The 57671-nt window shown below is 41.5% G+C and carries 50 protein-coding genes, 1 tRNA gene and 4 pseudogenes (2 of these 55 running past the window's edge); 34 read left to right on the plus strand and 21 right to left on the minus strand.

The window, feature by feature from the left end:
- A protein-coding gene (locus V7K79_RS12420) for a DUF4439 domain-containing protein (protein ID WP_335048003.1) crosses the window boundary here: on the minus strand, positions 1–445 show its 5' portion. It extends 200 nt beyond the left edge of the window; 445 of the gene's 645 nt are visible here — the first part of the coding sequence; its start codon is at positions 443–445; its stop codon lies off the left edge, out of view.
- Between the two features lie 409 nt (positions 446–854).
- Entirely contained in the window at positions 855–1091 is a 237-nt protein-coding gene (locus tag V7K79_RS12425) for a hypothetical protein (protein ID WP_335048005.1), read from the minus strand.
- A 146-nt stretch (positions 1092–1237) separates the two neighbouring features.
- Between V7K79_RS12425 and V7K79_RS12430 the strand changes: the two genes are divergently transcribed.
- The 5 genes and pseudogenes from V7K79_RS12430 (at position 1238) to ylqF (ending at position 4359) form a co-directional block, all read left to right on the plus strand.
- The gene (locus V7K79_RS12430; protein ID WP_335048007.1) at positions 1238–2425 is read left to right on the plus strand and encodes a murein hydrolase activator EnvC family protein; all 1188 of its coding nucleotides are present in this window, start codon (positions 1238–1240) and stop codon (positions 2423–2425) included.
- Between the two features lie 44 nt (positions 2426–2469).
- Positions 2470–2542: transfer RNA gene (locus V7K79_RS12435), tRNA-Arg, on the plus strand.
- 74 nt (positions 2543–2616) lie between these two features.
- Positions 2617–3003 (plus strand): annotated as a pseudogene (locus tag V7K79_RS12440) (DUF3370 family protein); the annotation flags it as partial.
- Positions 3004–3034: 31 nt separating this feature from the next.
- Complete coding sequence (locus tag V7K79_RS12445) at positions 3035–3418, plus strand: VOC family protein (protein WP_335048008.1); 384 nt, start codon at positions 3035–3037, stop codon at positions 3416–3418.
- Between the two features lie 59 nt (positions 3419–3477).
- Complete coding sequence (ylqF, locus tag V7K79_RS12450) at positions 3478–4359, plus strand: ribosome biogenesis GTPase YlqF (RefSeq protein ID WP_335048010.1); 882 nt, start codon at positions 3478–3480, stop codon at positions 4357–4359.
- A 128-nt stretch (positions 4360–4487) separates the two neighbouring features.
- On the opposite strand, the pseudogene V7K79_RS12455 reads toward ylqF, so the two are convergent.
- Positions 4488–4615 (minus strand): annotated as a pseudogene (locus V7K79_RS12455) (transposase); the annotation flags it as partial.
- Positions 4616–4842: 227 nt separating this feature from the next.
- Between V7K79_RS12455 and V7K79_RS12460 the strand changes: the two are divergent.
- Entirely contained in the window at positions 4843–11136 is a 6294-nt protein-coding gene (locus V7K79_RS12460; RefSeq protein WP_335048013.1) for an ATP-binding sensor histidine kinase, read from the plus strand.
- A 74-nt stretch (positions 11137–11210) separates the two neighbouring features.
- Here the strand turns inward: V7K79_RS12460 and ctpA are convergent, their stop codons facing one another.
- Positions 11211–12455, minus strand: coding sequence for a carboxyl-terminal processing protease CtpA (ctpA, locus tag V7K79_RS12465; RefSeq protein WP_335048016.1), 1245 nt, complete (start codon positions 12453–12455; stop codon positions 11211–11213).
- A gap of 393 nt (positions 12456–12848) precedes the next feature.
- Here ctpA and petB point away from each other — a divergent pair, with 393 nt between their 5' ends.
- The 6 genes and pseudogenes from petB to V7K79_RS12495 all read left to right on the plus strand — a co-directional run bounded on the left by petB (position 12849) and on the right by V7K79_RS12495 (position 17841).
- The gene (petB, locus tag V7K79_RS12470) at positions 12849–13496 is read left to right on the plus strand and encodes a cytochrome b6 (protein WP_335048018.1); all 648 of its coding nucleotides are present in this window, start codon (positions 12849–12851) and stop codon (positions 13494–13496) included.
- Positions 13497–13748: 252 nt separating this feature from the next.
- Positions 13749–14231 (plus strand): cytochrome b6-f complex subunit IV, encoded by a 483-nt coding sequence (gene petD / locus V7K79_RS12475; protein WP_335048020.1) that lies wholly within the window; start codon positions 13749–13751, stop codon positions 14229–14231.
- A gap of 602 nt (positions 14232–14833) precedes the next feature.
- Positions 14834–15277 (plus strand): ATP-binding protein, encoded by a 444-nt coding sequence (locus V7K79_RS12480; protein ID WP_335048021.1) that lies wholly within the window; start codon positions 14834–14836, stop codon positions 15275–15277.
- Positions 15278–15751: 474 nt separating this feature from the next.
- Positions 15752–16147, plus strand: a pseudogene (locus tag V7K79_RS12485) (GDP-mannose 4,6-dehydratase); the annotation flags it as partial.
- Positions 16148–16202: 55 nt separating this feature from the next.
- Positions 16203–17384 carry a glycosyltransferase family 4 protein gene (locus V7K79_RS12490; protein ID WP_335048023.1) on the plus strand — a complete coding sequence of 394 codons (1182 nt, stop codon included), beginning with the start codon at positions 16203–16205 and terminating at the stop codon, positions 17382–17384.
- A gap of 85 nt (positions 17385–17469) precedes the next feature.
- The gene (locus tag V7K79_RS12495; protein ID WP_335048025.1) at positions 17470–17841 is read left to right on the plus strand and encodes a hypothetical protein; all 372 of its coding nucleotides are present in this window, start codon (positions 17470–17472) and stop codon (positions 17839–17841) included.
- Between the two features lie 35 nt (positions 17842–17876).
- On the opposite strand, the gene V7K79_RS12500 is transcribed toward V7K79_RS12495, so the two are convergent.
- Complete coding sequence (locus tag V7K79_RS12500) at positions 17877–18308, minus strand: hypothetical protein (RefSeq protein WP_335048027.1); 432 nt, start codon at positions 18306–18308, stop codon at positions 17877–17879.
- A gap of 329 nt (positions 18309–18637) precedes the next feature.
- On the opposite strand from V7K79_RS12500, the gene V7K79_RS12505 reads away from it, so the two are divergent.
- From V7K79_RS12505 to proB, 10 genes and pseudogenes are all read left to right on the plus strand, one after another.
- Positions 18638–18976 carry a hypothetical protein gene (locus V7K79_RS12505; protein ID WP_335048029.1) on the plus strand — a complete coding sequence of 113 codons (339 nt, stop codon included), beginning with the start codon at positions 18638–18640 and terminating at the stop codon, positions 18974–18976.
- A gap of 179 nt (positions 18977–19155) precedes the next feature.
- A complete protein-coding gene (locus tag V7K79_RS12510) occupies positions 19156–21297 on the plus strand; it encodes a pentapeptide repeat-containing protein (RefSeq protein ID WP_335048031.1) in 2142 nt (713 codons plus the stop codon).
- A gap of 141 nt (positions 21298–21438) precedes the next feature.
- Entirely contained in the window at positions 21439–21930 is a 492-nt protein-coding gene (locus V7K79_RS12515; protein WP_335048127.1) for a hypothetical protein, read from the plus strand.
- Between the two features lie 124 nt (positions 21931–22054).
- Entirely contained in the window at positions 22055–22261 is a 207-nt protein-coding gene (locus V7K79_RS12520) for a hypothetical protein (protein ID WP_104907762.1), read from the plus strand.
- Between the two features lie 208 nt (positions 22262–22469).
- Positions 22470–23726, plus strand: a complete 1257-nt coding sequence (locus V7K79_RS12525) for a GNAT family N-acetyltransferase (RefSeq protein ID WP_335048033.1) — start codon at positions 22470–22472, stop codon at positions 23724–23726.
- Positions 23707–24204, plus strand: coding sequence for a Holliday junction resolvase RuvX (gene ruvX / locus V7K79_RS12530; RefSeq protein ID WP_335048036.1), 498 nt, complete (start codon positions 23707–23709; stop codon positions 24202–24204). The genes V7K79_RS12525 and ruvX overlap by 20 nt, the downstream gene beginning before the upstream one ends.
- Positions 24205–24347: 143 nt before the next feature.
- Positions 24348–24920 carry a DUF3727 domain-containing protein gene (locus V7K79_RS12535; RefSeq protein ID WP_335048039.1) on the plus strand — a complete coding sequence of 191 codons (573 nt, stop codon included), beginning with the start codon at positions 24348–24350 and terminating at the stop codon, positions 24918–24920.
- A gap of 230 nt (positions 24921–25150) precedes the next feature.
- Positions 25151–25777: pseudogene (locus V7K79_RS12540) on the plus strand (hypothetical protein).
- Between the two features lie 53 nt (positions 25778–25830).
- Complete coding sequence (locus V7K79_RS12545) at positions 25831–26370, plus strand: YqeG family HAD IIIA-type phosphatase (RefSeq protein ID WP_335048041.1); 540 nt, start codon at positions 25831–25833, stop codon at positions 26368–26370.
- Between the two features lie 280 nt (positions 26371–26650).
- Entirely contained in the window at positions 26651–27760 is a 1110-nt protein-coding gene (proB, locus tag V7K79_RS12550; RefSeq protein ID WP_335048043.1) for a glutamate 5-kinase, read from the plus strand.
- Positions 27761–28024: 264 nt separating this feature from the next.
- On the opposite strand, the gene V7K79_RS12555 is transcribed toward proB, so the two are convergent.
- From V7K79_RS12555 to V7K79_RS12565, 3 genes are all read right to left on the minus strand, one after another.
- A complete protein-coding gene (locus V7K79_RS12555; protein ID WP_335048046.1) occupies positions 28025–28657 on the minus strand; it encodes an HAD family hydrolase in 633 nt (210 codons plus the stop codon).
- Between the two features lie 20 nt (positions 28658–28677).
- The gene (locus V7K79_RS12560) at positions 28678–29652 is read right to left on the minus strand and encodes an ROK family protein (RefSeq protein ID WP_335048048.1); all 975 of its coding nucleotides are present in this window, start codon (positions 29650–29652) and stop codon (positions 28678–28680) included.
- A 135-nt stretch (positions 29653–29787) separates the two neighbouring features.
- The gene (locus V7K79_RS12565) at positions 29788–30540 is read right to left on the minus strand and encodes a Mut7-C RNAse domain-containing protein (RefSeq protein WP_335048050.1); all 753 of its coding nucleotides are present in this window, start codon (positions 30538–30540) and stop codon (positions 29788–29790) included.
- Between the two features lie 1088 nt (positions 30541–31628).
- Between V7K79_RS12565 and V7K79_RS12570 the strand changes: the two genes are divergently transcribed.
- Positions 31629–32606 carry a sucrase ferredoxin gene (locus V7K79_RS12570; protein WP_335048052.1) on the plus strand — a complete coding sequence of 326 codons (978 nt, stop codon included), beginning with the start codon at positions 31629–31631 and terminating at the stop codon, positions 32604–32606.
- Between the two features lie 36 nt (positions 32607–32642).
- Here the strand turns inward: V7K79_RS12570 and V7K79_RS12575 are convergent, their stop codons facing one another.
- A complete protein-coding gene (locus V7K79_RS12575; protein WP_335048054.1) occupies positions 32643–34238 on the minus strand; it encodes a helix-turn-helix domain-containing protein in 1596 nt (531 codons plus the stop codon).
- A 1070-nt stretch (positions 34239–35308) separates the two neighbouring features.
- Here V7K79_RS12575 and fdxB point away from each other — a divergent pair.
- The 7 genes from fdxB (at position 35309) to V7K79_RS12610 (ending at position 41627) form a co-directional block, all read left to right on the plus strand.
- Positions 35309–35602, plus strand: coding sequence for a ferredoxin III, nif-specific (fdxB, locus tag V7K79_RS12580; protein WP_335048056.1), 294 nt, complete (start codon positions 35309–35311; stop codon positions 35600–35602).
- A 473-nt stretch (positions 35603–36075) separates the two neighbouring features.
- On the plus strand, positions 36076–37065 hold the full coding sequence (locus V7K79_RS12585; protein ID WP_335048058.1) for a cytochrome c oxidase subunit II: 990 nt from the start codon (positions 36076–36078) through the stop codon (positions 37063–37065).
- Positions 37066–37157: 92 nt separating this feature from the next.
- Complete coding sequence (gene ctaD, locus V7K79_RS12590; protein ID WP_335048128.1) at positions 37158–38846, plus strand: cytochrome c oxidase subunit I; 1689 nt, start codon at positions 37158–37160, stop codon at positions 38844–38846.
- A gap of 241 nt (positions 38847–39087) precedes the next feature.
- Positions 39088–39687, plus strand: coding sequence for a cytochrome c oxidase subunit 3 (locus V7K79_RS12595; protein ID WP_335048129.1), 600 nt, complete (start codon positions 39088–39090; stop codon positions 39685–39687).
- A 94-nt stretch (positions 39688–39781) separates the two neighbouring features.
- Entirely contained in the window at positions 39782–40267 is a 486-nt protein-coding gene (locus tag V7K79_RS12600) for a hypothetical protein (RefSeq protein ID WP_335048060.1), read from the plus strand.
- Between the two features lie 202 nt (positions 40268–40469).
- A complete protein-coding gene (locus V7K79_RS12605) occupies positions 40470–41081 on the plus strand; it encodes a cupin (protein WP_335048062.1) in 612 nt (203 codons plus the stop codon).
- A 96-nt stretch (positions 41082–41177) separates the two neighbouring features.
- Complete coding sequence (locus tag V7K79_RS12610) at positions 41178–41627, plus strand: ArsC/Spx/MgsR family protein (protein WP_335048064.1); 450 nt, start codon at positions 41178–41180, stop codon at positions 41625–41627.
- Positions 41628–41925: 298 nt separating this feature from the next.
- Here V7K79_RS12610 and V7K79_RS12615 read toward each other — a convergent pair whose 3' ends face one another.
- The 3 genes from V7K79_RS12615 to V7K79_RS12625 form a co-directional block, all read right to left on the minus strand.
- Positions 41926–43005: a fatty acid desaturase gene (locus tag V7K79_RS12615; protein ID WP_335048066.1), complete on the minus strand. Its 1080-nt coding sequence runs from the start codon at positions 43003–43005 to the stop codon at positions 41926–41928.
- A gap of 217 nt (positions 43006–43222) precedes the next feature.
- Entirely contained in the window at positions 43223–44275 is a 1053-nt protein-coding gene (locus V7K79_RS12620; protein WP_335048067.1) for a fatty acid desaturase, read from the minus strand.
- Positions 44276–44580: 305 nt separating this feature from the next.
- Positions 44581–45408: an acyl-CoA desaturase gene (locus tag V7K79_RS12625; RefSeq protein ID WP_335048069.1), complete on the minus strand. Its 828-nt coding sequence runs from the start codon at positions 45406–45408 to the stop codon at positions 44581–44583.
- Between the two features lie 84 nt (positions 45409–45492).
- Between V7K79_RS12625 and V7K79_RS12630 the strand changes: the two genes are divergently transcribed.
- Together V7K79_RS12630 and V7K79_RS12635 are read left to right on the plus strand one after the other, a co-directional pair.
- On the plus strand, positions 45493–46743 hold the full coding sequence (locus V7K79_RS12630) for a methionine gamma-lyase family protein (RefSeq protein ID WP_335048071.1): 1251 nt from the start codon (positions 45493–45495) through the stop codon (positions 46741–46743).
- A complete protein-coding gene (locus V7K79_RS12635; protein ID WP_335048073.1) occupies positions 46743–47591 on the plus strand; it encodes an alpha/beta fold hydrolase in 849 nt (282 codons plus the stop codon). Before V7K79_RS12630 ends, V7K79_RS12635 begins: the two co-directional genes overlap by 1 nt.
- A 161-nt stretch (positions 47592–47752) precedes the next feature.
- Here the strand turns inward: V7K79_RS12635 and V7K79_RS12640 are convergent, their stop codons facing one another.
- The 5 genes from V7K79_RS12640 to carA all read right to left on the minus strand — a co-directional run bounded on the left by V7K79_RS12640 (position 47753) and on the right by carA (position 52212).
- On the minus strand, positions 47753–48055 hold the full coding sequence (locus tag V7K79_RS12640; RefSeq protein ID WP_335048074.1) for a DUF1816 domain-containing protein: 303 nt from the start codon (positions 48053–48055) through the stop codon (positions 47753–47755).
- Positions 48056–48135: 80 nt separating this feature from the next.
- Positions 48136–49272, minus strand: coding sequence for a 23S rRNA (guanosine(2251)-2'-O)-methyltransferase RlmB (rlmB, locus tag V7K79_RS12645; protein ID WP_335048077.1), 1137 nt, complete (start codon positions 49270–49272; stop codon positions 48136–48138).
- A 92-nt stretch (positions 49273–49364) separates the two neighbouring features.
- Entirely contained in the window at positions 49365–49844 is a 480-nt protein-coding gene (locus V7K79_RS12650) for a Mini-ribonuclease 3 (RefSeq protein WP_335048079.1), read from the minus strand.
- Positions 49845–50423: 579 nt separating this feature from the next.
- On the minus strand, positions 50424–50789 hold the full coding sequence (locus tag V7K79_RS12655; RefSeq protein WP_179069247.1) for an STAS domain-containing protein: 366 nt from the start codon (positions 50787–50789) through the stop codon (positions 50424–50426).
- 235 nt (positions 50790–51024) lie between these two features.
- The gene (carA, locus tag V7K79_RS12660; protein ID WP_335048130.1) at positions 51025–52212 is read right to left on the minus strand and encodes a glutamine-hydrolyzing carbamoyl-phosphate synthase small subunit; all 1188 of its coding nucleotides are present in this window, start codon (positions 52210–52212) and stop codon (positions 51025–51027) included.
- Positions 52213–52418: 206 nt separating this feature from the next.
- On the opposite strand from carA, the gene V7K79_RS12665 reads away from it, so the two are divergent.
- Positions 52419–53462 (plus strand): retropepsin-like aspartic protease family protein, encoded by a 1044-nt coding sequence (locus tag V7K79_RS12665; RefSeq protein ID WP_335048081.1) that lies wholly within the window; start codon positions 52419–52421, stop codon positions 53460–53462.
- Here the strand turns inward: V7K79_RS12665 and trpD are convergent.
- Together trpD and V7K79_RS12675 are read right to left on the minus strand one after the other, a co-directional pair.
- On the minus strand, positions 53392–54507 hold the full coding sequence (gene trpD, locus V7K79_RS12670; protein WP_335048083.1) for an anthranilate phosphoribosyltransferase: 1116 nt from the start codon (positions 54505–54507) through the stop codon (positions 53392–53394). The genes V7K79_RS12665 and trpD overlap by 71 nt on opposite strands.
- 170 nt (positions 54508–54677) lie before the next feature.
- Positions 54678–55478, minus strand: coding sequence for a DNA adenine methylase (locus V7K79_RS12675; RefSeq protein ID WP_442938918.1), 801 nt, complete (start codon positions 55476–55478; stop codon positions 54678–54680).
- A gap of 270 nt (positions 55479–55748) precedes the next feature.
- Here V7K79_RS12675 and V7K79_RS12680 point away from each other — a divergent pair, with 270 nt between their 5' ends.
- On the plus strand, positions 55749–55928 hold the full coding sequence (locus tag V7K79_RS12680) for a high light inducible protein (protein WP_273763134.1): 180 nt from the start codon (positions 55749–55751) through the stop codon (positions 55926–55928).
- Positions 55929–56030: 102 nt separating this feature from the next.
- Here the strand turns inward: V7K79_RS12680 and V7K79_RS12685 are convergent, their stop codons facing one another.
- Both V7K79_RS12685 and V7K79_RS12690 read right to left on the minus strand, forming a co-directional pair.
- Positions 56031–57122 carry a hypothetical protein gene (locus V7K79_RS12685; protein WP_335048085.1) on the minus strand — a complete coding sequence of 364 codons (1092 nt, stop codon included), beginning with the start codon at positions 57120–57122 and terminating at the stop codon, positions 56031–56033.
- A gap of 117 nt (positions 57123–57239) precedes the next feature.
- On the minus strand, positions 57240–57671 hold the 3' portion of the coding sequence (locus V7K79_RS12690) for a molecular chaperone (protein ID WP_335048088.1). Its footprint extends 2541 nt past the window's final position; 432 of the gene's 2973 nt are visible here — the last part of the coding sequence; the start codon falls outside the window, past its right edge — the gene reads right to left on this strand; it ends in the stop codon at positions 57240–57242.

Genomic DNA, 57671 nt, shown 5'->3' on the forward strand with positions numbered 1-57671 from the left:
CATCAGTCTCCAAAGCTAAAGCCAGCTTGGCAATATTCACATCGCTATCCAAGTTCCCCTCACCCCTTTTGATGTAAGATGAAAGATCATAGGTAGACTCTGTTTTTACTGGAGTTCCCCCCAAAGTGGTGATCGTAGCTGCTAAAGCATCTCGATGCTTTTTATGATCCGCTTGGTTGCGGAGCGCCAAAGCCAAAACAGCTTTACCAACTTCAGTATTAGTCAGTTTGCCAGCAGCAGCACCATAAGCCCAAATTGCCTGATGTTCGTAATAAAGAGCATTGTTCAGAATTTTTACATCGTTTCGCCCAGCAGTTGTTGTCCGAGCATCAGCCTTCTGGGCAATCAAGGGCAAACCTAACGCAGTCGCTATACCACCAACTGCTCCACTCACTATTACCCCACGGCGGGAGGATTTTTTGCTCAAAGGGTTTTGATAGTCCATGAGTTAGTGTCTCCTAAAGAAATTACGGTTTTTTGAATGCGGATATGAAAATGAGGGAATAGCCAGGGCATGAATAACCCTGGCTGCAAGTATTACCTTTGGAAAAGAATAATTTTGCCCAACGAATAGTTCTAATGTGTCTTGACTAGATGTTCACTTTCCAAGTCAATGACTGCTCATTTGTAACTCATTTTGGTAATGGTGTCAGCAATTACACTAGATATGGATAAATACTATTTTTGTATTTTTAACGAAACGCAGTATAGTCAGGCATTTAGTCAGATTATTAGCTTTTCTTTGAAAAGGGGATAAAAGTAACTTTGTATTATTTATGGTCGTTTAATTTACTTATCTTAATAGTGACTAATCCGTGTGTACCTAGCGCTGTAATTACAGCTTCTAGCAATCCCTAAGTACCATTGGCAAATACGTTGATGCGATGAATGTAGGTGCGATGATAGGCATACTCTAACTGTCTATCATTTACTTTTCCAACCTTTACCAAATTTTCCACATACTTTTCAGCTTTAATCGGTGCTGCATAATCAAGATTAAACCAATACAACGATACTCCCACCACTGCCAAACCTGGAAAACCAAGGTAATTAAGAGAATTGCTATACGTGCGTTCATACATCTCACTCACTTACATACCTGCTCAATGCTGACATAGCTGGAATCCTTGTGTTACAACTTGGCAGAGCAATTTAATAATGTGTTGGTGTAGGTGAATTAGATTTTGGGAATAATCCTCATAGTGTTTGAAAGTATCCTTTTGATTAGGTTCGCACTATGAGAGGGCGATTTCTAGAAAAAAAGCAGATTTATTGCTGTTTATCTATTGCATTTTGCTGTATTTTGTGGATTTGTTTGGCATTAATTCCAGCCCAGGCAACGTCTACAGGGTCTATTGATACTCTGCAACAACAGCAGCAACAAATGAACCAGCAGCGTCAGAGTGTGCTTAACGATCGCGATCGCTTAAATAATCTCCAACAAGAGGCCGAAAAACACCTCACTGGTTTAAAGCAAAATCTGCAAACTACAGATAGCTATCTTTTAGAGAGCGAATCACGATTACAACTCGCTACCCAACGCCTCCAGCAGTTAGAAGCTGATTTAGGTGTGGCAGAACGTTCATATCAGGAGCGGCAAATAGCAACAGTAGCACGATTGCGTTACCTTCAGCGATCGCCTGCTTTTGCTGGATGGGCGGTTTTGCTTGAAAGTGAAAATATCAGCGACTTTTTCAGCCGTCGTCATCAGTTGAAGTTAGTGTTTCAGGCAGACCAACAAATTTTAGCAAAACTCAACACCCAAGCACGCTCCATCGATAAACAAAAAACAGAAGTAGAACAGCAAAAAAACGAAATTGGCTTAATTCGCGAGCAATTGTTGGCACAAAAAGCTGATTATCAAACCCAAGCGCAATCACAATCAGAATTGATTCAACGCCTGAATAGCGATCGCCTCGCCTTGGAAGAAGCGCAAAATCAGCTAGAAAGAGAATCCAAGAATCTAGAAGTCTTGATTCAACAAAAGGTAGCAGAAGCCCAAGCAAAAACCAACAGCCGAACAGGTATCATCATTCGGGGAACTGGTATAATGGCATATCCTAGCGATGCTCCTACTAGCAGTCCCTTCGGCTGGCGGATACACCCTATTCTTGGCTATCGTCGCTTTCATGCCGGGTTAGATTTTGCTGCTAGCTATGGTAGTAAAATTCGGGCAGCCGATTCCGGAACAGTAATTTTTGCTGGCTGGTATGGTGGTTATGGCAGAGCGGTAATTATCGACCACGGTAATGGCATGACTACACTCTACGGTCATACCAGCGAGTTGTATGTTTCCGAAGGACAAGCAGTTGAACGCGGACAAGCGATCGCTGCTGTTGGTTCCACAGGTTTCTCAACTGGCCCCCATCTCCACTTTGAAGTTCGTCGCAATGGTACACCTGTAGACCCAGCTAATTATCTTTAAAGCTGGAAATCCGATCACAGACGTGCTATGATTTTGTAAAATAAGGGCGCGTAGCTCAGTGGATAGAGCAACAGATTCCGGTTCTGTGGGTCGGGGGTTCAAATCCCTCCGCGCTCGTTACCCGTATATTAATTATTTGTCACAAAAACAGTGCCTCGGCTTAAAGTAACGAGTACAGACGTAGCACTGCTACGTCTGTACAAGCAGATGGTAATTATGGAGTGGAATATAAACTCACTTTACCCTTAAGCAACAATACTAACCAAGACCAGACTGTGACTGTTACTTTAGAAACTCCTTTGAAGGAAGATAAATTATCCCAAGGCGGTCTGCGTTTCCGTAAACCATCCCTAAATTTTCCTTTCTTCCGTGGTACAGTGCGGCTACGCTATTTTGATGACCAAGGTGAACAAAAGACGCGTTACATACATCTATGGCACAGAACTGGTCAGGTGTTAGAACCGTTGGTACAGCTTGTACTTCCACCTTCGACTAAGCGGATAGTACAGGTAGATGTGATTTATCCGCCAGATTCGACACCACTGCAAGTGCTGAGTGTAAGAACTTTAGAAAAGTGATCTCAAAAAAATCAAATAACTTAAGGCTTATATGGTTTTCCAATACACTAACGCATTTGTCACCATAGCATCGGTTAATTCTGAGGAGTTAGTGAATTTCTATACTAGATTTCTGGAGCAAAAGCCAGTTATTTTGATTCCGAATGTCTATGCTGAGTTTAATTTGGTTAGTATGCGTTTAGGTATTTTTAAACCCAAGAACACAAACGAATCGGAATTTGAAGCGATTGCCAAAAGTAAGATAAGTTTGTGTTTAGAGGTGAGTAATTTAGAAGATGCGATCGCTCACCTAACTGCTTTGGGCTATCCTGCACCAGGAGACATTTTCATTGCTTCTCACGGCAGAGAAATTTATGCCTATGACACTGATGGCAACCGTCTGATTTTACATCAAGCTCCTAAAGGGAGTCATTAGTCATTTGTCATTGGTAATTTACAAAGGACAAATAATAAAGGACAAAGGACAAAGGACAAATGGCTATAACTCAAAACTATAGATTAAACCTGATTCAATGGTATCCAGGTCACATTGCGAAAGCTGAAAAGAAGCTCAAAGAACAGCTAAAGCGCGTAGATGTGGTGTTTGAGGTACGAGATGCTCGGATTCCTTTAGCAACTCACCATCCCCAAATAGGTGAGTGGGTGGAGGGTAAAACACGGGTATTGATACTTAACCGAGTAGATATGATTACGCCGCAAATGCGATCGCTGTGGAGCGATTGGTTTAAACGTCAAGGAGAAATCCCTTATTTTACCAACGCTCAACATGGTAAAGGTATCGCAGAAGTGGCGCGGGCAGCGCAAGCCGCTGGGGTAGAACTCAATCAAAGAAGAAGCGATCGCGGCATGTTACCCCGTCCAGTGCGGGCTGTGGTGATTGGTTTTCCTAATGTTGGTAAATCAGCTTTAATTAACCGCCTGTTGGGAAAGCGAGTCGTGGAAAGTGCAGCCCGTCCTGGAGTAACTCGCCAACTACGCTGGGTGCGAATTTCTGAACATTTAGAATTGCTAGATGCTCCTGGTGTCATCCCTCTAAGATTAGAAGACCAAGATGCAGCCTTGAAATTAGCTATTTGTGATGATATTGGTGAAGCATCTTACGATAATCAGCTAGTAGCAGCAGCTCTAGTGGATTTACTCAACTATTTAGAAGCTGTAGCCGCAGATTTATTACCAAAAAAACCATTACAGTCTCGCTACCAACTTGATTCGACATCAGAGACCGGGGATACTTATTTGCACGCCTTAGCAGAACATCGTTACAAAGGTGATATAGAGCGAGCTGCAAGGCAACTTCTAACAGATTTTCGCAAGGGATCATTGGGTGAAATGAGTTTAGAATTACCACCCAATTAAATCTAAATTCAAAGAGTAAAAACTCTGCAAATTGTCTACATAATATAGCAAAGTGCTGTTAGCGGATAGCTAAGGTTTAGGCCGTGCTGAGTAGAAATCCAGTTTCCCGACTTGAGCGGCTGGCTATCCTACGTGTATTTCAGAAATAAAATGTGAGTCCGATAAGACCAATTTAGGAAACATTAACTCTAAAGTTTTCAAAATTTCTAAATCTATAACCAGAGCGTTTAATCAGCTTAAGTTTGTTGTTGATTCCTTATGAAGATGCTTTGCATTCCTACTCTTTGCCTCTAGTACAATGCGGCAGAAATAAACCTACTATTTTATTACAGCCAGAAAGCCCAAAATGAAAGATTTTTAACTTTTGACTTCCGCCTTGCGGTACTAGTGCCCCATATCCAATGTAACTTTTCTAACGTTTGTTAACCAATATATGGTAGTGGGAATTATAACACTAGTATAAATAAATTTTCGTCAAAATTTATGAGCGCAAAAGTTGATGGAACTTTAAAGATTGCTGGCTACCAAATCATTAAGCAACTTTATTCAGGTTCTCGTACTCAAGTATATCAGGCAATTCAAGAATGCGATCGCCTACCAGTTGTCATCAAGCTCTTAAAACGAGAATACCCAACTTTTAGCGAATTAGTACAGTTTCGCAACCAATATGCGATCGCTAAAAACTTAGATATTCCTGGCATTATCAAACCCTACAGCCTGGAAGCCTATCACAATGGTTATGCCCTAGTCATGGAAGACTTTGGTGGTGTTTCCCTGCGGCAATTTCCTCAAGGAAAAACACTGACATTAGAGCAATTCCTACCCATTGCTCTGCAACTGCTAGACACTTTACACCAGTTACATCAACAGCGCGTCATTCACAAAGATATTAAGCCAGCCAACATCTTGATTCACCCTGACACCAAACAAATCAAGCTGATTGACTTTAGTATTGCTTCGCTTTTACCACGAGAAACCCAGGAAATCCAGAGCCTCAATGGATTGGAGGGAACGTTAGCCTATTTGTCGCCAGAGCAAACCGGACGGATGAACAGAGGCATTGATTACCGCAGTGACTTCTATTCTTTAGGTGTGACTTTCTTTGAATTACTGAGTGGACAACTGCCCTTTGACTCCCAGGAACCGATGGAGTTAGTGCATTACCACATTGCGAAACTTCCACCTTGCGTTTGTGATTTCAATCCCAAATTGCCGTCGATGCTGGGCGAGATTATCCGCAAACTGATGGCGAAGAACGCCGAAAACCGCTATCAAAGTGCGCTAGGACTTAAACATGACCTTGTTACCTGCTTAGAACAGTGGCGAGAAACAGGCAAACACAACTGGTTTGATTTGGGACAGCGAGATATTAGCGATCGCTTTCTCATTTCGGAAAAACTCTACGGACGCGAATCGGAAGTACAGACGTTGCTAGAAGCATTTGGTCATGTTGCTAATGGTGACTCCCAACTGATGCTGGTGGCAGGTTTCTCTGGCATTGGCAAAACCGCAGTTGTTAATGAAGTGCATAAGCCGATCGTTCAGTGGAACGGCTACTTCATCAAAGGTAAGTATGACCAGTTTAATCGAAATATTCCTCTATCTGCTTTTGTCCAAGCCTTTCGTGACCTCATGGGACAGTTGCTTAGTGAAAGCGATACTCAATTAAAGCAATGGCAGAGCAAGATTTTAGCGGCAGTTGGTGAGAACGGGCAACTTCTGATCGAGGTGATTCCTGAACTGGAGCAGATGATCGGCAAACAGCCTGCGATCGCTGAACTTTCAAGTAGTGCGGCCCAGAACCGTTTCAATCTGCTGTTCCAACAGTTCATTCAGGTGTTCGCGACAAAAGAGCATCCGTTGGTAATATTTCTGGATGATTTGCAGTGGGCAGATTTGGCATCACTCAATTTGCTGAAGCTGTTGATGGCCGAGAGTAATCGCGGCTATCTATTCATTATTGGCGCATACCGCGATAACGAGGTGTTTGCAGCTCATTCCCTGATGTTGACTCTAGATGAAATCAAAAAGGCATCTTCTTGCGTCAACACTCTGACTCTATTTCCTTTGAGTCAAGCAGATGTGAATTTTTTAATCGCCGACTCCCTTAGTTGTGCAACCAGCCAAGCTTTGCCGTTGACAGAGTTAGTTTATCAAAAAGCTAAAGGTAATCCCTTTTTCACGACTCAGTTTTTGAAAGTGCTACATGAGGATAAGTTGATTACCTTTGATTCAAAAGCAGGTTACTGGCAGTGTGATGTAGCGCAAGTGCGATCGCTTGCTCTCACCGATGATGTGGTGGAATTTATGGCACAACAGCTTCAGAAGTTGCCCAACATCACTCAAAATATTTTGAAACTAGCAGCCTGTATCGGTAATCAGTTCGATTTAGCGACGTTGGCGATCGTCTCTGAAAAGTCGCAGATGGAAACTGCCTCAGACTTGTGGAAAGCATTGCAAGAAGGATTGATCGTTCCCATCAATGAGGTTTACAAGTTTTATCAAGATTCGTCATTAGTCATCGATCATTTGCAAATGACAAATGCCAGAGGACAAATGACAGTTTACAAATTCTTGCACGATCGCGTTCAGCAAGCAGCCTACTCTCTCATTGCCAACCAGCAAAAACAGGTCACTCACCTGAAAATTGGGCAACTTTTGCTGAATCATACGCCAGCCGCAGAACAAGATAAAAAACTATTTGAGATTGTTAATCAACTGAATATAGGAAATAGCTTAATTGTCGATCCATCTCAGAAAATAGAACTCGCTCAACTCAATTTACAAGCTGCACAAAAAGCAATAGCTGCAACAGCATACGCCGCCGCATTTGAGTATGCCACTATCGGTATTGCAATGCTTGCACAAGATCGATGGCAAACAGAATATGAACTAACCTTGACACTTTATGAAACTGCCACCAAAGCAGCTTACCTAAGTGGCAACTTTGAGCCGCTAGCACAATTTTCAGCAGTCATTTTGGAAAATGCTAGAACCTTATTGGATACCGTTAAAGTCTATGAAATCCAAATTCAAGCCGCTCAAGCTCAACATCAATTTTTACAAGGCGTGGAGCTTGCTCTCAAGATTTTAGAGCAGTTAGGAATCCATTTTCCTAAGCAACCCATCGAATCAGATATTGCATCGGCGCTCAAAGTAACCAAATCTATCTTAGCTGAAAGGCAACCGCCAGATTTAATCGCTCTAGATCAGATGACAGAGTTAGACAAATTAGCCGCTATGCGGATTCTTGTAGGTGTCTCTTCTTCTGCCTTTGTTGCCGCTCCAACACTCTTACCATTTATTATCCTTGAGCAAGTAAATTTATCTGTTCATTATGGCAATACCTCAGACTCTACAAATGGTTATGCCTACTATGGACTGTTGCTTTGTGGGGCGGTAGGAGACATTGAATGCGGCTATCAGTTTGGACAACTGGCACTCAAATTACTCGAACATTTTAATGCCAAAAAGTTGAAAGCCAGAACCTATGTGGGAGTATGCTGTAGTGTATTGCATTGGAAGGAGCCGCTTAGGAACACCTTAGCACTTTTCCGGGAAGGCTATCAAGTTGGACTAGAAACGGGAGATTTAGAATCAGCTACCATTTGTGCAGTCGTTTACGTCATGCACTCTTTGTTTGTTGGTAAAGAACTGGGGGAGTTAAGTCGGGAGAGTGATGCCTTCTACCTTCAACTCACTCAACTAAAACAAGAAGGACTTCTCAACCAACTGAAGATTTTTCAGCAGGGGGTTTTGAATTTAAACAGTGATTGTGCCCAAGTATGGCAATTGGTTGGTAAGGCTTTCAATCAAGAACAAATGTTGCCAGTTCTCCAGCACTCAGGCGATCAAACTGCGCTGTACTATTTCTATGTGAGTAAACTTTTTCTCAGTTATTTGTTTGGGAAGTTTGAACTTGCAGTGGAAGCTGCGATCGCAACTGAAAATTATCTAGGCAGTGTCATCGGATTATTTGTGGTTCCAATCTTCCACACTTATGATTCTCTGGCTTATCTGGCAATCTATTCCCAAGTTTGTGCAACAGAACAACTACACATTCTTGAGCGGGTGAGCAAAAATCAGCAAAAGCTCAAAACTTGGGCTAGCTATATTCCAGCCAATCATTTACACAAGTTTTATTTGGTTGAAGCAGAACGATATCGGGTTCTGGGACATAAATCAGAGGCAATAGAATTATACGATCGCGCCATTGCTCTTGCTAAAGAACACGGCTACACCCAAGAAGAAGCACTTGCCAACGAACTAGCCGCCAAATTTTACCTCGACTGGGGCAAGCAGCGCATAGCTGAGGAATACATAATTGAAGCTTACTATGGCTATGCTCGTTGGGGCGCTAAAGCCAAAGTCGCCGACTTAGAACGGTGCTATCCGCAACTCCTTGCTCCCATCCTTGAGCAAATTCGTTCTCCCCTTTCCACTCACGAAACTATCTTTACATTGGGGAGTGTCACATCCACCAGTTCCGCCACTTCCAGCAGTAGCAGTGTCTCTGTTGCTTTAGATTTAGCTGCCATTCTCAAAGCTTATCAAACTATCTCAGGGGAAATCGAACTCGAAAAACTGCTCTCAGCTTTGCTGCATATCGTCATTGAAAATGCGGGAGCCAATAAGTGTGTGTTCATGCTTTTGGAATCAGATCGTTTGCTAATTCAGGCATTAGCACAGCTTTCCTTAGACAGTGTACAGAACCAGGCTGCCAAAATCGATTTTTACCCAATGTTGCTCAACCCACAGTCTGTTGAAGACTCATCTAATGTGCCAGTTGGTTTAATTAATACCGTCAAACGCAGCTTACAACCAACAGTGATTATTGATGCTAGGGTGCATCCTCAATTAATTAATGACTTGTATATTCAACAACAGCAGCCCAAAAGTATCTTGTGTAGCCCGATTTTGCATCAGGGTAAGTTGCTAGGCATTTTGTATCTGGAAAATAACTTAGTAACCAAAGCCTTTACAAGCGATCGCGTCGAACTACTAAACTTACTTTGCGCTCAAGCTGCAATTTCTCTGGAAAATGCCCAACTTTATCGAAATTCCCAGAACTATGCTCAACAGTTAACACAATCTCTAGCAAAATTACAGGCTAGTGAAACCCGCTTCCAAAATTTGGCGAATAATATTCCTGGGATGGTGTACCAATTTTGTCTGGCGGCCGACGGTTCAACTTCAACACCCTACGTTAGTTCTGGCTGTTTGGATTTGTATGGGTTAGAGCCAGAGTTGGTGATGGCAGGGACGCATAACCTTTATGATGTGAATCATTTTGACGATCGCCCAGCTATTGCCCAAGCGATCGCCTACTCTGCCCAATATCTCACGCCCTTTGAGCAAGAATGGCGGATTATCCTGCCTTCAGGAACCGAGAAATGGATTCAATCTGCTTCTCGCCCAGAGCGACAAGCCGATGGCGCAATCATCTGGGATGGGGTGGTGATTGATATTAGCGAACGAAAACAGGCACAAGCATCTCTAGCTAAAGAACGAGAGTTCTTAAATGCGATCATTCACAATATTACCGATGGGATTGTTGTTTGTGATAGTACTGGCAAATTGACTCTATTTAACAAAGCAACTCGTGAATTTCATGGTCTACCAGTAGAATCATTACCAGCAGAACAATGGGCAGAATACTTCTCACTTTATCAACCAGATGGTCAAACACCCTTATTAAAAACGGAAATTCCTTTGTTTCGCGCCTTGCAAGGAGAAATCGTTGAAAATGCCGAAATGGTAATTGCACCAAAGCATGGTTCTAGGAGAATTTTGTTAGCTAGCGGACAAGCGATCTCCGATGCTTCGGGTGATAAACTCGGTGCAGTAGTTGTGATGCGAGATATTAGCGAGCGCAAACAAGCTGAACTTGCCTTACAGCAAAAATCACTTGACTTACAACAAGTGCTAACCGATCTGCAAAACGCCCAATTACAAATGGTGCAAAGTGAGAAAATGTCTGCACTAGGCAACTTAGTTGCTGGTGTCGCTCATGAAATGAATAATCCTCTTGGTTTTATTGCTGCCAGTCTCAAACAAGCTAAACCTACCCTTACTGATGTAATTGAACATTTAAAACTTTATCAATCAAGCTTGCCCAATGTGAATGATGAAATCAAAGATCATGCCGAAGAAATTGACTTGGATTATAGCTTAGAAGATTTACCCAAGATGATTGATGCCATGTCAATGGCGTGCGATCGCCTGAAAAATATCAGCACCAGTTTACGAACTTTCTCACGTGCCGATAAAGATTATAAAGTACCGTTTAATATTCACCAAGGCATTGACAGCACGATTTTAATTTTGAAACATCGTCTCAAGGCTAACGAGCAACGTCCAGCAATTGAAGTAATAACTGAATACAGCACTTTACCTCAAGTTGAGTGTTTCCCTGGACAATTAAATCAAGTATTTATGAATATCTTAGCGAATGCGATTGATGCCTTAGAGGAATCAAATATTGGCCGAAGTTTTAATGAAATTAAAGCAAATCCAAACTGTATTACAATTACAACTACAGGAGAAAATAATCTAGTTAGAATTACAATCGCCGATAATGCCAAGGGTATAGATGAAGAGTTAAAACAAAAAATATTTGACCATTTATTTACGACAAAAGCTGTCGGTAAAGGCACAGGATTAGGATTGGCGATCGCTCGTCAAATCATTGTAGAAAAACACGGCGGAGCGATCGCGGTGAATTCTCAACTTGGCAAAGGAACTGAATTCAAGATTCAGCTACCGTTATCGGCGTAACTAAATCTTATTTGTTAATTCTGGTATCAGATGGAGTCTGAATCCCCATCTGATTTGTTTCCTTGTCTTTTTTTTCAAGCTTTCCCTACCACCAGCGAATTTTTCACCAAAAGTTCGACTGCTGCTTGATATTGCAGATCCGCTTTTGTGCCAATCTGTTCGCGGTTAATAGCTGGTTGGGAAATAACTTTATCTGGCTTAATACCTAGTTTGTTAATATCTCGGTGTTCAGGAGTTTCATACTTAGCAATTGTCACTGCCAAGCCTGAACCATCTGATAATTCAAACAAGGATTGAATTAAACCTTTGCCAAAGGTAGTTTCGCCTACCAACTGGGCACGATGGTTATCTTGAAGTGCGCCAGCAAGAATTTCACTGGCACTAGCAGTTCCTTGATTTACCAAAATCACCAGAGGATCTTTCGTCAGGGCTGGGCCAAGGGCTTCAAAACTACCCTGAATGCCTTGTCGGTTAACAGTGTAAACGATAATCCCAGAGTCTAACCACAAACGGGCGATTTCAATTCCTGATTGCAATAAACCTCCAGGATTATTTCGTAAATCTAGAATGTAGGCAGCAGCGCCTTTTTTTTCTAGACTAGAAATAGCGTGTGCCAATTCCATTGAAGCGTTGGCATTAAATTGTGTAAGACTTACGTAGCCAATGGGTGTACCCTCAGCAGAAACACGCAAATCTGAAACCACAGGGTTAAGAGCAATGCGATCGCGTGTCAATCTAATTTCCGTTTCTGCCTCTCCGTCCCGTTCGATCGAGAGAGTCACAAGGCTGCCACTTGGCCCGCGCATTTTGGTTGCAGCTTCATCAAGGGTGAGATTTTCTGTGGAAACGCCTTCAATTTTGAGAATGCGATCGCGTGGTTTAATCCCCGCTTTATCTGCCGGTGAACCGGCGATAGGAGCCACTACTTCCAACTTCCCATTCTCAGGATTTAGGGCAATTTGCAATCCTACTCCAGTCAGTTCCCCAGAAGTATTAACCTGCAAGCTGCGGTACTGTTCTGGATCTAAAAAACGAGTAAAAGGATCGTCGAGGCTTTTAAGCATCTTCCCAATTGCCGTGTAAGTGGCATTTGAGTCTGCTAGTGGCTTCTCCAGAACCTTTTGCCGCACAGCCGCCCAGTTTTGATGATTAAAGGTCTCATCTAGATAAGTACGATTAACAATTCGCCAAACTTCCGAAACCAGCTTTTGTTCCCCAGTCAAAGCCACCGCCGACTGAGTAAGCGTACCCAACGCCAAGCAAAACGCCATTAACAATGAAAATCCAACTCGAAAGACTTGTTTGTTCATGAACCCCATTATCAATTCCACCTCAACCCAAATTGCCTAGATAATGCCCACTTCCTCTGTTGTTGATGAAATCTATCTCTCGATTATGTTACTTTTTTTATAGAAGTGGTGCATTTTTCTCATCAAGTTGTTCAGTCAACTGATGCCTCGTATCCACTCACCAAAGGATAAAATCTACTTTGTGTCCACCATTTTGTGTGTAGGGCGTAAAGAAATCGCAATATATTCCATCTTTACAGAGTGTAAAGTTTCTGAAATCTATTAGCACGCCAAAAGCTGAAAAGCTTTCCAAAAAAACTCCCCTTTACTAAAATCCCAAAATTACTAGTTGGGAGAGAAGTCTGACGATTCAGAACTTCGGGATTTATCAACCGCAACCGATTCTTAGGAACTTGAGATTGTATGACCAACGTTTCCGACTGGTTTGAGGAACGCCTGGAGATTCAGGCACTCGCCGAAGACGTTACTAGCAAGTACGTCCCTCCTCACGTCAATATCTTTTACTGCCTGGGTGGAATTACCCTGGTTTGCTTTCTCATCCAGTTTGCCACTGGATTTGCCATGACGTTCTACTACAGGCCAACAGTCACTGAAGCTTTCTCCTCAGTGGAATACATCATGAACGAAGTAAACTTCGGTTGGCTAATTCGCTCTATCCATCGCTGGTCTGCCAGCATGATGGTGCTGATGATGATTTTGCACGTCTTCCGGATTTACCTAACCGGTGGTTTCAAAAAGCCCCGCGAATTGACTTGGATAAGTGGTGTTATCTTGGCTGTGATCACCGTTTCCTTTGGAGTCACTGGCTATTCCCTACCTTGGGATCAAGTTGGCTATTGGGCTGTAAAAATCGTTAGCGGCGTACCAGAAGCAATTCCTGTAGTTGGTGTTTTGATTTCCGACCTACTGCGCGGCGGTTCGAGTGTTGGTCAAGCAACACTAACTCGTTACTACAGCGCACACACATTTGTACTACCTTGGTTAATTGCAGTCTTCATGCTGTTTCACTTCTTGATGATCCGCAAGCAAGGCATTTCCGGACCTTTGTAATCTCAGTTATTAGCGAAAAGCAACATTCGTCAGTTTTCAGATCGAGTTGTTTGTTTTAAACTGATGAAACACAAGAAGTTAATTGCACATAAGTTCCAAAAAACAAATACTTGTATCTGAAGCCGAAAGCTGTCGATGAAACTCTAGGCGGCTGACCGGAAATAGACACTAAATGCCGCCTATTGGTTGCCTAGTAGCCGATAGCTTTCACAAATGCTTTAATTTAACTTAAGCAGGAGAACACATTTCAAAATGTCAACACAAAAAAAACCTGACCTGAGTGATCCTCAGTTAAGAGCCAAACTTGCTAGAGGCATGGGTCACAACTACTACGGTGAACCAGCTTGGCCTAATGACCTACTTTACGTCTTTCCAATTGTGATCATGGGTTCCTTCGCTGCAATTGTAGCTCTAGCCGTGCTAGATCCTGCAATGACTGGCGAACCAGCAAATCCTTTCGCTACACCATTGGAAATTTTGCCAGAGTGGTATTTGTATCCAGTCTTCCAAATTTTGCGATCGCTTCCTAATAAACTTTTAGGAGTGTTAGCAATGGGTTCTGTACCAGTAGGTTTAATCCTCGTTCCCTTTATTGAGAACGTGAATAAGTTCCAAAACCCCTTCCGCCGTCCAGTTGCAACCACAGTATTCCTCGTTGGTACTCTTGTCACCCTGTGGCTGGGTATTGGTGCTGCTTTGCCATTGGATAAATCTTTGACCTTGGGACTATTCTAAATTAGTCACCAGAAAGTGCTTTGACGCCTGTGAGTTTCAAGAGCAGATGCAGATGTGCTTTTGAAAACAATCAACAGGCGTCAATTTTAACAGGAAAGAATTCAGGAGTCAGAAGCCAAAATTCAGAATTAAATTCTGAATGAAAAAGCGGATAACGCCACTAAAGCAAGTCCGCGTATACTACGGGTAAGCAATTTACGCACAGCGTCTCGTAGATAGCGTCTGAATAAATGAGTTTAATTCCTACACTAAATACACTTTTTTTAGTGGTCATGGGTCTGTAGCAAGACCCCGCAGAGTATTTTTCATTGATTGAATTCTGAATTCTTCTTCAATTGTTCAGATTGTATTTAAGATTTGAAGTTTTGGATGGAAAAGCTATTCCAAAATTTCAAATCATCAAAAGTCAACAAATACAAACATTTCTTACTTACTTAACGTAAGTTGCTAGTTATAATCTTCATCTGCCAAAATCATTCATGTTTTGTATTTTGGTACACAGAATATGTCAATTTAGATTTTTTGAGGCGAGAGAAATTTTGCGAACAGCGCAGAATTTAATAACTAGCAACTTGGGTTTACTTATATTCAACTCACAGTTAATGCTTAGTATAGTGCAGCAAGACCATCTGAGGGTTAAGAGCGAACTCAGGCTCTTAAACCAGGTGCAAGAATGGTTTGAGCAATTTTGTCTGCAACACTTGTCTCAACTTGGCTGGTCAAAAACCCAACTCGATCGCCTCAATTTAGCATTAGCAGAAGGTTTTACCAACGCTGTTCGTCACGCTCATCATGCTTTACCCCCGGAAACAACCATTGAGATTAACGTTCATCTGTGGATTGACCGACTAGAGATTAGAATTTGGGATTACGGAAAACCTTTTAATCCTGATGCGATCGCAGAGCCAGCCCCAGGTACTCTGCAAGTCGGTGGGTATGGATGGTTTCTCCTCCGGCGGTTGGCTGACCGGGTTGTATACGAACGTGGTGCGGATGGTAGAAATTGCCTGCTCATTGTCAAATACTCTGTAGAAGCACAAAAGTAACAGTGAAATAGTCAAGGACAAAGGAAGGTAATGAATACTTCTGATGTCGATTTTGGCTTGTGAGCGCAGGCGGAGTGTAGAGAAGGAATACCGACAACAAAATACGAGGACTTGTCTTCTCTAAAACACTCTCTTGCTAGCTCGATTGTACTTAAGAGTCAGAAAATAAAACTTCTCCTATAGTCATCACTAAGCTAACAAAAACTTTGCTCAAAAATTGAGCCATTCCTTTGAAAAAAAGTAGTTTTTATTGAAATACATAGTTATTTGATTGATAAAAGTGTACTCTTTCTTCAATATTATTTGAATAGAAGTAATATGTTTTTTCCGTGAAATTGCTTATTTATTATGATTTTTTTGTAAAATATCAAATAAATTTTTTGTATAAAAAGAATTAGTGAATATAGTACAAATAACATTCGAGTTGCACCAACTCCCTTGTTAAGATTTGTCAGCAGTGCTGAGAGTCTTAATGTTTCTTTAGCGGCTATATCAATCAAATTGGGTTTAACTGACACTTTAGAAATGGGTAATCTTGATGCAAAATGTGATTGGGGCTTTGCAGGTGATTATGTAGAGGCCATGTGGCTAATGTTGCAAATTGATCAGCCAGAAGAATATGTGATTGGCACTGGTAAACTACATAGTGTTAGAGATTTAGTTGCCACAGCCTTTGAGTCTGTGGGATTGAATTGGACGAATTATGTAGTATTAAATACTAGTTTTTTGCGACAAGATGAGCATTTTCAACTAGTAGCTAACCCCAGCAAAGTGAAAAGAAACCTCGGCTGGGAACCCCAAGTAAGCTTTGAAGAACTTTTAGAAAAAATGGTAAAAACAGATTTGGAGCGATTACAAAGCGGTGCGTAGGATGAAGTTTTTGCCCCAGGCATCGCACCCTCACCACGAGTGTAAATAATTTAAGATGCAAATCACTACAGTGACAAAAAACCTAAATTTAGGTGATAAAGTTAACAAAAAAACTAACCATGTCTTCGTGTTTTTAGAAATTTTTGCTCACGAAGGTGGTATTCAATCGTATATAAAAGATATTTTTCGCGCCTATCTGGGATTGAGCCAAGACTATAAGGCAGAAGTTTTTTTACTGCGAGATAGTGCTGATAGCTTAAATCCGTTTGAAGACGAGAACTTAAGATTTCATTACTTTAAAAATCAGTCTCCCTATTTGGGGAGATTGCAAATGGCAGCGGCTTTACTGAAGTGTCTGTTGCAGAGCCGTCCGCAGCAAGTTTTCTGCGGTCACATTAACTTAGCAGTATTAATTCAAACACTTTGCCAGCCCTTAGGGATTCCTTACACAGTGCTAACTTACGGCAAAGAAGTCTGGGAACCGTTGAAAAATCAGGAACGTCGCGCCCTGACATCAGCAGATAGAATTTGGACAATTAGTCGCTACAGCCGCGATCGCGCTTGTATTGCCAATAGTCTAAACCCAAAAATGCTACAGATGCTGCCTTGTGCAATTGATGCGGACAAATTTACTCCTGGTTCCAAACAACCAGAATTAGTCCAGAAGTATGGCTTAACTGGTGCGAAAGTGTTAATGACGGTAGCGCGATTATGGTCAGGAGATATTTATAAAGGTGTAGATGTTACCATTCGGGCACTACCACAAATCGCTCAGATTTTTCCAAAAGTGAAATATTTGGTAATTGGTCGCGGCGATGACCAACCGCGATTAGCTCAACTTGCTGCATATTTAGGTGTGAGCGATCGCGTTGTCTTTGCTGGTTTCGTTGCCACAGAAGAGTTAATGGAACATTATCGCCTTGCTGATGCCTATATTATGCCTTCGCAAGAAGGCTTCGGCATAGTTTATCTAGAGGCAATGGCTTGTGGAGTGCCTGTACTATCCGGTGACGACGATGGTTCCGCTGACCCCTTGCAGGATGGTAAACTGGGATGGCGAGTACCACACCGCAATCCTGATGCTGTAGCAACAGCTTGCATAGAAATGCTTCAAGGGGATAACCAGCGATGTAATGGAGAGTGGCTACGAGAACAGGCGATCGCTATGTTTGGCCTAAATGCCTTTCAACAGCACTTACAAAAAATGCTCCTATCCTCAGTAACAAAGTCCATTTGAGTCCAAATGACAAACAATTAATGACTCAATAACTAATGACTAAAATCGCTATCCTATAAGGAGAGCAGGACGAAATTTATTAAAAATGAGCTTTAAGTCATTTCAATTGAATCTTTTAAATCTCCGCCCTTGGCTCACCCTGCTGGCACTTGTTTGGTTGCTGGCATCAGTGGGCTTGGGTTGGTTAGTTAATTCATTGCTAATTATTTTTGGGTTGCTGTTGTTGGCACCTACTGTGGCTTTTTTTGGCTTTCGTTGGTGGCTGCAACGCAACTTGGTTGCCGATCAATGTCCCGTTTGTGGATATGAATTTACAGGTTTAAATAACAGTCAGTTACAATGTCCTAACTGTAAGGAATTACTGTTAGTACAACATAATCATTTTCAGCGCTTCACACCAGAAGGCACAATTGATGTCACTGCTGTCGAAGTTCCCGCTAAATCACTGGAAGAATAGTCATTAGTCATTTGTCCTTTGCTAATGACTAATGATTATTTATTTTTTTGCGAGATTGAGAGGCTGTAAGTATACTGTTGCGGGGATAGTTCGCCCACATGCAGCAAGTATTTTCCTGCCTGCCAATAACCAGAAAGTTCTGACTTCCCTCCAGAGTAACTATCTGCTAGTACACAAAATCGCCCTCCAGGCCCATCGATCAGCAGTGTTGGCTTTCCTTGACTCTCTACTGTTAATCGTAAATAAGGTAGTGACTCTGTAACTTGGATAACTTGACTAGGTTCAGTGGTAATATTGCCACAATTACTTTTGACAGTTCCTCCAGACTTTCCGTTCAAAATCAATGGATCTGGTTGGGAATTTCGATTAATTTGGATTGTTGGTGTCTGTGCTAAATTAGCCTCAGTGAAAACCAAACTCATAGCCAAAGCTGTGGGAATAATTGCAAGTAGCCTAAACGTCTTCATTTTAATTAATGCTCCAGATTTTTTTAGAGCAATATTGTTGATTTATATAGACGACAGCAATCTGTTTTAGTTCCAAAGAACACCGTATAAAGTAATACCAGTTCGTTAAAGATTATTTGTGAAGATTTAATAGGTGTATATCTGTAGAGATGTTGCATTGCAACGTCTCTAAAATTGATGTTTGGAAAGCAACAAAAAAACATAATTTTTCCCTGTCTAGAAAGGTCTTGCACTCACAGACATTAGCTAAAATCACTAAGACAACCACCAAAAATAGAATTTGGTTGGTCTATTGTTGAATAAGTATGCTAATGAGGTAGGAAAGATTGATGAATCCTCAACCAGAAGAAGACTTACAGCGTCGCCTCAATCAGCTAGAGGCAGAAGTTAATTCCCCGCCTGGGGTGGTTTCACAAGAACAAAAACAAACGCCTCAGTCTGTTTTTGCCAGCTTCAACTTGCAACTGGAGCGATTTCAGATTTGGTTCAACAACTTATCTAGTGTGAAAAAGTTGGTAGTTTCGGGTGTGACGGTACTAGTAGGCTTGGCGATAGTGCAAGCAGTGTTTAAACTAGTTGCATCTGTAATCAGTCTGGCACTTTTGGCAGTGTTAGTGTATGTTGGATACAAATTTTTTGTGTCTGGTAGCTTTCAACGTAAGCAATAAGTTGATATGCATTTACTTTGCATGCCTGGAGTTATGAAAGTCAGGAGCCAGAATACAAAGGACTCCTGATTTATAACTCCTAAATTCTATTTCAATATGCTTTTCTTTTTGCTGACTAGCTTAGTCTATTTTAATTGTGCCGATCGCGGCGTAGAAATAATATCAAAGGAAACTATACGATGACCTCACCAATTGTCAGGAGAACTAGTAATCAATCTGGTCAGTCCAAAAAATCGGAAAGAGCCAATTCGCTGCTGCTAGGAAGTAGGCGTTTTGCTGCTTGGGCGGCTGAAATCACATTAGTGGTTACTAGTGGGTTGATTCCCTTCGGCATTGGTGTCTATGCCAATTCTAGAAGCGATCTCAACCGAGTGCCGCTTAATCCCGTACTGGTAGTCACAGAAAGAGCGATCGCCAGACCCTTAGCTCTACCTGTGAGCTATGGCATCCGTAACGTTGCATGGCCGACTAATATTTTGTGGACAATCGCCTTGTTAGCGCCTGTAACTCTCTCGTGGTGGCAATTATATTTATTAGCCAAGACTGGTAGCACAATTGGGAAACGTTGGTTAAAAGTGCGGGTTGTCAACGAGCAAGGGAAGCCACCTGGATTGGGGGCAGTTGCGATCAGAGAAGGCGTTGGGCGTTGGACTATACCCATTTCTATCGCCTATTTGCTGTGGCGCTACAGCTTTGCTTTTCCGAATTTAGGATTATTCACATTTTTGTCTTTATTAATGATTGTGGGTGAAGGGATAGGATTACCGTCGCGTCGGGGGCGTCGCGCACTCCACGATCAACTCGCAAGTACTTATACCATTGATGCAGTTTTAGCTAGCAACAGACAAGCTCAGTCTGCTGGCGGTAACGAAGCAGAAGAATGGCAAGAGGGAGAAGAATTAGCGGCAGATCAAACCAGCCAGTCGCCTAATTTGTGGCGGCGGATACAGCAAAATCCCAATCTGACTTTGTTTGGGGTAGGGCTGACGAGTATGACTGCTGTGCTGGCAACTTTAATTGGCACTCAAGTTTATATTCAAATTCAACAATCCCAGCGAGCAACCAAGCAAATCAACAGCCAACAATTCCTCGAACTCGTCAAACAATTGACTCCCAACTCTGGGGCGACTAATGAGCAACGTCAAAGTGCAATTCTGGCTATGGGTGGTCTTAATGACCCACAATCGATTAAATTTCTTGCGGATTTATTAGTTAGCGAAACTAACCCCAGCCTTGTGGATACGATTCAACAAGCTTTGACAACTGTTGGACCTCAAGCCATCCCGGAACTCAAAAATAAGAATCAGTTTTTGGTGAGTGAACTAGAATCATCTGTGGATAGCACTGCAACCAAAGAGCGGGAATTACGCCAAGGGCGGCTACAAAGAAACCAACGGACAATCAACAAGATTCTCTCTGTTTATAGCGGTAAAAAAATCGAGGGTGTTGACCTTAGTAGCGCCCAATTAGGTCAAAGCGGTACTTCAGGAAGTTCCTTGTTCAACTTGGTACTGGACAATCTTGATTTATCAGGAGTTAAGTTTAAATCTGCAAATCTTAACCAAGCCAGCTTTAAGGGTACTCGCTTCCGGGGTGTGGGTGAAGATGGACGCTGGGATACCTACGACGATGTAATCGCTGATTTAAGCCAAGCTCAGTTGCAGCAAGCCAATCTTACAGATGCTAACCTCAGTCGCGTTTTGATGAACCGGATCGATTTGAGCCGCGCCACTCTTAACAGAGCCAACTTATCCAACGCGCGTCTATATGATGCTAAACTCAACAGCACCCAACTAGTAGGAGCCGATCTGCGAAACGCAGTTTTGGAAAAAGCCAGCTTGACTGGGGCAGATTTAGGCGATGCCAAATTGAACGAAGCCAATCTGTATGCAGCGCGTTTAGGTCGCGCCACTGCAATTGGAACACAATTATCTTTTGCTAACTTAACTAACACTGATTGGCAAGGGGCAGATTTATCAGGAGCTTATTTGGATCGTGCTAATCTCAGCAATGCTAACCTGAGTGCTACTCGTTTAACTGGTGCTGTTTTACGTTCTGCCCAAATGGAAAACGTTAACTTGCAAAATGCTGACCTAAGTCTTGCAGATTTACGAGGGGCAAATCTCGCTGGAGCAGATTTTAAAGGAGCAATTCTCGCTCCTAGCAAACAAGATCCAGCAGATCAGTTTGTCCAAACCCCAGATTTAGGTTCAGTATCTGCCGTAGTCCAAGGGGTTGATTTTTCTCAAGCCAAAAATTTAGATGCCAAGCAATTAGCGTACATTTGTACTCAAGGAGGCATTCATCCCCGTTGCCCGTAGAATGGAATGGGGACTGGGGACTGGGGATTGAAGAAGAGTTTTTCTAAGCTAATGCCCTATCCCCAATGACTAATGACTAATGACTAATGACTAATGACTAATGACTAATGACTAATGACTAATTGGTGTGAGGAGTTGGTTATGAAATATATTCCATCTTTGGTTTCAGTTTTGGGGGCTGGTTTGATCTTGAGTCTGGCGAGTACGAAACCAGCACAAGCTCAAGTAGCTTATGGTAGTTATATCGGTATCGGCCCCACTGTTGGTATTACCGATGGTATCCAATTGGGAGGGGTGATAGCAGGGCGTTACAAGCTTTTGGAAGCACCAATTTCACTGCGTGCCCAAGTATTAATTGGTAATAATACGGCTGTTGTACCAACGGTTTCTTACGATTTACCCCTCAACTGGCAAGCTGATGCCTACCTGGGCGCTGGATTAGTACTAACTGGTGGTGGTGATTCTTCTCCTGTGGGCGACAAAATTAGTTTTGCTTTACAACCGGGCATTGATTATATGATTCCAAATAGCAATACTGTCCTTTTTGGCAATGCTATTATTGCTTTTGATGCCTACCGAGATAGCAGTGGTACAGCTATCTCTGTACAAGGTGGTGTTGGTTTGAGATTTTAAGGGGCACGCTATCCCTAACAAGCGTTAAACTTCATTGCAAATTAAGAAGTTAGTCCGAACAACGTGATAGTTTTTGGTCATGAAGAGAGACAGCACAGGATTAACACAGGAGAACACAGTGGCAATGGAATCAAATTTATTAACGGATGCGGGCGCAGATGAAATGAATCAAGATTTCAGTGAATATGTCGCCAACCTGCAACTTCACATGACTCTACAAGCTCGCAATCTTGTTCCAACGCTGAAGCAAACACTGGTAGATAGTCGCCACCAATTACTTCATCAAACCCAAGCCCACTTTGAAAAGCTAGTTTCTCGGCAAGGGTTATAAAATATATACAAATTTTAATCAAAATTCAAATAAAATAAGGGCAGATGTTGTTGGGTCAATGCCAATGGTGTTCTCACAAGGTCTGCTTTTTCTGCTTTTTAAGTATTAAGTTACTAAAATCACCCTTTTGGCACAATAGTAGAGAGCAGAAACTGGTTAAGATTATTGCAGCAGTTCCTTCCTTTGAAGAGCAGTTAGTTAAGGCTAAATGGCGGCTCGAATAAAAATGACTTCATTACTCCCCAGAAATCTCAGCGTTGTTATCCGACCAGTCCAATACCGTGATCTGGACGGGATTGAGCGCATAACTCAAGAGTCATTCGCAGCCCTTACTCCGAAGGGAGCAGGTTTTGCCATCAGCCAGATGCAAAGGCTGCGTCGCTGGTATGGATTACTCAAATTTTTAAGTTGGTTTCCTAACCCGCTACAGTATCGCCTCTGTGCTTATGTCGCAGAGCAAGGGCGGATACTTTTAGGGATGATTCAAGTGTCACCTTTTAACCGCACACGCAGTACTTGGCGGATCGATCAAGTGCTACTAGAACGTGGTGTCGATAAACAAGGAATTGGTTCGCAACTTTTGCGTCATTGTTTTGAATCGATTTTGGAAGCTCGGACTTGGCTACTAGAAGTTAACATCAATGACATAGAGGCGCTGGCATTATATCGGCAAAATGGATTCCAGCGTCTAGCAGAAATGACGTACTGGGAAATTGGGCCAGAATTACTGGCTGAATTAGCGCAAGCAGAGCCAGACTTGCCCAATCTCATGCCTGTGAGTAATGCTGATGCCCAGTTGCTATATCAATTAGATACGGCATCAATGCCTCCTTTGGTACGTCAGGTTTTTGACCGCAATACCCGCGACTTTAAAACTAGCTTATTCGGCGCTTTAACTGATGCAGTCAAGCAATGGCTAACTAAAACAGAAGTAGTTAGTGGTTACGTATTTGAACCGCAACGCAAAGCTGCGATCGGCTATTTTCAGGTGCAACTTGACCGCAACGGTGAAGTTCCTCATGCTGCAACGCTGACAGTTCATCCTGCTTACACTTGGCTTTATCCAGAATTATTATCTCAACTGGCTCGTATTGCCCAAGATTTTCCCCAGCAAGGGTTACAACTAGCATCCTCAGACTATCAGGCAGAACGAGAAGAATATTTAGAGCGAATTGGAGCAAAACGCATAGAACATACATTAGTGATGTCTCGCTCTGTGTGGCACAAGCTCCGAGAGTCGAAATTCGTTTCCTTAGAAGGAATGCAGTGGACTGATATGCTGCAAGGTTTACAACCTACTCGTAAACCTATACCAGGTGGGATGTCATGGATACAACCAGGAAAGTTACCATTGTCAGATAAACCTCTGCCAAGCAAGCCAGAACCGATTAACTTTTCGGTAACAAACCCCAGCATAGAAACATCGCCGATTGTTGAATCAGCAGATGGACAGCAGGAGAAGTAGTGTGATATCCCAAGAGCAACCAAAACCGTTTATTTCCGCGTTGGGACTAGATTTTGGTCGCAAGCGGATTGGTGTGGCTGGATGCGATCGCACGGGTTTAATTGCCACGGGTATCACCACAATTGAGCGCACATCTTTTGAGCAGGATGTGGAGCTAATCCGACAAATCGTTAATGAACGTGAGGTGCAAATTCTAGTTATGGGCTTACCTTATTCAATGGATGGCTCACTAGGATTTCAGGCTCGTCAAGTTCAGAAATTTACTACAAGACTTGCTAAAGCACTAAACTTGCCTGTGGAATATATGGATGAGCGATTAACTTCATTTCAAGCAGAGCAACTGCTGATAGCTGAAAACCGCTCTCCGTCACGCCATAAAGGTTTAATTGACCGCAAGGCAGCGGCTTTAATTTTGCAACAATGGCTGGATGTTAAACGTGCCAACTCCCCTAGCTCAGTTGCGGCTATTGAATATTGATACCTTTTAACATGATATTCTGAAAACGATTAGCCAGCAGTTGTATCTACGTATAAAGCTATTTGTTTGACATAATATGTCATTAACTATAGTTAAACGATTTTCAAACTTGCTGGTATTTATTAAATTTATACATTTCGGCTATGTTTTCCTCTCCATTTCCTGAAGAAAATGATAACGCTCATGCGGGTTCCATCACTTTAACCGATGAAAAAGGGCGATCGCTCGACTGTTACATAGAGCATTCCCTAGAGGTAGATGGACAAGAATACGTTTTGCTTCTTCCTGTTGACTCACCTGTAGAAATTTTTTCTTGGGAAGGGGACGGTGAGGAAGAAGAAGCAGTTCTGGTAGAAGATGACACCATCATTGAGCAAATTTTTGCTAATGCCCAAGCTGTACTATCTGAGCAGAACTTGGTACTGAAGAATACAGCCTATGCTCTGACAGTTGCAGGTGATTTACCACCAGTGGAAGAATCAGAACTCTTCACCTTAGAAATTGAAGAGGAAGAGGCAAATTTAGAGCCTGAACAATTACAGCTACTCGCTAGCTTCTATGATGAAGATCAGGAGTATGCAATTTATACACCCCTAGATCCCCTGTTGTTTTTTGCACGGATAACAAAAACAGGTGAACCTGAATTGCTTTCTCCAGAAGAGTTCCGCAAAGTGCAGCCTCTGTTAGAAGAACATCTTTTTAATGAAGTTGAATAAGATTAAAAATTCAAAATGTAATATTTTCATTTTGAATTTTTTAATTGGCAGTTTTTCATTGAAATCACAATTTACTTAAATCTTTTACTATGTCCCATTAAATGTTAGAAGCAATGAAACATTAACATTACATTGGGGCAATTAGTATTGTTTAAATCCTGGAAAAAGCATTTTGGTATGAATTTTTAATTCCACGATCTAAAATCCCAAACTAGTATAAAGTGCTGAAAATGGCTTATAGTAATTTTACATTAAGTAAATTTAAAAAGTCATTCAGTATCCGCATTGATGAAAAAACTGATTTATGTGCTGATATAAAACCTTTACAACCAAGTGAGAAGCTCAAAAACTCTTTAGAAGAAACTACAGAATTAGCCTTAGCAATTAATACTGAAACAGCTCGCTCAGAAATGATTATCACTCCGATATTGTTGGAGATAAGACGCAGGGCTAATTATCCAATTAGTTTATTTTCGGGAACAGATTTTAATGTAGATGCAGAAAACGGTCTGAATGGCTATTGTGACTTTATCATCAGTCGTTCTAAAGAGCAATTAACAATTAATGTGCCAGTGGTGGTTATTATTGAAGCCAAAAATGAAAATATTAAAGGTGGATTAGGTCAATGTGCAGCAGCAATGTTGGCAGCACAATTGTTTAATCAACAAAAAGGAAATGAAATCAGAAAAATTTATGGTGCGGTAACAACAGGGGAGATTTGGAAGTTTTTGAAGTTAGAATAAAACGATATATTTATTGATTTGAGTAATTATTATATCAAAGAAATAGACAAGATTTTAGGGATTTTATCTCAAAGTGTTCAGGGAGATATTCCAGAATGGAGTTCGACTAACTAAACTATATTGGGTTATGCTCATTTGTCTTCGCTATCTACATTTGACTGTTGACTATGGTCTGGAACAATCTTTTACAGCCTGACTTGATTTTACAGGGTTCAGTATTGAACCTAACACTAGATATTATCCAAAAATACGGGCTAAAAGGGCTGGTATTGGATGTAGATGAAACTTTAGTACCCTTTACAGTCGGCATAGCTTCCCCAGAACTACGAGAGTGGGTAGAGCAAATCCGCACCTGTACTGCACTGTGCTTGGTGAGTAACAACCTCAGTGAAGCCCGAATTGGTGGAATTGCGCGATCGCTCAACTTACCTTACTACTTAGGTGCAGCCAAGCCTTCTCGACGTAAAATTAGAGCAGCACTTAGGGGAATGGATCTACCAGTGCATCAAGTAGGAATGGTAGGCGATCGCTTGTTCACCGATGTTTTAGCAGGTAATCGCCTAGGAATGTTTACCATTTTAGTGGAACCGATTGTTCATGCCGATGCGGCTCTCCGCTCTCATCCCGTCCGCAACTTTGAAGTTTGGATATCTGAAATTCTGGGAGCCTCTATTACCCCCAAAAAAAAGAAGATTCACAAAAGTTGAGAAATCGTCAGGAAAGTAAATCTAAAGAGATGGTTAAGGAATCCTACTGGAACCAAAAAATCGGGGATCATAAGTATTAATAACATGGGGTCAGCCAAAAAAGACCCTAACTCATACTAAACAAATATACTTGTGTAAAGCGTCAACCTTCACTATAGAGGGATTGGCGCTTTACAATTTCTTTAGTCATTTGTCCGTTGTCATTTGTGCGTTGTCATTCGTCAGTTACAAATGACAAATGACAAATGACCAATGATTAATGACAAATGACCAATGACTAATGACTAAAACAATTGTTATCAAAATCGGTACTTCTAGCCTAACTCAACCAGAAACGGGACAATTAGCACTTTCTACTATTGCTACCTTGGCGGAAACACTCTGCCATTTAAGACGTCAAGGACATCGGGTGATTTTGGTTTCTTCTGGCGCTGTAGGCGTGGGTTGTGCGCGGTTAGGTTTAACTGAACGTCCAAAAGCGATCGCACTGAAACAGGCTGTAGCAGCAGTTGGACAAGGTAGATTAATTCGGATATACGATGATTTATTTACTACTTTACAACAGGCGATCGCTCAAGTATTACTGACTCGTAGTGACTTGGTACAGCGCAGCCGCTATCTCAACGTCTACAACACTTTTCAAGAACTATTGGGACTAGGAGTGATTCCCATAGTAAATGAAAATGATACCGTAGCAATAGACGAACTAAAATTTGGTGATAATGACACCCTTTCAGCATTGGTTGCCAGCTTAGTAAAAGCAGATTGGCTATTTTTACTTACCGATGTCGATAAACTGTACTCAGCCGATCCGCGTTCTGTACCAGATGCGCGGCCGATCGCTTTAGTGAGTAGCATTAAAGAATTAACTCAATTACAAATACAGACAGGTTCCCAAGGTTCTCAGTGGGGTACTGGCGGGATGGTGACAAAAATTTCGGCTGCGAGAATTGCGATCGCGGCGGGAGTGCGTACCGTAATTACCCAAGGGCGATTTCCCCGGAATATCGAAAAAATTATTCAAGGCGAACTTATTGGGACGCATTTTGAACCGCAACCAGAACCAACTTCGGCGCGTAAACGTTGGATAGCTTACGGACTTGTACCTGCGGGTAAATTGTATTTAGATGAAGGTGCGATCGCGGCAATTTCTCTAGCAGGAAGATCCTTATTAGCGGCTGGAATTAAGCTAGTAGAAGGAGAGTTTAACACACAAGATGCTGTGCAATTATGCGACACCAATGGTAACGAAATAGCTAGAGGACTTGTAAATTACAACAGCAATGAACTGCAAAAGATTTCTGGGCGTCATTCACGAGAAATTTCCACAATTTTAGGATATGCCGGTGCAGAAACCGTGATTCATCGGGATAATTTGGTTTTAACTTAAAATGGAAATGAGAGAGTAAAACGCACAATTGAAGTTTACTGCTTACGAGAGCAAGAATATAAGAAAGTTATTAAAAGTGAACTTTTACCAGAATTAGATTTATCTCTACTTAATCGTTGTCTTTTGTTATCGTCTCCTTTTGGAAGCGATTAAAGAGTTTCGTCAAGGCATTCAACAGTAATAGCAGGTTTAAATAATAAAATATTTTTATATCGTTCAGAATGTTAATTTTTACATAGACTCTTAATTCTAAGTTTAACGGTGTCACAACAAAGAAGGTAATTGGTGCATGGAATAAAAAACACGCGCTCCAGATGCCTCAAGTAGATGAGCCTCACTTTGCTCGGTGTAACCTAAAACTCTCATCCCAGCAGCAACACCTGCACGCACACCCAAAACGCTATCTTCTATAACAGTGCAAGATGGAGCTTGAAACCCCATATTTTTAGCCGCATATAAGAATAAGTCAGGTGCTGGCTTCCAACTTCCAATTTGATATGAGCTAAAGATACGTCCTTCAAATCGAGGTAGTAGGTTAGTTACACGCAAAGCTAACTTAATTTTTTCCAGTGGGCCACTGGAAGCAACGCAAATAGGTAGATTAATCTTGTCTAAAGCTGCTTCTATTCCTTCTACAGGACGTAGTTCACGCTTCGTAGCCTCAGCAGTACGGCTACGAAGCTGAGTTACAAAATCTTGCGGCATCTTTTTCCTAAGTCTTTGCTCAATGACAGCAACACAATCAGCCATTTTGCAACCCTTAAATAATGAAATGGCTTCTTCAAGTTTCATTGCAAGTCCAAACTCAGCGACAAACTCCACAAGAACACGATTGCCTAATCCTTCGCTGTCTACCAATACTCCATCACAATCAAAAATAACTAATTCTGTTTGCACGCGCTCCACGCCTCACTCATTTACAAATTCGGGATTATCATAGAAGCGATCGCCACACCGCCCCATAAAGTCGCATCATCCCCCAGAACCGCCGGCACAATTTCAAAATCAACTTCCGGCAAAGCTGTCTCCCGCGCCAGTTGACGCACCACCCGCCAAAAATCCTCCCCCGCCTTTGTCACGCCGCCTCCCAACAAAAAGCGCTGCGGATTCATCAGATTTGCGACATTGCCAATACCCACACCTAGCGCCCAAGCAGCCTTGTGCAAAACTTCCTTCGCCAAATCATCTCCAGCAGCAGCCGCCTCACTTACCAACTGTCCCGTCAGCAATGTTAAATCATCTCCTACCAAACCCCTCAAAACCTCTCCATCTCTAAATCCTTTGTGCTTTTGCGGTTCCTTTTCCAAAATTTCCCTCACATTTTGCGCCATATAAGGCCCCGATGCCAAACGTTCCACACATCCCCGCTTCCCACACAAACAAACTGGCCCAGCAGGATCGACAACGATATGTCCAATTTCGCCAGCCATCCCACCAGCACCGCGCCAAGGCTGGCCGTTGAGTATCCAACCACCACCCACACCAGTGCTGACAGTAATATAAAACAGGCTATCGTATCCTTGTCCCGCACCAAAACGGTGTTCGCCCAAAGCCGCAACATTAGCATCATTATCTACACCAACAGGAACGCCAAACTCCTCCTCTAACAACCTTTTGAGAGGGATATTTTCCCATCCAATGACATGATGAGAAAGTCGCACCGTCCCTGTGGAAGCGTCAACTGGGCCGCCAAAGCTGACACCGATCGCAGCAGGTTTTGTGTCTTGCAACAAAGAGTAAATTAGCGATCGCATAATTTCCAAGTCAGTTTTAGCATCTGCATCTACTGGCGAGAGACGACGTTCATAACGCAACCACTTTCTCGAACCGATATTTACTGTTGCTGCTGCTAGCTTGGTTCCACCAAAATCGAGAGCTAAAATTAATGTCATAGTTTTTTGTACCTCTAAGTAGTTTCTTTCTCAAGAAAGATATAGCGGTTCCCATTAGATAAAGATCCCAGAATCGGGGGTAGTCAAATAATTAGTGGCAATATTTCAGCTGGTTAAATAATTGGCATGACTTAGCTACTCATCTTTTTGTGAGTTAAGTACTTTATCAATAAACTGTTGTAATCGTTCATAATGCGACCCTTTCCAATAAATGCGATCGCAGTCTTGGCAACGCTGGAATTCATCAATCTGCGAGCGCACATTTTCTGGCACTTGTTCAATAACAGATTGTTTATCTACAGGTTCTAATAATCCATTGCAGCGCAAACACCTTTGAAACGGCGAGACTAATTTAAATAAGTCGAAACGTTGCAATACTTCTACAATTTGTTGTTGAGGGTTAGTATTTCTAACATAATATCCATACATTACCAAACTACGCATCAATAGACCTTTATCACGAGTCAAGAGAATCCGCTCTTGAGTAGAGGATATTTGGGCTAATTCTTCATCTTCGTAGTCATTGCGGTATAAAGTATCAAAACCTAAAAGTCGTAAAGATGTCGCAAGCTTCCCCAAATGAATATCTAAAACAAAACGGATAATACTGAGCGGTTTTGGCAAAACAGAAACGCTTGGTATAATAATCTTCCTAACTGAAATTGGATAAACATTAATAGTATCTCCATCTGTAACTATGTAAGAAAAATTTACATATTCACCATTAACATTTATAAAATCCACTTCTGGATGAGGGACACCCAACGACTCGATCATGTCCTTAATTGAGGCTTTCTCTTCAAAAACATGAGAGATTCTCACTTGTTTGTGATGCCGTGGTAAAAAATGATTCAATTCTGTATGAAAGTAGAAATATGCGATCGCCATAGCTACAGATATTTAGATTAGTAAGTGCGCCTTTGCTAGCAGGAATCCGTCACAATTGCAAAGCTTTCTCTATTAAATTGAAGTTATTAATGCTTGTTATAGTAAAATATCTCCATAATAAAATGCCTATTTACCTTGATTTAAGCAATGTCCTAGAGGCAACAAACTGTATGTAAAGAATTCATAAAGATTCTTAAATACTTGCATTTCTTATTGACTTCAGTTACAGTCAAAGTAGATGCTTATCATCAAACCCTAACATTATCTTCGGGAAGTTAGATTAGGTGAAACGCTAAATACCGAATTTGTTAATGTTAATGTCAATGACACTGCTAATAAGTGGTCACTACTTTTGATTATTAACTTATCGCAGATGAAGTACGAGGAAGTAAAGCATTTGTCCCTAATTTGATTTTTTTATTTTTCTCAACTTATTGAGAAAAATTTGCAATATGTATAGATTGATAGATATATTGAAAGCAGGTAGGGTGGAAGAAATCTTAAAACAGTATTGGCTTACTTCAGCCTTATCTGTTTATTAAATACTTTCGCATCTACCTTTATGAATATATTTTTCATAAAATCAGCACAGAATTATATGTTTATGTGTGAAAACAGGATATGTAACTAGCTATGTAGATAATTTCGGCAAAACTTTAAACAACTAAGTTGCTACGAGAAATATTTTTGATTGTAGTATCAGCTACATCGATGATAAGTCTCTAAGTCGCTTTGCGTCTTATGTACCAGGTTTAATATATTTAATTTTGCTAAGAAAACCAAGTTTATAAAAAGTGAGTTTCCGCAACTTAAAATTTATTAAATACCAAATAACAATAAAACTAGATACAAAATTAACGCCACTCATACGGAAAAATATCTATTGACACTGTTTATCTTTATTGTGGAGAATTTATTAATTGGAAAGACCTCAATCAATCATGATGTTATAAAGTGGCTATCTAATTTGAACTGAGAAATGAATACTGTTCTTTTTTATCTCCTTTAGTCAAGGATATTGTAGCTAAGAACACAACTGTATTTGGAAATACCTTTTGTCCATAAAATATGCTAATGAGTACAGCGAGATGAAGACTTTTTTTTGTTCTGACGATTCACTGCAAATAGGAGAAGATGTTATTGGTAGTGCCACCAATTATCAAACTTATGTTTTAGTTGAGTGTCCTCTACCTTGGACATCAGAAGCTTTTAACTCAAAATGGGTGCCTGAGAATTTGAGGATTTTGGTAGAAGAAGTGAAGCGTACTAAACTACCGATTAGATTCCTCTTAATTGCTAATGATGTGTCACACAAGGTAAATCACACTACACTTTTGATTTATCAAAAACAAGAGGGGCTAAGTAATGGATACCAGAAACAAGAGTTTCAGCTAGCAAATATTGAGCAAGTAGCAGGAGTTGTCCAAAAATGGATATGGGGTATCAATTCTAATTTTGAGGTAGAAACTAGTAGAACTAGAGATATTTTAGTTTGTACTCACGGTAGCCATGATAAGTGTTGTGCGAGATATGGCACTCCTTTTTACTTCCAGATTACAGCGAGTAATACTGATTTGTGCTTAGATAATGTGCGAATTTGGAAATCATCGCATTTTGGTGGACATCGGTTTGCACCAACAGTTATAGACTTGCCAGAAGGAAGATATTACGGTCGTCTCGATCGAGATTCATTTAGATCGATTTTGACTCGTACTGGCGATATTCACTGCTTACAAAAAGTCTATCGAGGTTGGGGAATTTTGCCTACTACACTTCAGGTTTTGGAAAGAGAGTTAATACTCAGTCAAGGATGGGATTGGTTTAACTACAAAGTTGCAGGCAAAATCTTAGAGCAAAGTTTAGACAATAATACTATCTTAGCTGAACTAAGTTTTGAACAACCTTCTGGTTCTCTCTACACTTACCAGGCTAAACTTGTGAAAGATGAAACCAAGACTCAACAACTGAAGAGTTCATGCAATGCTACACGAAAGTCAGTAGTTACTAAATATACTGTCGGTAGTTTCTGGATGACCTCTGATAAAGTAATGAGTTATAGTACATAGAAGTAAATGAATAATTGTTTAATTCCAAATTCCGAATCAAGATGAAGCCATATTTAAGACTTTTCGTAACAGTACTTGGTCTTCTAATTTGGCTTTTAAACGACCATTTTCGATATCTCGAATCCAGCTTTGGCTTTTACCTGTGAGTTTTGCCAATTCTCTTTGGGAGAGATTCAAATTTTTTCGCGCTTGCAAAATCTGCTCGCCTAGCAAATCGTTTATCGCTTTGGGCTTTCTTTTGGCTTTAGCAGTTCTTGTTTTCTTTTTTTCCGATTCTAAAATTTGCTGTTCCCATTCTGGCGGCAGTTCAAAAGCCAAAATCCGCGCATTCATTAGCAAATTCCATTTACCACGGGGGCCTGTATCTGTGAGGCGAGTTTCAGCACCACCGTCATTAGTCCAAAATTCTAATGCTTCATCTGGATCTTCGGGAAGATCGATTAATTTCGCCCACAAAGGTTGAATTTCTGGTGGGTAAGTAACCGGATCGAAAAGCGGTTTCATTCCATAGTGATTGAGAATTTCTAAATCGCTTTCAAAGGTTCGCAACAGACGTTTGCGTTCTTCTCGTTGTCTGGATGCAAGGGCGACTTTTTCCTCACCGTAAGCAATACGCAGCAAGGTAGGAATGGTAATGCGTTGTTCTTTGCCCATTTTGGTTTTAAACAGCAACCACAGCATTAATCGAACTGCGCCTTCATGTTGCTGCCAAATGCTCATGACTGTGGTAAGCAGTGTTTTGGGAAGACTGCCGTATTGATAAAATGCGGTTCGTTCTTTACATGCTTGTTTGTTTAAGAAATATTGTGCCCAGACACCTACTTTTACTTTAAAAGTTAGCCCAATCAGATATTTGCATCCAAGATTGTCTTCTTGAAAGTGGTGTTGAATATCTACCAAGTGCCATAAGCGGCTTTTGACGACAGAGAATCCGTTAATTCGACCTTGTTGGGGCCAGTCAATGGAGATAATTAGGGAGCAAGCTTGCTGAACGATATTTTTCATTAAAGCTAGCTTGGCAGCTTTGCTCAAGTCTTTGCGTTTCTCCATCCCCAAATATTTCTCAATTTGTCGCTCATCGATCGCAAATTCTTCCTCCCAAGGTTGCTCTAAGGCTGTAGCATAAGCTGCGAAAATTAGATGTATGCAAGCGGCTCTGATGTCAAGCCCCTCAATTGCTGCTATATCTGTGGCCTTATCGTTTACTTTCAAGGGATCTTGGATATGAAAAGCGATCGCACCTCGCCCTTGATTGACTTGTCGGCTGTAACTGATGTAGCCTTCTTCATCGGTTTCCCAATTTAAGGATGTACGCTGCGCTAGTACATTACAAGCTTCCCAAATTGCGATCGCTGAAGCAAATGGATTATTCTTGCCATTAGAAAACAAGTCTAAGCTGGTAGTATCTCTTGGTTCGACTTTGCATCTTCCCTTTTTCGCCTGCCAAGGAATAGGAGAATTAGTTGGACAAGCTATTACACATTGCGGTTCTGAATAATAGCCCTCACAATTATTACAAAGACCAGGATCAACCCAGTATTCATTGTCTTCTATTCTGATTGCACCCGTAGGACATTGGGGGCGGCAGTTGTCACATCCAACGCAACTGTTGTTAGGAATTGTATAAGGCATTTGGCTCTTTTCCCACTCTAATCGTTGAGATGTCTGGCTCAGGTCTCCCCTGGATGAGTCCTGTTTATTCATGACTCGCTACCACATTATCTTTGTGATGAGAATAGTCTTTTCTCACCACATTCAATCCCACATCAACTTGTTAAATTTGCATTTAATTACAAGCTAATTAAGGCTTTAAAAACAGCTTAATAAAAATTCTTATTAACTATACATTTCATAAAAAAAATAATGAATTTGTTCGGATTGAGCTTATCAAAAAAATTAACATTTATTTAATTAGGTACTTAATGAACATTTTAGCTTTGACTATCAAACCTTACATAAAGTATTTTTAGTAAATCTTCTAGCCTCATACAATGAACTTCCTCTGATTTGTTAATAATTTTAATATTTAAGTCATAAGAATATTCTGCCATAAACTTTACAGTTACTTTATAAATTAACTTTCTAGATTCTGACGAAATAAAAATATCTCTTTTGTCACCATTTATCTCAATATTTAAATCAAACTACATTGAGAATTGTTGCTTTCTAAAATACATATTGCATATATCAGAATGTAAATTATGAACATTTAGTTTAGTATACAGCTATACTGTTTATATAAATTTATTTGCTTAATCTGAAAAATATTTGAAAAAAAATATCATTACTCTTATAGATATAGTTGCATTTGCTAGAAATAATAGTTAAATCGGTAGTTATAAAGCACAGATACGCGAAGCTTTACTCACCTGCATAGGTTTTAAATCCTCAAGTTTTTATTTATGTTTTGTATGGAAATGGCCGATTGTGGGCTGCTGCCTCCAGTCAGATATTGAGTCAGAGACTTGGTGAATGCATTTCCATGTAGAGCAGGGGAACGAGGAAGACTAAATATTCATAAGAATTATTTGCAATAATTATCATCTATAAATTGAAAGAAAAACTAATTTACTGTTGTGTTCAAAATCATCGAAAATTGATACTGTAAAAGTAATTTTTGAGTACAAAGCAAGAAAAGATTAGGATAAGATGATGGTTAATGCACAAACAAATGATAGGCAAAATTGCCGAGGATTTTACTCATGGCACAACTAACAGGTTTGACATTTGGCGGTAAAGATTGGACACCAAAATTCGCTCAAGAAATCGACAAAGAAAAATGTATCGGCTGTGGCAGATGCGTTAAAGTCTGCGGGTACAATGTGCTTGGTTTGAAAGCACTGAATGAAGAAGGTGAATTTGTAGAAGATGAAGATGATGAAGAAGTTGAACGGAAAGTAATGGCAGTTACTTCTCCAGAAAACTGTATTGGTTGTGAAGCTTGTTCGCGGATCTGTCCGAAGAAATGTTACACCCACGTTGTATTAAATAATTAAGGTTTTTGGAGTTATTCAAAATTGTTGCTCGTTGCAGGAGGCACTGTTTGAATAAAGCGCAAATGCGCTAGGCAAGGTAACTAGAGGGGAATACTAAAGATTTACTGGAACCAATAAAAAGTTTGCAGTAAACAAATCTGGAAATTGCAAAATGTCAGCTATTAACAAATTTAAACTTGCTGCTAATATAGCCTAATCAATATTAGGTCTAACAGTGCCCTTTTAAAACAACTAGCTTTGATAGAAGCAGGGGGCTAACTTTGTGGTATGAGTTGAAATATAAATTGTCATTTTTTGGGGGAAAGATATGGAAAAAATCTGGAAGTTTCTCCCATTTTTGATGGCTGCACGTTAGAAAGTTAATAAGTGAAAAGGAAATGGGAAATAGGGAATGGAGAATAGATAACAATACCCAATGCCCAATTTCCAGAAAATAACACCTCAAAAGACGGTTTACAAAGCAGGTAGCATGTATGCAACAAGTTCCTGTTTCACTATGGACTCTGGTTGCTGGGATAGTAGTTACAGCAATCAGCATTTGGATTGGTCAAAACCACGGTCTCATGCCCGAACAGGCATCGTTACAAGCGCCTTTGGTAGACGGTTTTTTCAACGTCATGTTTACCATTGCGATCGCATTTTTCTTGGTGGTAGAAGGAACAATTGTGCTGTTTTTGATTCAGTTTCGTCACCGTCGGGGTGACGATGGCGATGGCGTGTGGGTGGAAGGCAACGTTCCTTTAGAAATCTTTTGGACAGCAATTCCCACAGTGATTGTCCTCCTCTTGGGTATCTACAGTGTAGATGTTTTTAATCGAATGGGCGGCTTTGAGCCTGCGGGTCATCCTCATTCAGCAGCTCATGTTGCTCAGATGCCGGGAAGCGCTCTTGCAGCTACATTAAGCGATACTTCCCAAGCAACAACGGCCCCAGCAATAGCCCCAACAATTGGTATCGGCGCGTCTCCTCAAACGCTAAACAAACCAGCCGACTTAGTTGTTGATGTCAAAGGCATACAGTACGCCTGGTTATTTAATTACCCTGATAGTGGCATTACCTCTGGAGAATTACACATACCCGTCGGTGCTGATGTGCAACTCAACCTTTCAGCACAAGATGTAATTCACTCATTCTGGGTGCCAAACTTCCGCTTGAAACAAGATGCGCTTCCTGGTATTCCAACTGAACTACGATTTGTTGCCACCAAACCAGGTACATATCCTGTAGTTTGTGCTGAGTTGTGCGGTGGTTATCACGGTTCAATGCGGACACAAGTAATTGTCCACACACCAGAAGAATATAAAACCTGGCGGACAGAAAACCAGATTGCTCAACAGCAAAATTTAAATCAAGTAGTTGCAAGTAATCCAGCCGACTTATCAACATCAGAGTTTCTCGCACCCCACACCCATGATATGGGAATTAATGCAGCAACTCTAGAGTCGTTGGTCATTGGTCATTAGTCATTGGTCATTAGTCATTAGTCATTAGTAACTGACAAATGACAAAAGATAAAAGACAAATGACAAAGGACAAAGGACATAAGGACAAAAATATGACACAGGTAGAATTTCCCCGGAATACTCCACCAGAAGAAAATAAACCGAAAATGGTGGCTGGCCATACCTCCCATCCGAAGGCGTGGAAATGGCAGGACTATTTTACATTTAATGTTGACCACAAGGTTATTGGTATCCAATACCTAGTGACAGCGTTTGTGTTCTATCTCATCGGCGGATTGATGGCTGTTGCTCTCCGTGTCGAATTAGCAACACCAGATGCAGACGTACTCGACCCCAATCTGTATAACGCTTTCATGACCAATCACGGGACGATCATGATCTTCCTGTGGATTGTCCCTAGCGCCATTGGGGGATTTGGTAACTATTTAGTGCCGTTGATGGTCGGTGCTAGGGATATGGCTTTCCCGAAGCTGAACGCGATCGCCTTTTGGTTAAATCCCCCAGCAGGTGCGCTGATATTAGGTAGTTTCATTTTTGGCGGTTCGCAGTCTGGTTGGACAGCTTACCCACCTTTGAGCTTGGTAACAGCACCAATCGCTCAAACTATGTGGATACTTGCGATCGTCTTAGTGGGAAGTTCTTCAATTTTGGGTTCACTGAACTTTGTGATCACCATTTTGATGATGAAGGTTCCTAGCATGAAATGGGATCAAGTGCCTTTATTTTGCTGGGCAATCTTGGCAACCTCCTTGCTGGCACTTTTCTCCACACCTGTATTAGCAGCCGGTTTAGTTCTGCTGTTGTTTGACCTCAACTTTGGTACTTCCTTCTTTAAACCAGATGCAGGCGGTAACGTTGTAATTTATCAACACTTATTCTGGTTTTATTCTCACCCGGCAGTATATTTAATGATTCTGCCCATCTTCGGCATCATGTCCGAGGTAATTCCAGTTCACTCCCGCAAGCCCATCTTTGGTTATAAAGCGATCGCTTACTCTAGTGTAGCCATCTGCGTCGTCGGTTTGTTCGTCTGGGTACACCACATGTTTACCAGTGGCACACCCGGTTGGATGCGGATGTTCTTCACTATCTCCACTCTTATAGTTGCAGTTCCTACTGGCGTGAAGATTTTTGCCTGGGTTGCTACCCTCTGGGGTGGTAAAATCCGTTTCACAGGTGCAATGCTTTTCGCCATTGGCTTGTTGTCCATGTTTGTCATGGGCGGCTTAAGCGGTGTGACGATGGGAACAGCCCCCTTTGATGTTCACGTCCACGATACATATTATGTTGTAGGACATTTCCATTACGTTCTGTTTGGCGGTTCCGTGTTTGGCATATATGCCGGCATTTATCACTGGTTCCCCAAAATGACTGGACGAATGCTGAATGAAAGCTTGGCACGCATTCACTTTGCTCTGACTTTCATCGGTACTAATCTCACCTTTTTACCGATGCACGAGTTGGGTTTGAAAGGAATGCCGCGACGAGTGGCAATGTATGACCCCCAATTTATCGACCTCAATCAAATTTGTACCTTTGGTTCATTTGTTTTGGCGATATCGGTAATTCCTTTCACCATCAACATGATCTACAGTTGGCTGAAAGGGCCTTTGGCTGGTGATAATCCTTGGCAAGCTTTGACTTTAGAATGGACAACTAGCTCGCCACCTGCAATTGAAAACTGGGAAGTGTTGCCGGTTGTAACTCATGGGCCTTATGACTACGGTCATGATAACAAGCTTGAAATAGAGCCATCTGCAACGCCAGAGGCTAGTGCTTAGTTAGTAGAGTAGCCCTTCAAGGTGACTAGTAAAATCTCTTTTTTCTCTCAGCGCTCTCAGCGCCTCTGTGGTTAACTTTCATTAGTTTTATACCACAGAGGCACAGAGAACACAGGGTAAAGAGATTAAACATCCCTTTAACAAGGATTTTGGATGAAGAATGAAAATTTTGCCGCTTCAGACTTCATTTTTCATTCAAGCTTCCACAACAGACGCAGCAGATAATATTGTCAAAGAATCTATGACTATAGCTACAAACACAAGCGAAAATCACAGTGCAGGACACGAAGAACATCCAGATTTAAGAGTTTGGGGATTGTTGACGTTCCTCGCTTCTGAATCCCTAATGTTTGGGGGATTTTTTGCCACTTATTTGTTTTTTCGCAGCAGTACAGCAGTTTGGCCTCCAGAAGGAAGTGAAGTAGAACTACTTGTACCGACGATTAACACGATTATTCTGGTGTCTAGTAGTTTCGTGATTCACTTCGGTGATACGGCGATTAAAAAGAATAACGTCAAGGCAATGCAACTGTGGTACGCAATTACCGCAATCATGGGGGCAATTTTCTTAGGTGGTCAAGTTTATGAGTATTCAACTTTAGGATACGGATTGACTACTAACGTCTTCGCCAACTGCTTTTATATCATGACCGGGTTCCACGGTTTGCACGTTTTTGTGGGACTGTTATTGATATTACGTGCATTGTGGCGATCGCGTCTTTCTGGTGAATATTCTGCAACCAATCATACTTTCATCGAAATGACAGAAATTTACTGGCACTTCGTAGACATTATTTGGATTGTTTTATTCACCTTAGTGTACATTCTTACTTTGTTTTAAATTGGGCATGGGGTAGGGGGCATTGGGTATTAATTATTCTGCCTCACTCCCTCATAGTCCCCAGTCCCTAGTCTCCAATTACCCAGTTACCAATATGCAAGCTAATACAGATAAATTCTCATGGTTCCAGGTTCCAGAGGACATCAAAAATCTATTATTTTTAGCTGCACAAAACTGGGAGAATACATCAGAATCAGAAAAATATATTCAACAAGCTTTAGCTCAAACTGGTGACAATACAGATGTATTGGTAGCAGCATATAGATATTTCTATTATAAAAATAATTATTCTCTTGCACTACAAACAACTATCAAATTATTAGATAAAATTAAAGAACGAGAGAAATTTCCTGATGACTGGGAGCAACTTAAGCCTATATTAGTCAATCGCAAAGAAGACCCACAAATTCGATTGTACTTAAATGCTTATGCTGCTTCTGGTTTAGTACTAGCAAATTTAGGAGAAATTGAGCAAGCAAAAGAAATCAGTACCAAAGTCAAAGAAATAGACGAAAAAAATGATTTCGGAGCCAGAATTCTCCTAGATATTTTGACACGTCCAGTAGAAGAAGATGATTAATTAGTCAAGAATCAAGGTGAACAATCATGAACAATTGGTTATCTACTACATCGTATTCCTCTTACTCCCTTTTGGGAGCAGGTACTAATAGCAACTCTATCCTTCCTCCTATTAACGTACCTACTAAACTTGACGTAGGTAGTTTTCCTAATGTCTCTCCAATCATTGTCCTCCAATCTTATCGATTATCAATTTAAAAGTTATGAAAGGTAAGGATTGGCTGCTAACGGGGGATGGTCAGCATCAAGCTTGTAAATCTGTAAGAGCATGGGATTTATTGAGAGAAAACTACCGCCTTTATCGGTTTTTAACTGAGGTAGAAGATGTTCTCAATAGCGCTGACGATGAAGCCAGTCGTTTACCAGAACTTCAGATGCTCGTAAGGCGCTTAATAGTAAATTCTTACTGGGTACAAAGTCAGTATTTAGAGCCTTCGTCTAAAACGGGAACCTCTGTTTCACTCCTATATGATGAATTGGGTTTTCCGTTGACAGTGCAAACAGTAACATTTGCGCCGGGAACCCGATCAAACATTCATAATCATGGGACATGGGGAATAGTGGCGGTGTTAAAAGGTCAGGAAAAAAATACTTTTTGGCAACGCACTGATAGCCCAGAATTTCAGGACAAAATTGAATCGACGGGAGAGCTAACTCTATTACCAGGAGATATTATTAGCTTTACTCCCGATGCAATTCACTGTGTAGAAGCAGTGGGTGATGAACCAACTGTGACTTTTAATGTTTACGGCGAAACCGATCCAAATGAGAGATTTGAGTTTGACTCAGTTACTCATCAGTCTAGGAATTTTTAATTAGGAATCGTCAGGATTAATTTCATCGGTTCGTAGTTGAAGCTTTAGCATTCAAAGCGCGAACTACAAATAATTGAGTAATTAGGAGGTAGTTAAATGGCAAGAGTTATTTTCTATAGCAAACCAGGCTGTAAAGGTGGTACTAAGCAAAAAGTTTTGCTAACAGCTGCTGGTCATGAAGTGATACCATACAACATGCTAACAGAACCTTGGACAGTTGAGCGGTTGCGTTCTTTTTTTGGCGATCGCCCCGTTGCCGAATGGTTTAATCTTTCCGCCCCCAAGGTAAAATCTGGTGAGGTGGTTCCTGAAAAAACTGATGCAGAAACCGCCTTGACATTAATGCTGAAAGAGCCACTGTTAATTCGCCGTCCTTTGTTAGAAATAGGCGATCGCCGTGAGGTAGGATTTGATGTACAAAAGATTGATACTTGGATTGGCTTACAAGCTGTGGATGAATCCTTGCAAGAAATCAGCGACAAGCTTATGAAGCAAGATTTGCAAAACTGCTCCCACGGTCATGGTCATCATCACCATAATCATTAGTAGTTCGCTTTCGTGACTTGGCGGGGTAAAGGGTAAGGGGGAAGGTGGGGCCCCCTTTGGGGATAAGGGGCAGGGGGAAAGGTTTTAAATCCCTTACCCTTTCCCCTTTCCCCTTTCCCCTTTCCCCAGACCTTACATAGCATTTTTGGGTTGGCAGACCATTAGGGTGGTTGTAACCATCATGGTGAACAACATCAAAAGCAAGGTGGCTTACAGTTATTAGACTTCTTGCATGAATCAATGAGCTTTCACCCTAAGTCCCTCTCCCAAGCTTGGGAGAGGGACTTTGAAATTGGCTCTAGTCTTTAGCTAATTTGGTGTTGGATGTGTAGTAAACCTTACTACCAGTATCAGGTACAAAATGGCAGTTGACACATGAATGCCATAATGACTTCCAAATAGGTTCTTCCGATTTGTGGAAATACTCACCCATGACTGGCTTTATTGCCTCAGTTGCCTTTAGCAAATTGTAGTGAGGGATGTTAAGGAATATATGGTGAGCAACATGAGTACCGATATCGTGATGGATATGATTAACCAAACCATAATCACGGTCAATACTAGAAATTGCACCTTTGAGGAAAGTCCAATCTTCTCCACGATACCAGGGAAGCTCTGCCTCAGTGTGGTGCAAGAATGTCACCAAATCTAGCCAAATTATGAATACAAGGTAGGGCACAGCATAATATTTCAGCAACCACATCCAACCCCATTGATAGGTGAGGAAACCCAGCAAACCTACCATGCCAATCAATAATACAGTACTAGTGATGACATCCCATTTTTCCGATGGTTTGAAAAGCGGACTGCTGGGCGAAAAGTGGGAGCCTTCTTTATTAGGAGAACGCTTAAACAGATACACAGGATAAGCCAAGAGAAAAACATAATATCTGCCTATCTTTTGGGCTAGAGGCATCTCCTTATATTGTGATTCTGTCACAGGATACCAGCTTTCATCGTTATCGATATTGCCAGTGTTTTTGTGATGAGTTCTGTGACTGATCCGCCAACCATGATAAGGAACAAGTATTGGTGTATGCGAAAGATGTCCAATCAAATCATTCAGCCATTTTTGCTTAGAAAAGGATTGGTGTCCACAGTCATGTCCGACTACAAACAAAGCCCAAAACATTGTTCCTTGCATTAACCAGAAAATTGGGAAGAAAAGCCAAGAATCCAGGTAAGAAGCAACTGCATAAAGCAGACCAATAATCAGGATGTCACGAAAAAAGTAAAAAAGCGATTTTGTTACATTGGGCTGAAAGCATTCAGCAGGAATTGCAGCTTTTAAATCTTGAAGAGTGAAAGGTAATTTGGTCGTATCCTCAGACGTTTCACTACTAAGAGAATTGTTGAAACTGATGATATTTGATGGCACTGGATTCTTTTTTGGATATAAATCGGAACTTTATTTGAGACAAAATCATCTCACCTCTAAGATGCCCACGAAACTAGCGATCGCTAACACCAAAGAAGAGAATTTCTGGCAATTTACCTAACAATTTTAGTCATGAAAAAATTGCCAGATTCTATTTAAACACAGCATGATAAACGCTCTCGTTGGTTCAAGAGCGTGAGTGTAGTCACAGCGCTATTTATTGCTCTGTATAATGTTCGTTGAAAGTCTTATAACCAACATCAGTTGTAAACAATTGACATTGGTCTGTAATCTGCTTCATTAAAGGCCAAGAAAACTGACACTCATCATGCAGATAAGGCTCCCAATTTTCTTTGATGCTGCTGTAAGCTAGCCGCAAATTATAAGAAGGAATCGCAGTGGAAATATGATGAGGGACATGAACATTGATATCGTGGCACAAGATTTCTACCCAACGCGGATAATCGCAATGAATAGTTCCAGATAGCTGTGCTAAAGCTTCGTTCCACTTATTCGCTGTCGCAAAAGGAACATCTGCGGCAGTATGGTGAACAATAGTAAAAGTACTCATCCAGAAATGATAAATCATCCAGGGCACTAGCCAAAACTTGACAAATCCCCAGATACCAGTTGTGGCAATGAGAGTCGGGAAAGCGATCGCTGCAAACACAACTACTACTGCCACAGACAGCTTGATACTGGATTGGTCTTTCGTTTTGAAGTTCCGCCAATCAAAATGCACTACAGCCCAATGTCCAATGGAACCTACCCACCAGAAACGTTTACGCATAAACAGTTTAAAAGCAGATTGTCGGGTTTTATCCCAGCTTTCAAACACTTCCGGTCTGATTGGATGCCAAGCATTGTCCTCATCCAGCTTGTTGGTATGAGTATGGTGATAATTATGCTTAATGCGCCAACTGTGAAAAGGATAAATTAACGGCATCATGAAAAAATGCCCCACTAAATCATTTACCCAACGACGTTTGGCAAAAGACCTGTGACCACAATCATGACCTATTACAAAAAAACCTGTTAAAGCAGTGCCCGTAAAAATCCAGGCTAGGGGCAAAAGAAACCAAGGAGTGATAATCAGGCTGTAATAGCCCAAGGCGACTGCCAAAACACTCAGCAGGACTTGCGTCCAAGCTTTGCGACTGTTCTGCTGAAAACATTCCCGTGGCAGGGTTTTGACAATATCTTTGAGCCGGAAGTCGGAATTACCAGGCTCGTCGCTTAGTTTCTGGCTGTCAATTATTGATGTAGTCATGGACACCTGAATAACAACAAACTCCTCCACCAAGTCACCAAAAAGTAACTTGCTGTAAAAAATCTTCACATCAGCGTTTCGGATTATAGCAACCTAACCGATACAAGCGCACCCGTAAATAGCTTTTTGAAAAGTAGGAGTTAGAAGTGCTAAGTTAAAAATATTACACATCCTAAATCCTGTACAGATGCGATTAATCAGCTAGTGCGTTGCGGGGATTCGTTCACGCCACTTCCTTCAAGTCGGGCATTGCCCGCCCAACAGAGTGGCTCCCCGTTATAGCAACTGGGGTCGCGTCTATACTTCTAACTCTTAACTAACTTTTGTTGGGGCAACTTCACATTAGTTGCCAGACCAACTGCTTGCAGCAATTGAACTGTCATCCAGGTTAAATCGATTTCCCACCATTCCAGCCCGTGACGAGCTGAGTATTGAAAAGCATGATGGTTATTGTGCCAGCCTTCACCGAAAACTAATACGGCTACCCACCAGCAATTAGTCGATTGATCGCCAGAATCATAGCTTTGATAGCCAAATTTGTGAGTAGCGCTGTTCACCAACCAAGTGCAGTGGTAAACCCAGACAATGCGAACAAAAATTCCCCAAATAACAAATGGCCAGCCACCTAGAAGCAAAAGCAATACACCTAGAGCAACCTGGATCAAAATGAAATATTTTTCTAAAAACTGATAAACTGGGTCTTCGGCAATGTCTTTGGTGAAGCGAGGAACATCAGCGTGAGCCGGACAGTAGTGAATCAGCCAATCCATGTGGCTCCACCAGAAGCCTTTATTAGAATCATGGGGGTCGGCATCAGTATCAGAGTTTAAATGATGAATGCGATGTGTGCCGATCCACTCAATTGGCCCTCCTTGACATGAGAGCGTCCCAAAGAAAACCAGTAGATACTCTAGCCACTTGGGAGTTTGAAAACTGCGGTGGGTGACAAGGCGATGAAATCCTAGAGTCACGCCTAAACCACCAGTCACCCAGTACAGCAAGAAACCTACACCAACTGCCGTCCAGCTAAAGTTACCAGGAACAAAGGCAAATAAAGCGCCGATGTGCAGTCCAATGAAAAAAAGGGTATTGACCCAGTTAATTTGAGGTTTTGTTGAGGTAGCAATTGTCATGCAGTAACCTGAATTTGATTTTTCCAGCCTAGTCTGCGCGATCTTAAAATCCGCATATCTATAATTTTTTTGAAAGAGGAACTGATGAACAGCTTAGAACAGCTGCGGCAAGCAGAACAGGCACTATTAGAAATTTTTTCTGGAATTGACGCTCAGGTCAAGCATAATCTAAAACGAGTACTGGATGCTTTTCGTAATTACCGTGTTGGGGCACACCACTTCGCTGGTGTAAGTGGTTATGGTCATGATGATTTAGGACGAGAAACTTTAGATAAAGTTTTCGCCGAAGTTATGAGTGCCGAAGCGGCGGCGGTGCGAGTGCAGTTCGTTTCGGGAACTCATGCGATCGCTTGTGCTTTGTTTGGTGTTCTCCGTCCAGGAGATGAAATGTTAGCAGTGGTCGGTTCTCCCTACGATACGCTTGAAGAAGTCATTGGTTTACGGGGTCAAGGTCAAGGTTCCTTGATCGAGTTTGGCATAAATTACCGTCAATTAGAGCTAACCTCCCAAGGAACTATAGATTGGCAAGCTTTAACTACTAGTGTGGCCCAAAACACTCGTTTAGTCTTAATTCAGCGTTCTTGTGGCTATTCTTGGCGTCCTAGTTTGTCAATTACTGATATTGAAAAAATCGTCCACTTAGTCAAACAACAAAACCCAAACACTGTTTGCTTTGTAGATAACTGCTACGGCGAATTTATTGAAACCAGGGAACCTACATCTGTAGGTGCTGATTTAATCGCAGGGTCATTGATTAAAAATCCTGGTGGCACCATTGTCAGCGCTGGCGGTTATGTCGCCGGTCGCGCCGACTTAGTAGAAGCAGCCGCCTGTCGGCTCACTGCTCCCGGTATCGGTAGTTATGGTGGTGCGACTTTTGACCAAAATCGCCTGCTGTTTCAAGGACTATTTCTGGCTCCGCAAATGGTAGGAGAGGCGATCAAAGGAACTTATCTTACTGGTTATGTATTTGATAAACTCGGTTATCCAGTAAATCCTGCTCCTTTGGCTCCCCGTGGAGATGTAATTCAAGCAATTAAACTCGGTTCAGCCGAAAAGCTAATTGCTTTCTGTAAAGCCATACAACAGCATTCTCCGATCGGTTCCTATTTAGATCCTGTTCCAGATGATATGCCGGGGTATGAGAGCCAGGTGGTGATGGCTGGGGGGACATTTATTGAAGGGAGTACTTTGGAATTATCAGCAGATGGACCAATGCGTGAGCCGTATGTCGTTTATTGCCAGGGGGGGACTCATTGGACTCATGTGGCGATCGCACTCGAGGCTGCAATTAATGCAGTTGGCAGTATCGACAGACAGGAGAACGACGAATAATGAGCGATCGCCATACCACAACTGCTGCACGTCTCAATGTTTACATCCAAGGTCAAGGATTTCCAATTTTGGGTTTACATGGTCATCCTGGTACTGGTCGTAGTCTTTCTGTCTTTACGAATCATTTATCAAAACGCTACCAAACTTTTGCCCCCGATTTACGCGGATACGGCAAAAGTCGTTACAACGGCAATTTTGAGATGAATGACCATTTGATTGATTTAGAAGCGCTGCTAGACCGTTTGCAGATTGAAAAGTGCCTAATATTGGGCTGGTCACTTGGAGGTATTCTCGCAATGGAGATGGCATTACGTTTGCCAGAGCGGATTACTGGACTGATTTTAGTGGCGACAGCCGCAAAACCCCGTGGCAGTCATCCTCCTATCACTTGGCAAGATAATTTATATACTGGCGTTGCTGGCCTATTGAACTATATAAAACCGAGTTGGCAATGGAATATTGAAACTTTTGGTAAGCGATCGCTTTTCCGCTATTTAATTCAACAACATACATCTACTACTTACAACTACATCGCCAAGGAAGCAGTACCAGCTTATTTGCAAACCTCTCCTGCTGCTACTCGCGCCCTTTATGGTGCAATTCAATCAGGATACAATCGGCTTCTAGATTTACAACAAATACAATGTCCTAGTTTAGTACTTGCTGGCGAACAAGACCGCCACATTACATCTGATTCCAGCTTAGAAACTGCTCGACATCTTCCAAATTCTCAGTGGCAGTGCTATCCCAACACTGCCCATCTTTTTCCGTGGGAAGTTCCCCAGCAGGTGCTAAATGATATTGACCATTGGCTAGAAGTTCATCCGCAGGTAATTGGTAGTCAATAGTCAAAATTTTTGAAATATTTGGACTATTGACGAAGAAATGGAAATAGAAGATGTGTGACGCGAGCAGTGAAAAAGACTCAGTAACCCGGTAAAAGAATTTTTTGTGTCTCCGTATCTTTACATTCCCGCGTCAGAGTATCTTTTTCATTCTCTAGCCTAACTTAAATTTGACCGCCAAAGGCAGGCTTTACTTTGCGGTCAAATTTTTCCCCCAAGTCGTCAGCAATTGTTAAGGTATTAGGTTTGCAGCGCTTGACATTCATAATAATTCCCTGCGCTCCTTCGAGTTCTAAATCTTCTATGTATCCTTTGCTTGCTGATGTTGCATCAGAAGAATTTAGAAATGGCCCGAAATAATACGTGCAACGAGGATTCTGCGTCACAATCTCTACCCACCAAGCCAAGCCGATATAGTCGAATGTGTTAATTAACACTTCCTTGAGGTGATGCCAAATGGTTTTCATGATTTTCGCTAATTTATAAACGTCTACAGGGTGTTAAACGAGATGCTGCTTGATTATCTGTTACATTACTTTATACTCTCTTACTGATATTTTTTCAAAGAGGTTTTTTGTAATTTATCTAAGTGCAGCGTATTTAGCGATCGCTGGCGATAAATTTCATAAAGCGCCATACCCGCAGCTACAGAAGCATTCAAGCTGGGAGTCTTACCTTGTAGAGGAATCGATACTAAAAAATCACAGGAGCGTTGAGTTAACATACTCAGACCTTCACCTTCTGAGCCGATTACCAAAACGATTGGTCCGGTAAAATTGACTGTATGCAAAGGTTCGCTGCCACTTGCAGCAGTACCGTAAATCCAAAAGCCAGCTTCCTTTAATTCTTCTAAGGAACGGCTGAGGTTGACAACTCTCGCTACAGCAAAATTTTCTAAAGCCCCTGCTGCCACTTTTATAACAGTAGAAGTGATTCCAGATGCCCTTCTTTGAGGAATTACCAATCCTTGAGCGCCTATTGCTTCGGCAGTGCGGATAATTGCTCCCAAGTTGTGGGGATCGGTAATTCCGTCAGCCACAACAATTACAGCATCGGTTACAGATTTGCATTGCTCAATTAGATCGGGCAATTCGATGTAAGCGTAGGGAGCAACTTGTGCTGCCACACCTTGGTGATTAGCCCCATTGGTCAGATAGTCTAAACGCTTGGGTTCAACCTCATCAATAACTGTGCCATTTTCCTTTGCTTGCAAGAGAAAATGGTGAAAACTAGGATCGTACCGTAGACGGGTAGTAATCCAGAGACGATTGAGATTGCGCTGATTTTTCAATGCACTCAATACTGGATGACGACCGTAGATGAGATCGCTATCTTCTTCTATCGCTTGTGTAGATACAGATGCCTCAGAGAAGTTGCTATTTCGTTGTCGGGAATTCCCATAAATGGGGTTACTATCTATTTTCCTGGGATTGCGATTCGGATTAATAACAGATATATTGTTGCCATCTACTTTTCTGGGATTGCGAGTCGGATTAGTAACAGAGATGGGGTTGCTATCTATTTTTCTCGGTTTACGAGTTGGATTAGCAATAGAGACGGGGTTGCTATCTATTTTTCTCGGTTTACGAGTTGGATCACTAACAACACGCTTACCTTTAATTTTTACGGGTTGTCCCCGATTCGGTTCGCTAGAAGTCTTGACTTTTCTGGGTTTATCCTGCATTTTAGTTATGGATATAGCGTATAGTTGATCGTTGCGATTACCTCAATTTTTGGAATTTAATCTAGTGTTGTGGTTACTGCGAAATTGAGTTTTCACTCTTTTTCTTGATAAAGTATTTGCAACAGTTCGGTTAGACGTTGGTAATCGGTGATATATAAGTAGCCTATTAAAGTTTCTAGACTAGTTGCCTGTTGATAAATTTCGGGATTAAGTCGCTTAGGGCGTCCTGTTGCGGCGTTTCTACCCCGTCGGACAATTTCTAATTCGGTATCCCTGAGATGAGGAATTAGCGATCGCAAATGTAGCGCTTGTGTTTCTGCTCTTACCTGCTCCACTACCAGACGATGGTAAATTCCTGACCGCTGTAATGGCAGCAGATATAACATTCTAACATACAACTCATAAATTGCATCCCCCAAATATGCTAAAGCACTAGGAGAAATTTGTTGCACTTGTGAAAGGGAAATCTGTTGGAATGGATCTGTGGTTGCCAAGAGTGCTTGAGTCCAAGACAAACTCTGTTTGGGAGTTTCATCTTGTCCATCTAATAGCTCTTCCTCCTGTGACTTCACAAATAAATCATTCCTTGACGGGCTACATTTGGCAAGCATTCTTCGCAAAGACTGATTTTTTTGAAGTATGCCATGTTAGTATACCTAGCATAATCAATACTATCAAAATTACTTCCTAATTTCATCTTTTTGATTGAGAGTTGGCATTTTAAATTACCCTGATGTCAACATCTATAAATCAAATTTTGCCTACTTCTTGTGTTCTGTGCCTAAGATTGGGTAAAATTTTAGCATTAAATTCACCCTTTTACTTAGTAGCATTGCCATACTTACTGAGCAAACGACAACTTTTCACTATACAGCATCAAGTCAAATATATCTATAAACAAATCTGCTGGCTTTCTATTTCTGACAAATATCTTAGACTTGATTATTTATCCAATATTCTAGCCAAGGATTACATACCCAAAAATTGGGTGTCTATATCTTTAGTTATTACTCAATTTTAAACATAATAGCTTAACTGGCTTTATGCCTCTCCCACAAGGAGAGAGGTTTTCTGCCAGAAGTTTTAAAAATTAAGCTATCCGATATTGAATCTAGATAGCTAAATTTGTCTCTCAAATCGAGCAATCAAGACTACTTGACGTTTTCTAGAGCGTCTTCAACTGATTTTTGCAGGGAGAGAAACTTCTCTAGGCGAACAAGCTTGACCGTTTGAGTTACGCGGGCATTAGTAACAATTTGCAAAGTGCCTTCGGCAGTTTGAGCCTGCTTGGCTAGCTGCACCAGAGCACCCAAGCCAGAGCTATCAACAAAATCAATTTGTGAGAGATCCAAAATAATGTGCTTAGGACCCTCGTCTATCTTGCTGCCAAGTGTCTTGCGAAATGTCGGCTCAGAAAAAGCATCTAACAAACCTGTGAGGCGGAATAGCTGACAGTTATCCCGGACTTCACGAGTGCCTCTCAGGCTAACGGTTAGATTCAGTGGCTCAGCAATAATTCCCTCCTCATGAGTTTAAGTGAACGCTCAAGTATAGATGGTTTTTGAGCAAATTGTCTACAATCTGTTGGGATAGGGGATTGAGTATTGGGTATTGGAAAACTTTCCCCCAGTCCTTAGTCTTTGATCCCCCATTTGCATTTTGCTATTTTTATTTAATCTCAGATGCGACAACTTGACTCTTGCTTTTTGCTCCGATTCCAAATTAAAAATGCATAGTTCAAAAAGAAATTTTTCATTTTGAATTTTTTATTTTTAATTTTGAATTCCCTAAAGAGGTTAGACGTGCTGTTCGCATGGCTTGAACAAACTGTTCAAACAAGTAATCAGCATCGTGGGGACCAGGACTGGCTTCTGGGTGATACTGTACGGAGAACACAGGTAGAGATTTGTGACGTACCCCGGCAACGGTGCGATCATTTAAGTTTAGGTGGCTGATTTCCACTACTGCCGTAGGTAAAGAATCTGGATCGATAGCAAAACTATGGTTTTGGCTGGTAATTTCTACCCGTTGTTGTAAACCCGCAGGCTGATTCAAACCACGATGACCAAATTTGAGTTTATAAGTTTCTGCCCCTAATGCATGACCTAAAATTTGGTGTCCCATACAAATACCAAAGATGGGTTTTTCACTTAACAGGAGTGCTTTGGCAGTTGCAATCCCTTCAGTGACAGCAGCAGGGTCGCCAGGCCCATTAGAAAGAAACACACCATCTGGATTGTATTTGAGAATTTCCTCTGGTGGTGTATCAGCGGGTACAACAATTACCCGGCAACCATGACTTACTAAGCGACGTAAGATATTACGTTTTACACCAAAGTCAAGGGCAACAACGGTAAAGACTGTCCCAAGATTTTCCGCAGTTTCAGAGTTGAATTCCCAAGCTGGAATTGTGGGATCAGACCATTCATAAGCCGTTGAGGTGGTGACTTCACGAACCAGATTCAATCCTGCCATGTTGGGGGCTGCCTGTACCTGTTCTAACAATTCCGCTTCATCAAGAATAGTTGTAGAAATGCCACCGTTCATCGCTCCGAACATCCGAATTTTGCGGGTGAGGGCGCGGGTATCAATACCGTAAATTCCTGGTATCTGGTTTTGTTTGAGGTAGTCAGGTAAAGATTGTGTCGATCGCCAGTTACTTGGACGGTGACAAATATTCCGGGCGATCGCACCCCGCACTTGGGGCCCATCTGATTCTTCATCTTCCAGATTGACGCCAGTATTCCCTAATTCAGGATAAGTAAAGATCACTATCTGACCGCGGTAACTAGGGTCAGTCAAGACTTCTTGATAGCCTGTCATGCCAGTGTTGAACACCACTTCTCCGATCGCGGTTCCCGTCGCACCGAAAGACCAACCGCGATAAGTGGTTCCATCTGCTAGGACAAGTAAAGCTGGTATTGAGTCAGTCAGGGGCATAGTAGATTGGGCAGTGGGCAGTGGGCAGTGGGCATTAGGCATTGGGCATACTCTTTCTTATTCCCCATTCCTTATTACCCAATACTGCGATTGTTAATTATCTCATAAGTTGAGCAATTGGGAGTTTTAAAGATAGTTAATTAAAATTAAAAGAGATTAAAGTAGCGGGAGTGGATTTGGCAAAGCTTGGGCAGTTAAAATTAATTATGCTTCAGTCTTTTTTATCCCGTGCAAACCTAATTTTTGTATCAACAACTCTAGCGGTTTTGTGCGTTGCCTGTGGTGAAAACAAACTAAACACCGCTACTAATGGTGATGAGCAACCTACGCCAATTGGGGATCTAGCACCAGTCAAGCCTAGTGTTGAACCTGTAAGACCAGCAGCTACCCCAGAAGCACAGCCGCTAGTAGATCCATTTGAAAGTGAACCAAGTCTTTTTGAGATGGGACGAGACAAAGCTGTTGGCGCTTGGAGTATCAGCCAATCGGCTCAATCTCCAGATGATTGGAATTTGGTAGCGAGTCAGTACCAGGAAGCGATCGCGCTGATGCAAAAAGTACGGCGACAAAGCCCAGAATTTGCGATCGCTCAAACCAAAATCACGGAATATCGCCGCCAAGTTAAATATGCCCAACAGCAAGCTAATCCTCGCCCTGTTGCAGTTAAAGCACCTCATAAAGTAGTAGTTGTTGTTCCCCACAGAGAAACTATACCAAAGTTTACCTTACCTCCACGAGAAACAAAACCGTTATCACCAGAGCCAGGTTTGCCGTCATCAGCAGTGGTAATTCCCGATGAAGCAGTATTTACAGCCCCAATAAAAAGGCGAATTGGCGGTACGCCGATTGTGGAAGTCACCTTCAATGGCCAGCAGCAATTTGAGATGATTGTCGATACGGGAGCGAGTGGTACTGTGATCACCCAAGAGATGGCCGATGCTTTGGGAATCGTCACAATAGGAAAAGCTAAGGCAAACACCGCAAGTTCCAGAGCTGTAGAATTTCCTGTGGGCTATGTTAATTCGATGGCAGTTGGTGGGGTAATAGTGAAAAAAATACCAGTAGCGATCGCAGGTGCGGAACTAGAAACTGGACTTTTAGGACATGACTTTTTTGGTAACTACGATGTCACTATCAAACGTAATGTGGTAGAGTTTCGCCCGCAATTGCGATCGCAAATTAATTCCCCAGAAACTCAACTAACTGCTCCAACTTCGTCCAAGCTGCCCCGCTTTGTAGGATATCCTTAGCGATTTTAATACCTTCGGCGTGATCGAGGAAGGCGATCGTACCCGCTACTTGCAGTGCCAACGACGCATTTAAAGCTACGGCGTCCTGTTGTGCCTGAGTTCCCTTACCTTGGAGTACAGCCTTGAGAATCACCGCATTCTCTTGGACATCTCCACCCCGAAGCATACCTATGGGAGCAGGCGTTAAATCCAAATGTAGGGGATTAATGGTAGTTAACTGCACTTCTCCATCTGATAACACGGCTAAGTCAGTTTCATCTCCCAACCCCGCCTCATCAAGTTTTTCTCGCCCGTGCAGCACGATTGCCTTTTCCTTACCCAAATTCTGTAAAGCTTCGGCAACAGTTGCCAAAAGCTTAGGAGTAAATAAGCCCACTACCTGCCCAGTTGGACGCAAGGGATTTACTAACGGCCCGAGCAAATTAAAAATTGTTCGCACTTTCAAAGTCCGCCGTAATGACGCAACCGCCTTGAGTGCTGGATGCCAGCCAGGGGCAAACAAGAAAGTGATCCCGACTTCTTGTAGTGCAGCTTGCACCTTTTCACTAGAAGCACTTAAGTTTACACCCAAGGCTTCCAATACATCTGCACTTCCCGTAAGACTTGATGCGGAACGATTGCCATGTTTAGCGACGGGTACGCCAGATGCAGCAGCAACAAATGCAACTGCTGTAGAAATATTAAAGGTTGATGACCCATCTCCACCAGTGCCGCAGGTATCAATTAAGGGGATTGGGGATTGGGGATTAGGGATTGGGGATTGGGTAGATTCTTGCCCAGTCCCCAGTCCCAAGTCCCCAGTCCCCAGTTTTGATTGAGATTGTAATACTTCAGCCATGCCGGTCAACTCGTCGGCAGAAATGCCTCTAAAGTTCAGCGCTGTTAATATAGCCCCTGATAATTCTGGGGGAACCGCTTCACTGAGCCAACCTTGCATCAATTCAGCAGCTTGAGTACGGGATAAAGATTGGCCATCTATTAATTGTTGCAACAGAATATACCAGCTAACAGAGGATTCTTGAGCAGGGATTGGGGAAGTTGTCATAGCTAAGATTTGTGGTGTTGTAGGGTGTAGCTACGTTGAAAAGCATGGGAGCTATCCTACCGGAAAATTGGTAGTTATCAAAGTTAGCTTAAAAGATCAAGGCTTAACTGCAAAGCTGGATTAAAAAGGTTTTGATTTTGAACTTGTTTCTTCAAATAAAGTTGAACTTCCTAATTAGTAATGAATAACTCTTTTCCTTTAGCCGCACCACTCTGCTTATAGTTATTCATGCCATACTGCAATTCCCATGCTGAGATATTAGCCCATTGAAAATTTTCTCTAATTTGCGGTGAGTCATCGTAGGTAATTAGCCAGCGATAGTGGCATTGTTGCAAAAGTTCAGCAAATCTCTGATGTTGAAAACAAGTGTGCAAGTCACCATCTTTACCGTATAGCTTTGATTTAGTAGCACTATAATATGGCGGATCTAAAAATAAAAATACATCTTCTCCTTCTATTTTTAATAGGTGGCTGTAATCCAAATTAGTAATTTGCACATTTCTATCCAAAATATATTCTAATTTTTTTAATCTTTCTATTGAAGAATCAGTAAATCTTTTATGGAAAGCTTCTTGGGAAAAACCACCTGATTCTACAGTTCCACTAAAAGTAATTCTATTAAGGACGAAAAAACGAACGGCTCTTTCTAAATCAGATAATTTATTGACATTTACACTGGTCAATTCTAAAAACAATAATTTGCCATCTGTATACTTTACTTTAATATGGTGAATTTCTTTAACTAACTGAGCTATATCAGATTGGGCAAATTTCCAAAATAAGAAGAGTTCGCGGTTTAAATCGTTAATCCAAATTTTGAGAGCGGGAAACTTTTGTCTTAAATAAATGAATACAGAACCACCACCCACAAAAGGTTCTCGAAATTCCGAAAAGCTCTCTGGTAAATATTCAACTATTTGATTTATTGCTTTCGACTTACCACCAGGATATCGGAGAGGACTTTTGAGCATAAAAGTAATTTTTATGGCTTAAAATATATTTAATTATTCAAATATTGTACAGTTACTTTTTATTTATCGCTGTGCCAAATTAATATCATCCAGGGTATGAAGCTTGAACTCTTTAGCTAGCGATCGCAAACCGTCCAAGATGATATTATGTGCCCGTAATATCTCTTGCTGAATTTTATCTAGAGTTTATGTTGCATTTTTGTAAAAGTCTGTTACATTACTTTACAGGCAGTGATAACTGTTACAACATAAAAGCTCGGAGTGTTATTTATGGCAAACGTTAAGAAGACTACACCTTCGGTTTCAGAAGATCCTAATGCTTTGCGCTGGGGCTTCACTCCTCAGAGCGAAAACTGGAACGGTCGTTTTGCAATGATTGGTTTTTTATCTGCTGTTCTACTTGAAGTGTTTTCTGGTCAAGGAATTTTACACTTTTGGGGCATCCTTTAGATTTAAACGTTTTTACCTTCGTTAGATTATGAGGCAAGGCGGGGATTAGTAAAATTGTCTGCCTTGCTTTGTAATCTCAAGAATTAAAAAACTTGCCAGCAACTACCTTGATGAACGAAATATTACACGACCTGGAGATTCTTCTTGATTAATTCGCGCATATACTCGAAGACAAGTTAAGACTTCGCCAGGAATACCACCACAGTCTAGTTGTAAATCATCCTTAGATACAGCACAGATATCTGCATAAAGTCCCGATAATTGCCGAATTCGCACTTCATTACCTGCATTAATTGCTTCATCAGCAACTTTCTTTAAAATGCGCCGTGATTCATGTTGTAGCTTTCCCCACCAAGAATATCGTTCAGCTGGTGGTACGAATACTAGGGAATGTATTGCTTCGTCTATATCAATCCAGACACGGAGAATTGATAGGGGATCGGTATTTTTCTCAGCTTTTTGGGTACGTTGGAAGCGATCGCTTAAAGCATTAATATATTGATCGCGCTGTTCTGGTTTGGAGTGCAAGGAAATAACATCGAAGCTAAAAACGCTCTTTAAAGCATGATGTAAATCTGGGTCTATTTCGATAAAATTCATATATAAAAATAGGAATGCCGCTGGTAAATCAGATATATTACCTTGAGTAACTAAAGGATTTGAAAGTGGTTGTTGATACAAACTTAATCCCTGAGTTTGAACAGTACCACTAAGACCAGGGTAAATAATTTCGTCGCGGATAAAGGGAAGTTGATAAAGGTTAGAATTATCTGCGATCGCACCAACTTCTTGAGCTAAATCTAAGGTGCGCTGTCGCCAAGTTGCAGCTAAATCTTCTGGGACTCGTAGCAGTTTACGTTGAATTTCATTCCATAAATCTGAATCTGTTTGGCTTTGCAGTTGGGAATTACCCAAATAATAACTGAGTTCTGTGTCAGAATCAAAAGCTTCTCGGAGGTGACTTAGTTTTAACTCATCTGGCGCATCTTCCCAATCAGTATTTTGCTGTAGCAGTGCAGGTTGCAACAGGCTATGAAGTTCTTGCAGCACCTCATCACATATTTTAGATCCTGGATCTAGTGGTAATTCTGTGTGAGCCTGATTCAATGTAGCCTCTAGTCCATACAAACTAAACCGCAGTAATTGGGCTAACTCTGAGTTTTCTATCTCTAATAATTGACGCAAGTACTGCATAAATATCACCTCCAAATATTACCTGTATGTGATTCGTAGCAAATTAAGCTTGGCAAACCTCTGCGCCCCTTTTTGTTTAAAAATATTAATTTTTTCAACGCAGAGGAAGGCAAAGGTTTAATGTATGCCGCAAAAGGGATCGCGTTCTTTATCAACTTCATTAGGTTGTAACTCTAATTCAGCACGATAAACGCATCCTTCCTCTTTTAAGGATTCTTGATTTTGTGATGTCCAGTAAGGCACTTCGCCAGCGTGCATCCTTAAAATACCTTGATCGTCGAGAGTTACACGATATTGGCAAGGGTAATCTGTAGTTACATCTGGTTTGCTGAGTGCGCCAATTCTGATCCATTTTTTGCTGTTTGTTTCAGCATCTGTTTGATAAACATAGAAAGTGTGCTGTCCAGTTTGGGGAAATGGAGGTAAAGGATTACTAATTAATCCAATTCCTGGTTGCGTCACCCCATCGCGCAAATAGTGAAATTTATGAAACGTTTTACTACCATCATTTCCGACTTCAAATACAAGATGATAAGCATCTGGTTGATC

It is taken from the genome of Nostoc sp., assembly GCF_036917575.1.
GTDB lineage: Bacteria > Cyanobacteriota > Cyanobacteriia > Cyanobacteriales > Nostocaceae > Nostoc.

Bases quoted from the DNA above. Each gene is read 5' to 3' on its own strand.
- V7K79_RS12500 (WP_335048027.1), bottom strand. From the start codon at position 18,308: ATGAAGACGTTTAGGCTACTTGCAATTATTCCCACAGCTTTGGCTATG.
- V7K79_RS12640 (WP_335048074.1), bottom strand. From the start codon at position 48,055: ATGAAAACCATTTGGCATCACCTCAAGGAAGTGTTAATTAACACATTC.
- V7K79_RS12665 (WP_335048081.1), top strand. From the start codon at position 52,419: ATGCTTCAGTCTTTTTTATCCCGTGCAAACCTAATTTTTGTATCAACA.
- V7K79_RS12635 (WP_335048073.1), top strand. From the start codon at position 46,743: ATGAGCGATCGCCATACCACAACTGCTGCACGTCTCAATGTTTACATC.
- V7K79_RS12605 (WP_335048062.1), top strand. From the start codon at position 40,470: ATGAAAGGTAAGGATTGGCTGCTAACGGGGGATGGTCAGCATCAAGCT.
- carA (WP_335048130.1), bottom strand. From the start codon at position 52,212: ATGCCCCTGACTGACTCAATACCAGCTTTACTTGTCCTAGCAGATGGA.
- V7K79_RS12495 (WP_335048025.1), top strand. From the start codon at position 17,470: ATGAGCTTTAAGTCATTTCAATTGAATCTTTTAAATCTCCGCCCTTGG.
- V7K79_RS12460 (WP_335048013.1), top strand. From the start codon at position 4,843: ATGAGCGCAAAAGTTGATGGAACTTTAAAGATTGCTGGCTACCAAATC.
- V7K79_RS12545 (WP_335048041.1), top strand. From the start codon at position 25,831: ATGGTCTGGAACAATCTTTTACAGCCTGACTTGATTTTACAGGGTTCA.
- V7K79_RS12680 (WP_273763134.1), top strand. From the start codon at position 55,749: ATGGCAAACGTTAAGAAGACTACACCTTCGGTTTCAGAAGATCCTAAT.
- ctpA (WP_335048016.1), bottom strand. From the start codon at position 12,455: ATGGGGTTCATGAACAAACAAGTCTTTCGAGTTGGATTTTCATTGTTA.
- V7K79_RS12675 (WP_442938918.1), bottom strand. From the start codon at position 55,478: ATGCTCAAAAGTCCTCTCCGATATCCTGGTGGTAAGTCGAAAGCAATA.
- V7K79_RS12570 (WP_335048052.1), top strand. From the start codon at position 31,629: ATGAAGACTTTTTTTTGTTCTGACGATTCACTGCAAATAGGAGAAGAT.
- V7K79_RS12630 (WP_335048071.1), top strand. From the start codon at position 45,493: ATGAACAGCTTAGAACAGCTGCGGCAAGCAGAACAGGCACTATTAGAA.
- V7K79_RS12535 (WP_335048039.1), top strand. From the start codon at position 24,348: ATGTTTTCCTCTCCATTTCCTGAAGAAAATGATAACGCTCATGCGGGT.
- V7K79_RS12525 (WP_335048033.1), top strand. From the start codon at position 22,470: ATGGCGGCTCGAATAAAAATGACTTCATTACTCCCCAGAAATCTCAGC.
- V7K79_RS12625 (WP_335048069.1), bottom strand. From the start codon at position 45,408: ATGACAATTGCTACCTCAACAAAACCTCAAATTAACTGGGTCAATACC.
- V7K79_RS12430 (WP_335048007.1), top strand. From the start codon at position 1,238: ATGAGAGGGCGATTTCTAGAAAAAAAGCAGATTTATTGCTGTTTATCT.
- V7K79_RS12480 (WP_335048021.1), top strand. From the start codon at position 14,834: ATGCTTAGTATAGTGCAGCAAGACCATCTGAGGGTTAAGAGCGAACTC.
- V7K79_RS12610 (WP_335048064.1), top strand. From the start codon at position 41,178: ATGGCAAGAGTTATTTTCTATAGCAAACCAGGCTGTAAAGGTGGTACT.
- rlmB (WP_335048077.1), bottom strand. From the start codon at position 49,272: ATGCAGGATAAACCCAGAAAAGTCAAGACTTCTAGCGAACCGAATCGG.
- V7K79_RS12505 (WP_335048029.1), top strand. From the start codon at position 18,638: ATGAATCCTCAACCAGAAGAAGACTTACAGCGTCGCCTCAATCAGCTA.
- V7K79_RS12520 (WP_104907762.1), top strand. From the start codon at position 22,055: ATGGAATCAAATTTATTAACGGATGCGGGCGCAGATGAAATGAATCAA.
- V7K79_RS12595 (WP_335048129.1), top strand. From the start codon at position 39,088: ATGACTATAGCTACAAACACAAGCGAAAATCACAGTGCAGGACACGAA.
- trpD (WP_335048083.1), bottom strand. From the start codon at position 54,507: ATGACAACTTCCCCAATCCCTGCTCAAGAATCCTCTGTTAGCTGGTAT.
- V7K79_RS12445 (WP_335048008.1), top strand. From the start codon at position 3,035: ATGGTTTTCCAATACACTAACGCATTTGTCACCATAGCATCGGTTAAT.
- petB (WP_335048018.1), top strand. From the start codon at position 12,849: ATGACCAACGTTTCCGACTGGTTTGAGGAACGCCTGGAGATTCAGGCA.
- V7K79_RS12600 (WP_335048060.1), top strand. From the start codon at position 39,782: ATGCAAGCTAATACAGATAAATTCTCATGGTTCCAGGTTCCAGAGGAC.
- V7K79_RS12685 (WP_335048085.1), bottom strand. From the start codon at position 57,122: ATGCAGTACTTGCGTCAATTATTAGAGATAGAAAACTCAGAGTTAGCC.
- ctaD (WP_335048128.1), top strand. From the start codon at position 37,158: ATGACACAGGTAGAATTTCCCCGGAATACTCCACCAGAAGAAAATAAA.
- V7K79_RS12510 (WP_335048031.1), top strand. From the start codon at position 19,156: ATGACCTCACCAATTGTCAGGAGAACTAGTAATCAATCTGGTCAGTCC.
- V7K79_RS12585 (WP_335048058.1), top strand. From the start codon at position 36,076: ATGCAACAAGTTCCTGTTTCACTATGGACTCTGGTTGCTGGGATAGTA.
- V7K79_RS12490 (WP_335048023.1), top strand. From the start codon at position 16,203: ATGCAAATCACTACAGTGACAAAAAACCTAAATTTAGGTGATAAAGTT.
- petD (WP_335048020.1), top strand. From the start codon at position 13,749: ATGTCAACACAAAAAAAACCTGACCTGAGTGATCCTCAGTTAAGAGCC.
- V7K79_RS12515 (WP_335048127.1), top strand. From the start codon at position 21,439: ATGAAATATATTCCATCTTTGGTTTCAGTTTTGGGGGCTGGTTTGATC.
- ruvX (WP_335048036.1), top strand. From the start codon at position 23,707: ATGGACAGCAGGAGAAGTAGTGTGATATCCCAAGAGCAACCAAAACCG.
- proB (WP_335048043.1), top strand. From the start codon at position 26,651: ATGACTAAAACAATTGTTATCAAAATCGGTACTTCTAGCCTAACTCAA.
- V7K79_RS12575 (WP_335048054.1), bottom strand. From the start codon at position 34,238: ATGCCTTATACAATTCCTAACAACAGTTGCGTTGGATGTGACAACTGC.
- fdxB (WP_335048056.1), top strand. From the start codon at position 35,309: ATGGCACAACTAACAGGTTTGACATTTGGCGGTAAAGATTGGACACCA.
- V7K79_RS12560 (WP_335048048.1), bottom strand. From the start codon at position 29,652: ATGACATTAATTTTAGCTCTCGATTTTGGTGGAACCAAGCTAGCAGCA.
- V7K79_RS12565 (WP_335048050.1), bottom strand. From the start codon at position 30,540: ATGGCGATCGCATATTTCTACTTTCATACAGAATTGAATCATTTTTTA.
- ylqF (WP_335048010.1), top strand. From the start codon at position 3,478: ATGGCTATAACTCAAAACTATAGATTAAACCTGATTCAATGGTATCCA.
- V7K79_RS12620 (WP_335048067.1), bottom strand. From the start codon at position 44,275: ATGACTACATCAATAATTGACAGCCAGAAACTAAGCGACGAGCCTGGT.